This is a genomic window from Gordonibacter pamelaeae, from assembly GCF_003340385.1.
GTDB lineage: Bacteria > Actinomycetota > Coriobacteriia > Coriobacteriales > Eggerthellaceae > Gordonibacter > Gordonibacter pamelaeae.
This window is the reverse complement of record NZ_PPTS01000008.1, coordinates 1-56942: the sequence shown is the minus strand read 5'-3', so window position 1 is coordinate 56942 and position 56942 is coordinate 1. Positions and strand designations below refer to the sequence as shown.

At 65.4% G+C, this 56942-nt stretch carries 54 protein-coding genes, 1 tRNA gene, 1 pseudogene and 1 riboswitch (1 of these 57 running past the window's edge); of the genes and pseudogenes, 13 read left to right on the top strand and 43 right to left on the bottom strand.

Annotated elements, in window-relative coordinates:
- Positions 1-32, bottom strand: the start of a protein-coding gene (locus tag C1877_RS12580) for a molybdopterin-containing oxidoreductase family protein (protein WP_114569326.1). Its footprint begins 2878 nt before the window's first position; the window shows 32 of its 2910 coding nt (coding positions 1-32); it begins with the start codon at positions 30-32; the stop codon falls past the left edge of the window.
- Between the two features lie 539 nt (positions 33-571).
- On the opposite strand from C1877_RS12580, the gene C1877_RS12575 reads away from it, so the two are divergent.
- Positions 572-1012 carry a MarR family winged helix-turn-helix transcriptional regulator gene (locus tag C1877_RS12575; RefSeq protein WP_041240203.1) on the top strand — a complete coding sequence of 147 codons (441 nt, stop codon included), beginning with the start codon at positions 572-574 and terminating at the stop codon, positions 1010-1012.
- An 88-nt stretch (positions 1013-1100) separates the two neighbouring features.
- On the opposite strand, the gene C1877_RS12570 is transcribed toward C1877_RS12575, so the two are convergent.
- Both C1877_RS12570 and C1877_RS15800 read right to left on the bottom strand, forming a co-directional pair.
- Positions 1101-2879 (bottom strand): MSCRAMM family protein, encoded by a 1779-nt coding sequence (locus tag C1877_RS12570; RefSeq protein ID WP_114569325.1) that lies wholly within the window; start codon positions 2877-2879, stop codon positions 1101-1103.
- A gap of 24 nt (positions 2880-2903) precedes the next feature.
- Entirely contained in the window at positions 2904-3623 is a 720-nt protein-coding gene (locus tag C1877_RS15800; RefSeq protein WP_049784044.1) for a hypothetical protein, read from the bottom strand.
- A 243-nt stretch (positions 3624-3866) separates the two neighbouring features.
- Positions 3867-3971, top strand: a riboswitch (glycine riboswitch).
- A gap of 113 nt (positions 3972-4084) precedes the next feature.
- Here C1877_RS15800 and C1877_RS12560 point away from each other — a divergent pair.
- Positions 4085-5614 (top strand): alanine/glycine:cation symporter family protein, encoded by a 1530-nt coding sequence (locus tag C1877_RS12560; protein WP_041239197.1) that lies wholly within the window; start codon positions 4085-4087, stop codon positions 5612-5614.
- A gap of 100 nt (positions 5615-5714) precedes the next feature.
- Here the strand turns inward: C1877_RS12560 and C1877_RS12555 are convergent, their stop codons facing one another.
- The 5 genes from C1877_RS12555 to C1877_RS12535 all read right to left on the bottom strand — a co-directional run bounded on the left by C1877_RS12555 (position 5715) and on the right by C1877_RS12535 (position 9234).
- Complete coding sequence (locus tag C1877_RS12555) at positions 5715-6158, bottom strand: MarR family winged helix-turn-helix transcriptional regulator (protein ID WP_015539374.1); 444 nt, start codon at positions 6156-6158, stop codon at positions 5715-5717.
- Between the two features lie 30 nt (positions 6159-6188).
- Positions 6189-7685: an MATE family efflux transporter gene (locus C1877_RS12550; protein ID WP_083808958.1), complete on the bottom strand. Its 1497-nt coding sequence runs from the start codon at positions 7683-7685 to the stop codon at positions 6189-6191.
- Between the two features lie 290 nt (positions 7686-7975).
- Positions 7976-8341: a tRNA-binding protein gene (locus C1877_RS12545; protein WP_231847592.1), complete on the bottom strand. Its 366-nt coding sequence runs from the start codon at positions 8339-8341 to the stop codon at positions 7976-7978.
- Between the two features lie 9 nt (positions 8342-8350).
- A complete protein-coding gene (locus C1877_RS12540; protein ID WP_015539373.1) occupies positions 8351-8863 on the bottom strand; it encodes a shikimate kinase in 513 nt (170 codons plus the stop codon).
- Complete coding sequence (locus tag C1877_RS12535) at positions 8839-9234, bottom strand: DMT family transporter (protein WP_015539372.1); 396 nt, start codon at positions 9232-9234, stop codon at positions 8839-8841. The genes C1877_RS12540 and C1877_RS12535 overlap by 25 nt, the downstream gene beginning before the upstream one ends.
- Positions 9235-9332: 98 nt before the next feature.
- Here C1877_RS12535 and C1877_RS15795 point away from each other — a divergent pair, with 98 nt between their 5' ends.
- Positions 9333-9647, top strand: coding sequence for a hypothetical protein (locus C1877_RS15795; RefSeq protein WP_244909862.1), 315 nt, complete (start codon positions 9333-9335; stop codon positions 9645-9647).
- Positions 9648-9754: 107 nt separating this feature from the next.
- On the opposite strand, the pseudogene C1877_RS15790 reads toward C1877_RS15795, so the two are convergent.
- The 27 genes and pseudogenes from C1877_RS15790 to C1877_RS12405 form a co-directional block, all read right to left on the bottom strand.
- A pseudogene (locus tag C1877_RS15790) lies at positions 9755-9814 on the bottom strand (hypothetical protein); the annotation flags it as partial.
- A gap of 207 nt (positions 9815-10021) precedes the next feature.
- The gene (locus tag C1877_RS12525) at positions 10022-11332 is read right to left on the bottom strand and encodes a histidine kinase (protein WP_041240199.1); all 1311 of its coding nucleotides are present in this window, start codon (positions 11330-11332) and stop codon (positions 10022-10024) included.
- Between the two features lie 78 nt (positions 11333-11410).
- Positions 11411-12331, bottom strand: a complete 921-nt coding sequence (locus C1877_RS12520) for a sulfite exporter TauE/SafE family protein (protein WP_114569324.1) — start codon at positions 12329-12331, stop codon at positions 11411-11413.
- A gap of 172 nt (positions 12332-12503) precedes the next feature.
- Positions 12504-13802: a glycosyltransferase family 2 protein gene (locus tag C1877_RS12515; protein WP_114569323.1), complete on the bottom strand. Its 1299-nt coding sequence runs from the start codon at positions 13800-13802 to the stop codon at positions 12504-12506.
- 155 nt (positions 13803-13957) lie between these two features.
- Entirely contained in the window at positions 13958-14533 is a 576-nt protein-coding gene (locus C1877_RS12510) for a QueT transporter family protein (RefSeq protein WP_015539370.1), read from the bottom strand.
- A gap of 189 nt (positions 14534-14722) precedes the next feature.
- Positions 14723-14977, bottom strand: coding sequence for a response regulator transcription factor (locus C1877_RS12505; RefSeq protein ID WP_015539369.1), 255 nt, complete (start codon positions 14975-14977; stop codon positions 14723-14725).
- On the bottom strand, positions 14974-15669 hold the full coding sequence (locus C1877_RS12500; RefSeq protein ID WP_015539368.1) for a ferric reductase-like transmembrane domain-containing protein: 696 nt from the start codon (positions 15667-15669) through the stop codon (positions 14974-14976). Before C1877_RS12500 ends, C1877_RS12505 begins: the two co-directional genes overlap by 4 nt.
- A gap of 3 nt (positions 15670-15672) precedes the next feature.
- Positions 15673-16386, bottom strand: a complete 714-nt coding sequence (locus tag C1877_RS12495; protein ID WP_015539367.1) for a molecular chaperone TorD family protein — start codon at positions 16384-16386, stop codon at positions 15673-15675.
- 100 nt (positions 16387-16486) lie between these two features.
- Positions 16487-17107, bottom strand: a complete 621-nt coding sequence (locus C1877_RS12490) for a 4Fe-4S dicluster domain-containing protein (RefSeq protein WP_041239196.1) — start codon at positions 17105-17107, stop codon at positions 16487-16489.
- 15 nt (positions 17108-17122) lie between these two features.
- Positions 17123-19603, bottom strand: coding sequence for a molybdopterin-dependent oxidoreductase (locus tag C1877_RS12485; RefSeq protein WP_114569322.1), 2481 nt, complete (start codon positions 19601-19603; stop codon positions 17123-17125).
- 342 nt (positions 19604-19945) lie between these two features.
- Positions 19946-20653: a response regulator transcription factor gene (locus C1877_RS12480; RefSeq protein ID WP_041239195.1), complete on the bottom strand. Its 708-nt coding sequence runs from the start codon at positions 20651-20653 to the stop codon at positions 19946-19948.
- A 42-nt stretch (positions 20654-20695) separates the two neighbouring features.
- Entirely contained in the window at positions 20696-22354 is a 1659-nt protein-coding gene (locus C1877_RS12475) for an ATP-binding protein (RefSeq protein WP_114569321.1), read from the bottom strand.
- A gap of 99 nt (positions 22355-22453) precedes the next feature.
- Positions 22454-23458, bottom strand: a complete 1005-nt coding sequence (gene rsgA / locus C1877_RS12470) for a ribosome small subunit-dependent GTPase A (RefSeq protein ID WP_041239194.1) — start codon at positions 23456-23458, stop codon at positions 22454-22456.
- 16 nt (positions 23459-23474) lie between these two features.
- Positions 23475-24086 (bottom strand): hypothetical protein, encoded by a 612-nt coding sequence (locus tag C1877_RS12465; protein WP_041239193.1) that lies wholly within the window; start codon positions 24084-24086, stop codon positions 23475-23477.
- Complete coding sequence (locus C1877_RS12460) at positions 24086-25624, bottom strand: TrkH family potassium uptake protein (protein WP_015539362.1); 1539 nt, start codon at positions 25622-25624, stop codon at positions 24086-24088. The genes C1877_RS12465 and C1877_RS12460 overlap by 1 nt, the downstream gene beginning before the upstream one ends.
- Positions 25625-25674: 50 nt before the next feature.
- A complete protein-coding gene (locus C1877_RS15360; RefSeq protein WP_015539361.1) occupies positions 25675-25812 on the bottom strand; it encodes a hypothetical protein in 138 nt (45 codons plus the stop codon).
- A 117-nt stretch (positions 25813-25929) separates the two neighbouring features.
- Entirely contained in the window at positions 25930-26697 is a 768-nt protein-coding gene (locus C1877_RS12455) for a protein kinase family protein (RefSeq protein ID WP_015539360.1), read from the bottom strand.
- 25 nt (positions 26698-26722) lie between these two features.
- Positions 26723-27130, bottom strand: coding sequence for a zinc ribbon domain-containing protein (locus C1877_RS12450; RefSeq protein WP_015539359.1), 408 nt, complete (start codon positions 27128-27130; stop codon positions 26723-26725).
- 253 nt (positions 27131-27383) lie between these two features.
- The gene (gene clpB / locus C1877_RS12445; RefSeq protein ID WP_015539358.1) at positions 27384-30044 is read right to left on the bottom strand and encodes an ATP-dependent chaperone ClpB; all 2661 of its coding nucleotides are present in this window, start codon (positions 30042-30044) and stop codon (positions 27384-27386) included.
- A 52-nt stretch (positions 30045-30096) separates the two neighbouring features.
- A complete protein-coding gene (locus C1877_RS12440; RefSeq protein WP_015539357.1) occupies positions 30097-30489 on the bottom strand; it encodes a heat shock protein transcriptional repressor HspR in 393 nt (130 codons plus the stop codon).
- On the bottom strand, positions 30486-31442 hold the full coding sequence (locus tag C1877_RS12435) for a DnaJ C-terminal domain-containing protein (protein WP_015539356.1): 957 nt from the start codon (positions 31440-31442) through the stop codon (positions 30486-30488). The genes C1877_RS12440 and C1877_RS12435 overlap by 4 nt, the downstream gene beginning before the upstream one ends.
- A gap of 71 nt (positions 31443-31513) precedes the next feature.
- Entirely contained in the window at positions 31514-32287 is a 774-nt protein-coding gene (locus C1877_RS12430) for a nucleotide exchange factor GrpE (RefSeq protein ID WP_114569320.1), read from the bottom strand.
- 5 nt (positions 32288-32292) lie between these two features.
- Positions 32293-34203, bottom strand: a complete 1911-nt coding sequence (gene dnaK, locus C1877_RS12425) for a molecular chaperone DnaK (RefSeq protein WP_015539355.1) — start codon at positions 34201-34203, stop codon at positions 32293-32295.
- Positions 34204-34806: 603 nt separating this feature from the next.
- Positions 34807-34995 (bottom strand): ATP-binding protein, encoded by a 189-nt coding sequence (locus tag C1877_RS12420; protein ID WP_041239190.1) that lies wholly within the window; start codon positions 34993-34995, stop codon positions 34807-34809.
- 336 nt (positions 34996-35331) lie between these two features.
- Positions 35332-36354: a hydrogenase expression/formation protein HypE gene (gene hypE / locus C1877_RS12415; protein ID WP_015539354.1), complete on the bottom strand. Its 1023-nt coding sequence runs from the start codon at positions 36352-36354 to the stop codon at positions 35332-35334.
- A gap of 221 nt (positions 36355-36575) precedes the next feature.
- The gene (gene nikR / locus C1877_RS12410) at positions 36576-36998 is read right to left on the bottom strand and encodes a nickel-responsive transcriptional regulator NikR (RefSeq protein ID WP_015539353.1); all 423 of its coding nucleotides are present in this window, start codon (positions 36996-36998) and stop codon (positions 36576-36578) included.
- Between the two features lie 9 nt (positions 36999-37007).
- Positions 37008-37262 carry a hypothetical protein gene (locus C1877_RS12405; protein WP_015539352.1) on the bottom strand — a complete coding sequence of 85 codons (255 nt, stop codon included), beginning with the start codon at positions 37260-37262 and terminating at the stop codon, positions 37008-37010.
- Between the two features lie 138 nt (positions 37263-37400).
- Between C1877_RS12405 and C1877_RS12400 the strand changes: the two genes are divergently transcribed.
- Positions 37401-37859, top strand: a complete 459-nt coding sequence (locus C1877_RS12400; protein ID WP_015539351.1) for a hypothetical protein — start codon at positions 37401-37403, stop codon at positions 37857-37859.
- Here C1877_RS12400 and C1877_RS12395 read toward each other — a convergent pair whose 3' ends face one another.
- Positions 37860-39272, bottom strand: coding sequence for a phosphohexomutase domain-containing protein (locus C1877_RS12395; protein ID WP_041239188.1), 1413 nt, complete (start codon positions 39270-39272; stop codon positions 37860-37862).
- Between the two features lie 858 nt (positions 39273-40130).
- Between C1877_RS12395 and galE the strand changes: the two genes are divergently transcribed.
- Positions 40131-41273: a UDP-glucose 4-epimerase GalE gene (galE, locus tag C1877_RS12390; protein ID WP_114569378.1), complete on the top strand. Its 1143-nt coding sequence runs from the start codon at positions 40131-40133 to the stop codon at positions 41271-41273.
- 89 nt (positions 41274-41362) lie between these two features.
- On the opposite strand, the gene C1877_RS12385 is transcribed toward galE, so the two are convergent.
- Positions 41363-43219 carry a sensor domain-containing diguanylate cyclase gene (locus tag C1877_RS12385; protein ID WP_114569318.1) on the bottom strand — a complete coding sequence of 619 codons (1857 nt, stop codon included), beginning with the start codon at positions 43217-43219 and terminating at the stop codon, positions 41363-41365.
- Between the two features lie 195 nt (positions 43220-43414).
- The gene (locus C1877_RS12380) at positions 43415-44701 is read right to left on the bottom strand and encodes an LCP family protein (protein ID WP_227154797.1); all 1287 of its coding nucleotides are present in this window, start codon (positions 44699-44701) and stop codon (positions 43415-43417) included.
- A gap of 379 nt (positions 44702-45080) precedes the next feature.
- On the opposite strand from C1877_RS12380, the gene C1877_RS12375 reads away from it, so the two are divergent.
- The gene (locus tag C1877_RS12375; RefSeq protein ID WP_244909858.1) at positions 45081-45395 is read left to right on the top strand and encodes a helix-turn-helix domain-containing protein; all 315 of its coding nucleotides are present in this window, start codon (positions 45081-45083) and stop codon (positions 45393-45395) included.
- Between the two features lie 14 nt (positions 45396-45409).
- Here C1877_RS12375 and C1877_RS12370 read toward each other — a convergent pair whose 3' ends face one another.
- The 5 genes from C1877_RS12370 to C1877_RS12350 all read right to left on the bottom strand — a co-directional run bounded on the left by C1877_RS12370 (position 45410) and on the right by C1877_RS12350 (position 48703).
- Complete coding sequence (locus C1877_RS12370) at positions 45410-45898, bottom strand: VanZ family protein (protein ID WP_015539347.1); 489 nt, start codon at positions 45896-45898, stop codon at positions 45410-45412.
- 38 nt (positions 45899-45936) lie between these two features.
- Positions 45937-46602, bottom strand: a complete 666-nt coding sequence (locus C1877_RS12365; protein WP_015539346.1) for an HAD family hydrolase — start codon at positions 46600-46602, stop codon at positions 45937-45939.
- A gap of 283 nt (positions 46603-46885) precedes the next feature.
- A tRNA-Gly gene (locus C1877_RS12360) sits at positions 46886-46959 on the bottom strand.
- Between the two features lie 55 nt (positions 46960-47014).
- The gene (locus C1877_RS12355) at positions 47015-48409 is read right to left on the bottom strand and encodes a tyrosine-type recombinase/integrase (protein WP_244909857.1); all 1395 of its coding nucleotides are present in this window, start codon (positions 48407-48409) and stop codon (positions 47015-47017) included.
- 15 nt (positions 48410-48424) lie between these two features.
- Positions 48425-48703, bottom strand: coding sequence for a helix-turn-helix domain-containing protein (locus tag C1877_RS12350; protein WP_015539344.1), 279 nt, complete (start codon positions 48701-48703; stop codon positions 48425-48427).
- Positions 48704-49096: 393 nt separating this feature from the next.
- Between C1877_RS12350 and C1877_RS12345 the strand changes: the two genes are divergently transcribed.
- The 7 genes from C1877_RS12345 to C1877_RS12315 form a co-directional block, all read left to right on the top strand.
- Positions 49097-49714, top strand: a complete 618-nt coding sequence (locus C1877_RS12345; protein ID WP_015539343.1) for an MptD family putative ECF transporter S component — start codon at positions 49097-49099, stop codon at positions 49712-49714.
- Positions 49711-50457, top strand: a complete 747-nt coding sequence (locus C1877_RS12340; protein ID WP_244909856.1) for an energy-coupling factor transporter transmembrane component T — start codon at positions 49711-49713, stop codon at positions 50455-50457. The genes C1877_RS12345 and C1877_RS12340 overlap by 4 nt, the downstream gene beginning before the upstream one ends.
- Positions 50454-51956, top strand: a complete 1503-nt coding sequence (locus C1877_RS12335; protein WP_015539341.1) for an ABC transporter ATP-binding protein — start codon at positions 50454-50456, stop codon at positions 51954-51956. The genes C1877_RS12340 and C1877_RS12335 overlap by 4 nt, the downstream gene beginning before the upstream one ends.
- Positions 51949-53001: a helix-turn-helix domain-containing protein gene (locus C1877_RS12330; RefSeq protein ID WP_015539340.1), complete on the top strand. Its 1053-nt coding sequence runs from the start codon at positions 51949-51951 to the stop codon at positions 52999-53001. Before C1877_RS12335 ends, C1877_RS12330 begins: the two co-directional genes overlap by 8 nt.
- Positions 53002-53098: 97 nt before the next feature.
- On the top strand, positions 53099-54940 hold the full coding sequence (locus C1877_RS12325; protein ID WP_244909855.1) for an ABC transporter ATP-binding protein: 1842 nt from the start codon (positions 53099-53101) through the stop codon (positions 54938-54940).
- Complete coding sequence (locus tag C1877_RS12320; protein WP_015539338.1) at positions 54937-56697, top strand: ABC transporter ATP-binding protein; 1761 nt, start codon at positions 54937-54939, stop codon at positions 56695-56697. Before C1877_RS12325 ends, C1877_RS12320 begins: the two co-directional genes overlap by 4 nt.
- A gap of 64 nt (positions 56698-56761) precedes the next feature.
- Positions 56762-56942, top strand: a 181-nt coding sequence (locus C1877_RS12315; RefSeq protein WP_473234653.1) for a helix-turn-helix domain-containing protein, incomplete at its 3' end; no start/stop codon positions are given.

Genomic DNA, 56942 nt, shown 5'->3' with positions numbered 1-56942 from the left:
ACGAAGCCCCGGCGGCTCATCTTAAGTGACATCTCTCCTCCTCCTTTTGCACTCGTGGCTAAGATTTGCCCTGGAGGGAAGGACGCGGGAGGAGCCCGCTGGGACGGGCGACGATTCATGTGCAACGCTGGTCGCTCCCTTGGGCGAATTGGATGCGGGCAGCCGTCGGCGCGCCCTTTGCTGCGCGCTGCCCTCGTCCGCTACCCCCTCGTTCACCCGGCGCGTCCCCACGCGCCTCTCCCATCCTTGGCAAATTACTTGCAATGCTAATTATATTGGCATCAACTATTAGCGCAACAGGTATTTGCAAAGAATAGTCCTGATCTGCTACAAGCATGCACAGAACAGTCGATTCGCGCGGCAGAGGGCGAGGAGATTCAACCGATAATCTTCTGCGTTCTTGACGGGGCCTAGCCGCTTATGGTTTCTTGTAGGCGAGAGAATGCGAAACGCCGCGACCGAACGATCGTGCCACCTCCTTTGCATGATCGCCTCCCCGTCGCCCGGCGCGATACGCCCCACCGCACGCGACAACGCAAAAGCCGCCCTGCGCATATCGGAAGGGTTCAACATGGAGAGCAAGCACAACCGCCTCATAGGCTACCTGGTGTACGATGCGCAGAAGCACATCACGAAATCGCTCGAGGTCACGCTCAAGCCCTACGACATCACCCCTGGCCAGTGGAACCTCATCAACCAGCTGGACCAAGCTGGCGAGCTGTCGCAGAAAGAGCTGGCCACCATCACCCACAAGGAGCAGGCAACCATCACGCGGTACCTGGACACGCTTGAGCGCAAGGGCCTCGTGGTGCGCAACAAGCACAAGACCGACCGCCGCTCGCATGTGGTGAGCACCACCGACAAGGCCCACGAGCTTATCCGCACGGTGCTGCCCCTTACCGCCATCACGGCAAACCGCCTGATAGAGGGCATCGACCAGCAGGATATCGACACGTTCGTGACGGTGCTGGCCGCCCTCAAGGAAAACGCCGAGGCCATATCCGGGGAGTGAGCTCCTCCCTTGCCGCGAGCGCGCCGATGGGCGCCCCCCTTCGGAGACGCCCATCGCCTGCAAGCCGGTCGATGCGGGAACGCTTACCTTAGCGCCTCCTGCGTCGAAGCGCCAGCATGCTGGCACCGCCCACCGCCGCCGCTAGCGCCAGCGCGGCCGTGCTCACGGCCAATGCCGTCGACGCGCCGTCGCCCGTGCCCGCGAGGGACACCGGCTTCGTACCGCCCGCCGGCGGGGTGCCCGGCTGCTGCGGCGTGCCGGGTTCCTCGGGCTCGTTCGGCACGACCGGCTCCTCGGGATCGGGAGGCACGGGAGTGTTCTTCATGGTAAGCTCGGCCTGCGCGGGCTGGCCCACCGCCACCGAGAACTCCACCGGCGTGTCGTCCAGCACATAGCCCTCGGGCGCGGCGGTCTCCACGAAGCGATAGGAACCCACCAGCAGGTCGCGCACCTCGATCAGACCATCGGCACCGGTCACGAGGGCGCCATGTCCCGGAACAGTTCCCCAGGCGCCATCGGCCAGGAGCTGCTCGAGCTTGAACGTGGCGCCGGAAAGCACCGCGGTCGGGTCCTCGGCGTCCACCTTCTTCAGCACCGCGCCGCCGAGCACGGGGCTCTTCGTGTTGGGCGCCGTCACAGCGACCTCCAGCCCCGGCGTGTCCTCGGCAAGGGTGAACTCGATCGGCGTGGTCTCCAGCTCGTAGCCCTCGGGCGCCGACACCTCGACGAATCGGTACGTGCCCACGACCAGGTCTTCAACGGTGATCAAACCGCCGCCGTCGGTCGTGAGCGCCTCGTACCCGGGCAGGTCCGTCCACGTGCCGTCGGCCGCACGTTCCTCCAGCTTGAACACCGCGCCGGGCAGCTTCACGGTCTCGTCGTCGGCGTCGACCTTGGTCAGCACCACCTTGCCGAGCACGGGGCTCTTCGTGTTCTCGGCCGTCATCGTGGCGGTATGGTCCGGCATGGACGACGTGATGGCGAATCCGATGGGCTCGGCCTCCATGACGTAGCCCGCGGGCGGCTCGATCTCCACGAAGCGGTACTGCCCCAGCAGCAACCCGGCCACGGTGATCTGGCCGCTGGCGTTCGTGGTCAGGCGCTCCGATCCTGCGACCGTTTCCCACGAGTTGTCAGGCTGCATCTTCTCCAGCTTGAACACGGCACCCGAAAGCGTGATGCCGGCATCGCCCGCATCCACCTTCGTCAATATAGCTTTTCCGTCCCGTACTTCCACGCCGCCCGATATCTCCGTGAAATAGGCGCTTCCCGACCCCTGCGACGACGAGGAGTCGCCGTAGGTGAGCGTGGCGGTGTTCTCGTACCGGCCGTCCTCGGACGCATCGGCGCGCATCTCCACCAAAAACGACGTGATATCGCCCCCGTTCGGGCCCGCTGTGCTGAAGTACTTCATGACGATGGCCTTCTGCGCAGGTGAGACCCCAGTCTGGTCGAGGATGTACTCCACAACCGCCTCGCCGTTTCCGTCGAACAGGTTCTTGACGTTGAGCGTGCTTGTGCCGTTGCCCGAGGGAACGTCGCCGAATCCCACGTACACCACGCGGTTCTCCCACACGCCGATGGTGGGCGTGGCAGCGCCTCGCACGCTGTTGGCGAACTCCTCTTGCGTCATGCCGTCCGCGGCCGACTTGTCCACCTTGTCGAACAGGCTCATTATGACGAAGGAGGCATACTGCTGGCTCTGCGCCTCGCCTGCATTGGTGGTGGCGTAGATGGGCATGCGCACCACCACGTCATCCGACGTGATGGCCTGCCCGCCCTGCATCTCGTCGGTCAGCAGGAGGTTGGGCCGCTGCTCGGACTGGCTCGACCCGCCGGCCGCGTAGTCGGCATAGGCGCTCGCCACGATATCCGAGTTAACATGGGCAACTCATCTGATCTGGTTCTGGCCGGCCTCCTGCGTGCCGTACTTCAGGAGCGGCGTGTCCGGGATCGGGCGCGACGGCTCCGGCACGATGTCGACAGGCGCCAGCGCCTCCCCGTTCACCGTGAAGACAATATCGTTGCCCGCGCCTTGAACGTAGCCTTCGAGCGTGAAGAAGCCGTTGTGCAGCGACGGGAACTGCGCTCCGTCCTCCGATAGCGTGGTGACGATGGTGATCATGTTGTCGTTCATGCTGCCATCCGGGTTGCGGTTGCCGTTGACCACGTACGATCCGATCACCTTCGAGGTGCCGGGATCGACGAGGTCTGCCGGACCGAAGTTGCCGGACAGCAGGTGGCCCTGCGGGTCGATGGTGAACGTGAACGTGTCGCCGGGATTGACGCCGGTCATGTCCGGTATTTCCCAATCGATGTAGATGCGCACGTACGACCAGTTGGGAACCGATCCGCCATCGGGGACGTCGGTCCACGTGTTGCCGTTCTTAACCTGCAGCTTCATGTCGTTGATCATCACCTTGCGGGTGATGTCCGCGGATGCCCGCGGCACAGGCTCGTCGCCGGTCTCGTCGGGAACCGCCTCGTCGGCGAACGCCGGCGTACGAAGAGCCAGAAGGCAGAGGACGGCCAACCCTGCCAGAACAACGAGCATGCGAAGTCGACCCGCGCGCAAGGGCACGCGGTCGGGAACGGTCGGCCGGAAAGCCATATATCCTCCTTGTGTAGAGATTTCGAGATACCCGCCAAGGTAAGGGGGCGGGCAAGGCTCGTAGCTGAGGCTTGCAAACCGTGCCCTGCCCGTTACCTACCGGATACCGCTGCGCAACAATGCCCGGCACGCATAAAAGTCAAACAACGGCTTAACAACGGTTGTGTTCCCTGCTACAATGGCGCAGCACAATTTCATAGCATCACCCCGTTGATACGTCCTGGATCTCACGAGACAGGGCGAGGAGGGGCCTCTGGAGAATCCCGATCGTCGGGTGCCGAAGGGGCAAGGCGAGTGACCAAGGGCCGCATCGCCGAAACTCTCAGGCAAAAGGACAGAGCAAAGCTGCAGCTTGTTGCGCGCACGCGCCTTCCCTTTTCCCCATATTCCTCCAGAGCGCCGCGTCCTCGGACGGGGTTCGCCGAAATTGCACGTACATGCTTGTATCGAGGAGGAAACTGGTGGAAGGCTTTTTCAGCGTTATCAACGATGGGCTCGTCGCTATCGACGACTTCATCTGGGGAGTGCCGCTCATGGTGCTCATCCTGTTCGGCGGCATCCTGCTGACGGTGCGGTTGCGCGCCGTGCAGTTCCGGCAGCTGCCGCGCGCCCTGCGTTACATGGTGAAGAACGAGAAGGGCGGCGCCGGCGAGGTATCGAGCTTCGGCGCGCTGTGCACGGCCCTGTCAGCCACCATCGGCACGGGCAACATCGTGGGCGTGGCCACGGCCATCGTCGCCGGCGGCCCGGGCGCGCTGTTCTGGATGTGGCTGGCCGCGCTGTTCGGCATGGCCACGAAGTTCTCCGAGGGCTTGCTGGCCGTGAAGTATCGGCGCGTCGACAAGAAGACCGGCCACGTGCTGGGCGGCCCGTTCTACTACATCGAGCGCGGCATGGGCATGAAATGGCGCTGGTTGGCGAAGATCTTCGCGTTCTTCGGCATGTGCGTGGGCTTGTTCGGCATCGGCACGTTCACTCAGGTCAACTCCATCTCCAGCGCTATCACCGGGTTCTTCGACCCCGAGAAGAACGCCACGGTGAGCATCCTCGGAATGGACTACTCCATCTTCACCGTCATCGGCTCGCTGCTGCTCGCGCTGCTCGTGGGCCTCGTGGTCATCGGCGGCCTGAAGCGCATCGCGAAGGTGTCCGAGCGCGTGATCCCCGCCATGGTGGTGCTGTACGTGGGCTTCTCGCTCGTGCTCATCTTCACGAACCTCGACAAGGTGCCCGGCGCGTTCGCCGTCATCTTCCAGAGCGCGTTCGGCCTGCAGGCGGCGGCCGGCGGCATGCTGGGCGCCATCATCGTGGCCATGCAGAAGGGCATTGCGCGCGGCATCTTCTCGAACGAGGCGGGCCTCGGTTCCGCGCCTATCGCCGCGGCAGCCGCACAGACGAAGGAGCCGGTGCGCCAGGGCCTCGTGTCCATGACCGGCACGTTCCTCGACACTATCGTGGTGTGCTCCATGACGGGCCTGGCGCTGGTCATGACCGGCGCGTACCAGATCCCCGGCCTTGAGGGAGCGGCTGTGACCACGGCCGCGTTCCAGGCGGGCCTGCCGTTCCTGCCGCCCGAGGTGGTTTCGTTCGTGCTCATGGCGTGCCTCGTGCTGTTCGGGTTCACCACGATCCTCGGCTGGGACTACTACGGCGAGCGCTGCCTGGAGTACTTCAGCAACGGCAACATGAAGGCCGTGAAGGTGTACCGCTGGCTTTACATCTTCTGCGTGTTCATCGGCCCCTACATGACCGTGGCGGCCGTGTGGACCATCGCCGACATCTTCAACGGGCTCATGGCGCTGCCGAACATGATCGCGCTCATCGCGCTGTCCGGCGTGGTGGTGAAGGAGACGAAGGACTACTTCGAGCGCTTGCAGGCTGCCGGCGACGAGGATGCCATGGAGCCGCACCTTCCCGGCGACAACTGGGACATCCCGCCCATCGACCCGCTGAACGCCCCCGACTCCGACACGGCCGGCGCGCGGGCATAGCGGCCGCCGGGGCATATGCGCCCGTAGCTTTTCCATCGCGCGCCGAGCCTTCCCGCTCGGCGCGCGGCGTTTGACGCCGGTACAGCTTGGAGGGGCGGTGCTAGCCGAGCGCGGCGTTGAGCTTCAACACGATGGCCGCCAGCTGCCGCTTCTCCGCATCGTCCAGCACCGCCAGCGTATCGCGTGCGAACGCGCGCTGGTGGTCGCGCGCCTCCTGTGCCTGGTCGCGGCCGTGGTCGGTGAGCTTGACCTGCCTTGCGCGGCGGTCCTGCTCGCCGGCGGCGCGCTCGATGCAGCCGTCGGCTTCCAGCCGGGCCAGCAGCGCCCCGAGCGACTGTGGGCGGATGCCCACGATGTCGGCCAGCTCCACCTGCGACAGCAGGCGCGGCGCGAACCCCTCGACCATCGCCTCCTCATGGCTCGCCAGCACCGCCAGCACGAACGAGGCCCCCGTCGCGCCGCCCGCCTGGCGCGACCGGCGCGCGATCACCTGGCTCATATGCGCCATTTCGCGCATGATGGAGTCGTCGCTTAGAGGCTCCATGGCCCTCCCCCTCTCTTCGCCCGGCGTCCGCTACGCCTGCTGCGCGGCAGCATCGCCCAGCTCGCCCGCCGCAACGGCAGGACGCACCGCGACGCGCGAGGCTTCGCGCAGGCCGCGCAGCTTGCGCACCTCGCGGACCACGAACACCGTCGTCATGAGCGTGGCCAGGCCGTCCGATACAGGTGCGCTCACCACCACGCCCTGCAGCCCCGTAAGCCCGAACACGGACGTCAGCACCGGCGGCAGCAGCAGGTACAGCGGGATGAGGAAGATCACCTGGCGCGTCATCTCCAGGATGGCGGCCTTGAGCGGCTGGCCGCTGGACTGGAAGTAGCTCGATCCCACGATCTGGAAACCGACCAGCGGATACAGCAGCGTGTAGATCTGCAGCGCCGTGACCGCGAACGACTCCAAGTCGCCCGTCACGCCGAACAGCGCCACGATCTGCACCGGTACCGCATGCGAAAGCACGAGGAAGAACGCCCCGATGGCCACGCCCGCCACCGACGCCCACTTGAGCGCGTCGAGCACGCGCTGCCACGAGCGGGCCCCGTAGTTGTACCCGATGATAGGCTGCGCTCCCATGATCAGGCCGATGAGCGGCGTGATGGCGAACAGCGTGGCCTTCTGCGCCACGCCGATGGCCGCGAGCGCGCCCGTCACGCCGATGGGGTCCTGCGAGCCGTAGACGCCGACGACCTGGTTCAGCACCACGCTCACCACCGTGGAGGCCACCTGCATGACGAACGACGCCAGGCCCAGCGTGAGGATGCGGCCCATGAGGCGCGCATCGGGACGGCAGCACGACAGGCGCAGCCGGAACGGCGCGCCCTTGCATACCGCGAAGTACCACACCACCGGCGCCATGCCGCACGCCTGCCCCAGCACGGTGGCGCCGGCGCTGCCCGCAACGCCCCAACCGAGCACGAGCACGAACAGGTAGTTCAGCACGATGCACATCACGGTGCCGAACACCATGGTACCCAGCGCCAGGTTCGGCTTGCCTGCCGTGCGCAGGAAGTTGTTCAGACCCATGCCGAGCGACTGGAAGACGAAGCCCACGCAGATGATCTGCACGAACGTCTTGGTGGGCTCCCACAGCTCAGCACTCGTGCCGATGAGCGCGAGGACGGGATCGATGGCCGCAACCGCTGCCACCGCCACCAGCACGGCCAGCCCGCACAACAGCACGGCCGAGTTCCCCAGCGTCTTCTCCACCTGCGCCTTGCGGCCCTCGCCCAGCTGGATGGCCGCGAGCGCGTTGCCGCCCTGGCCGGCCACCATGGAGAAGCCCATGAGGATGGTCATGACCGGCAGCGCCAGCGTGGTGACGGCCACGCCCGTGCCGTCGGGGAACGCCTGGCCGAGGAAGGCGGTGTCCACCACGTTGTACAGCGAGTTGAACACCATGCTGATGATGGCCGGTATCGAGAACTCCAGCAGCAGCCTGCCTATCCGCTCCGTCCCCAACCGGTCCGTCCCCTTCGCCGCCCCGGCGCCACCTGTCGCTTGAACCTCGTTCGCCATGCAATGCCTCTTCCGCGTCCTCGTTGCTCCACATCAAGTCGCTTCCAGTTTAACCTGCTGCGCGTCGATTCTAAAATAATAAGTTAACTTATTATTTTTCTCCATAAGGCTGTCTGGCGCGATAACATCGTTTTTTGATGCGCCGTGCTCTTGCCCGCATCAGCTTGCGGCAAGCGGCCTTTGCAGGGGCGCCTTGTCCGAGGGCCCGGCATGCAAGAAGGACCCTGTGTTTCACGTGAAACACAGGGTCCTTCTTCGAAATTCGCGCAGGTGGCGGGGGTGTTTCCGCCTTATCCCAGACGCGCCCCGTCGGGGACCTCGCGCTCGGGGACGGCGAGGGCGGGGAGGATGCCGTCCTCGTAGCCGATGTCGTAGATCATGCCCTCGGACACCTCGCCGGCCATCTTGCGGGGCGCCATGTTCACCACGAACAGCGCTTGGCGACCCTCCAGTTCGGCCTTGCAGTCGTCCCGCTCCTCCTTCATGCCGGAGAGGATCGTGCGCGTGAACCCGCCGAAGCCCACCGTCATCTTGATGAGCTTCTTGGAGCCCTCCACGTCATCCACCCGCGTAATGCGCCCTACGCGGATGTCCAGCTTGTCCAGGTCGTCGATCGTGATAGGAGGCTTGACCGGCGCCGTCTCGATGGTTTCCACGGCAGCGTCCTAGCGCAGCGCGTCGGCCACTTTGCGGGCCGCCGCGGTGATCGACAGGTCGTCGATGTTCACGGTGATCTCGGCGTACTGCTCGTAGAGCGGCTTGCGCTCGTCATAGAGCTCGCGCAGGCTCATGCCGATGCCGCCTTTGAGCACCACGCCGCGCTCCTGCAAATCGTGCAGGCGGCTCACCAGCTCCTCGTACGATATCTGCAGGTACACCACGCGGCCGATCTCGGCAAGGTGCTTCATGGCCTCGTCGGAGTACACGGCCGAGCCGCCGGTGGCGATGATGGAGTTCTCCGCCTCGATGTCGCGCAGGATCTCGTTCTCCACCTGGATGAAGCCCTCCGGGCCGCATGCGTCAATGAGCTTCTGCAGCGTCTTGTCGCATTGGTTCTGGATGACGAGGTCGGCGTCGACGAACTGGTAGTTCAGTATCTTCGCCAGCACGATGCCCAACGTCGATTTGCCCGCGCTCGGCATGCCGATCAGCACTATGTTGTTCCGCTCTTGCTCCATGATGACTCCTCTAGCCTCGATTCGACGGCTGCCCTGCCGTCGGCTTCCCGGCCGCCCAACGCGCCGGCCGTTTCCGGCGACACCACCGGGCCGCCGGGGGTTTCCAGGGCCAAGGCGGGGGCGTCGTCGCCCGCCTTGCGTTTCAGCGGGAACGTTTCGCTCACCACTATAGCAACGAAGATGAGGGCGAAGCCGCCCACCAGGCGAAGCCCTATCTCTTCCCCATACAGCAGCACGCTGAACAGCACGCCGAACACGCTCTCCAAGCTCAGGAACAGCGAGGCCTGCGCGGGCGGCACGTGCGCCAGGGCCACGTTCTGGATGACGAGGGCCACGCACGACGCGAACACCACGAGGTAGGCCATGTCCATCCAGAAGGCCGGCGTGAGGGACTCGGCCGGGGGGAAGCGTCTCGAAGCAGGCGCCGTACGCCACGCCGCACACACCGCCCACCGCGAACTGCAGCAACGTGAGCACGAGCACGTCGCTTTTCTCGGAGAACTTCGACACGTACACGATGTGCACGGCGAACAGCAGCGCCGACACGAGCGTCATGGCGTCGCCGAAGCCCATGGACAGCTCGGAGAGCGAGCCCGAGAGCGACACGAGCCCGATACCGCCCACGGCCATGACGGCGGCCACCAGGTTGAACGCCGTCGGCCGCTTGCGCGCGATGGCCCACCAGGCGAACGGCACGATGACGCAGTACGTGGCCGTGAGGAAGGCGTTCTTGCCAGGCGTGGTGTGGTCGAGCCCGATGGCCTGCACCCAGAACGCCAGATAGCACACCACGCCGAGGATCGTGCCCTTGACCAGGTAGTCGAGGGCCCTCTCGCCCGAGAGGGCCGCGCGCAGGCGTCGGAAGAACAGCGCGGCCAGGATGGCCCCCGTGGCCAGGAACCGGAACCCTATGAGATAGGCCGGCTGCAGCACGTCCACGGCATCCTTCATGACCACGAAGCTCAAACCCCAGATGACGGTGGCCACGACCAGCAGGAGCTTGTAAACCCCTGTCGGAATGCGATGCGCTATGCCGTCTAGTTTTTCCACAGCCGCCCATTATACGGTGCCCCCCGCCCGAATGATAGGGGCTGAACCGTCAACAGGGACGATGGTTGAGGCGCAGCAGCCGCACGAACGCCGCGAAGCCGCCCAACCTCAGTACTCGCGCTTGGCGCCGCCTATCAGGACGAGCGTGACCTTCGTGCCCACGCCCAGCTCGCTTTCCACTTCCATGTGGGTGTCGGAGCCGAAGTAGCCGCAGATGCGGTCATGGACGTTCTTCACGGCGATGCCGCAGCCGGTGGATGACTCGGGGTGCAGGATGTTCAGGCGCGCTTCCTCGGTCATGCCCACGCCGTCGTCCGCCACGCACACGATAACGTCGTCGCCTTTCACCTGGCCCGTCACGCTGATGGTGAGCTTGCCTTCCGACGGCATGGCGTGGCGCACGGCGTTCTCCACGAGCGGCTGGATGAGGAAGGGCGGCACCATCATGTCGTCGACATCCGGCTCGATGTCCACCTCCATGGCCACCCGGTCCTCGCCGAAACGCGCGATCTCGAACGTGAAGTAGCGCTTCGTCTGCTCCATCTCGCGCGCGAACAGGATGAGGTCGGCGGAGTCCTCCAGCGTGCGGCGGTAGAACACGGCGAACTCGCGCAGCAGGATGCGCGCCTTCTCGGGGTTCGTGCGAATGAGCGAGGCGATGGTGTTGATGGTGTTGAACAGGAAGTGCGGGTTGATCTGGCTCTGCAGGGCCTTCAGCTCCATGCTGGTGGCGAGCTTCGTCTGCTCCTCGAGCGCCGAGGCCGCCATCTGGGTGGACAGCAGCTGGCCGAAGCCCTCGGCGATGGACTTCTGCGTCTCGGAGATATGACGGGCCCGGCGGTAGTAGAACTTGAGCGTGCCCTCCACCGTGCGGCCCACCACCAGCGGGACGATGATGGCGGCCTGGATGGTGGACGAGCCGGACGGGAAGCCGATCTCCTCCGGTGTGAACAGGATGCGGCCGCGCCCGTCGGAGAGCGTGGCGTGGGTTGCGTGCGTGCGGATAACGCTGCCGGAGGGGTTGTCGGCCTCCTCGTAGCCGGCGTAGCCCAGAATATGGTCCTTGTCGGTCACCGCTACGGCGATGGCAGCCGTCGATGGCAGCAGCAGCTGGCAGATGCGCTGCGCCGCGTCGCTAGTCATACCCTCCTTCATGCAGTCGAGCGTCTGGCTGGCCAGGCGCAGCATGGCGTCGGACTGGCGTGCGCGCACGGAATCGGGGTCCATGAGCAGCCGGATGACGATGACGAGCGAGAGGGTGAACACGATGCCTGCCACGATGAGCACGGCGATGCTGCGGTACGGCGACACGGAAGACCAGATGAGCACGAGGCCCGACAGCACCGCGACGGTGAACATGAACATCTCGAGCGTGAAGAAACGGGGCAGGGCGGTCTTCTCCGTCGTTTCCTGTTGCACCTGCTGCAAGGCGAACCTCCTCGTCGTGGCTGAAGGCACCATCCTACCAGCATCCGGCGTGCAATGCACGCCCGTTTGTCAGAGCACCCCCACCTCGTTCAGCACGAGCACAACCGCGGCCACGATGAGGAATCCGCCGAAGATGAAGCGCAGCGTGCGCTCGGGCACAAGCCGCACGAGGCGCGCGCCGATCACGGCGCCGGGAATGGAGCCCACGGCCACGGCAATGCCGGCCATATAGTCGATGTTGCCGAGCAGCCCCTGCTCGATGGTGCCCGGAATGGCCAGCAGCATGACGGCGATGAGAGACGTGCCCGACGCCTGCTTCATGGAGATGCCCACGAGCGACAGCATGAGCGGCACCATGATGAAGCCGCCGCCCACGCCCACGTACCCGGACGCCAGGCCAGCGCCCAGGCCGATGGCAGCGCCGATGGCCAACTGCTTGCGCGTGAGCTTGGGAAACGCCTTGCCCGTGTCCGCTGCGACGGACGACTCGCCGGCCGGCACCTCGGGTGCGGCGTCGTCGTTCGCCGCCGCGTCGCCCGCCTGCTCCACGGCGGCCTCGACCGGAGGCTCGCCCGCCGGCGCCGCCGGCGCGACCACGCCGGCGCGCGCGGGCTTCATCTTCCACGCCTTCCGCAGCATGTTCACCGCCGAGTAGCCGATGATGAGCGCCGCCGCCAGCATGACCATCCACGCCGGCGAGATGGTGGCGAGCCACACGCCGATAGGCGACGTGCAGGCGCCGCCCAGACCGGCGGCCAGGCCGAGGGAAGGCACGCACGTCTTGTGCCGTATATGCGACACGGCGCCCGAGACGGAGGTGGGGATGATGGTGAACAGCGACGTGGCCGTGGACATGATGGGGCTCATGCCGAACGCCAGGCGGAATATCGGCACGAGGACCGTGCCGCCGCCGATTCCCAGCATACCCGAGAGGATGCCGATGCCGATGCCCACAAGGGCGGGTATCACGAGCGAGGTGAAGATATCCATGGGCGCGCCTGCCAGTCCCTTCCCCGATCAACGATATGTCCGCGACCCAGTTTAGCGGAAACGGCAACGCGTGCACGTCAAAGGCGCGTCAATTCCGCAAGCGTCAGGCTTGCGTTGCCCAGCGTTGCCTGCGCGTCGCCCCAAGCCCGCGGCAACCGCTCCCGCACGGACGCTACTCGGCGATGTTCAGGCGGATCTCGCTCGTCACGCCGGGGTCGATGCCGGCGGCCTGCGCGGCCACCGCCGCCGCCTGGCGCGGGGAGTCCACGCCCAGCTGGCGCTGCGCGGCCGATTGGATGAGCGCCGTGCGCAGGATCTGGTCGTTCTCCATGCGCGCCATGAGCTCCGGCCACACGAACTGGAACTCGAAGTACTTCGAGCAGTTGCGCTGAGCGTACGTGGTGGCCTCGCCCGTCGCGGCCTTCGCGGCGCGGCGATAGGCCTTCTTGTCGGGGCGCGCCAGGCTGCGCAGAAACGCCGTCAGGCGGATGCGCCGGGTGATGCCCGGCTCGAGGAACGGCCCCGGGTAGGGCTCGAGCGAGGAGGGCTTCACCTGCAAGAGGTCGATCTGGGTGCGGCTGTACTCCATCTTGCGGAACTCGTAGAGCCAGCGGAAGATGTCCTGGCGGAAGCGCGTGCCCTCGCTCTCGGTCTCGGGCGGCAGGTGGCGCAGGCTCCACTGGTTGTCCAGCCAGATGTCCGATCCGTACATACGCAGGTCCAGCATGTAGTCCAAGTCCTCGCCGCGGGCGATCCACGGGTCGAACGACAGGCGCTTGAACGCCTCCTTGTGCAGCGCCAGGCAGCCGCCGCACACGTGGTTCGAACGCGACAGGCGCGGGCCGCGCATGGCCTTCGCCATCATCTTGTTGAACGCCTTGCCCTGCTGCCAGAAGTGGTTGTACCACTTGTCCTGGCTCTTCGAGAAATACGTGCCCTCGGAGTTGAAGTAGAAGCCCGTCTTGGCCAGGATGGGGATGCCCTTCTTCGTGAGCTTGCCCAGGCCGTACATGGCCTTCTGCAGGAAGTCGGCGTCGTCCACCACCTCGTCGTCGTCCAGGAACACCACGGAATCGAAGCCGAGCGTGTTCGCCACTACGAGCCCCAGGTTGCGGATGGCGCCGTAGCCGGACAGGCCGATCTCCTTCTGCAGCTTGCCCAGCCCCAGCTGCTCCATGCGCTGCTGGATGAGCGCGAGCTCGGGCGCACCCACCACGGCCACGTTGAGCGAGGGGTACTGCGACACCTGAGTCTGCACCTTCTCGGCCGCCTGGTTCTCGATGGACGGCTCGCTCACCACCAGCACCACGATCTGCCCGATGCCGCGCACCTTCTGCAGCGAGTGCAGCAGGCGCGGCAGCTCGCCCGGGGCCGAGATAGGCGTGGCGTGGTCGTAGGTGGTCAGCACGCCGCCACCTTCCTTGCGGCGGCGGGCAGAGACGAAGGTCGGTATGACGATAACCGGGTTCATGCGCTTCCTTTGAAATCGGCGAGCCGACGGTCCTCTTCGACCGCCCTCAAAACTGATCTATTGTACCGCGTGACCCGTGCTTTGGCCCTGCACCCTCTTGATTACACCGAATTTGCGAAGGAAGGTCGGGGGCAGGGATCAGGGAGGAGGCGTTCCTACGACGCCTTCGCCGGCTGCTTCACCACATGGAAGCGCTTGAGCGCCGAAAGCAGCGGCAAGCCCAGCACGTACATGACCAGCGCCTCGCCGATGCCGGTAGCCACCAGGCCGAACAGGTACATGGGCACGTAGGCACCGTCCAACGCGATGCTCGTGAACGGAATGGTGTAGAAGCCCAGGCCCTGCAACAGGAGCGGCAGGTACGCGGGCACGACCACCGCGTTCGCGATCACCGGCCCGAGCAACGCGAGCTTCGGGCGCTCGCGCATCTTCCAGCACCACAGCGCGCCCAAGAACGTGGCCAGGCTGCCGAACACCACGTCCAGCAAGCCGAGCGCCCCCGTGCCGTTCACGGCCAGCGCAATGAGATTCGCCACGATGCAGCCCACCGTGAGCCCCGGCACGGCCGCCGGCGTGAGCACGGCCAGCACGCATACCGCCTCCGATATGCGGAACTGGACCGGCCCCCATGCCAGCCCCTGCAGCAGGAGCAACGCGACGAGCGTGGCGGCGGCATACACGGCCGCGATCATGCCCGCCTGGGCGACGTACGACGATCTTCCCTTGTTCATGGGTTTCTCCTTGTCTCCACACGACCTATCGGCCGCGGGCTTTGGGCAACGAGTAAACCGCGAGTGCAGGGCCCAACGATACAAACGCGGAGCGCCCCCGCCATGCGCAACGCACAGCCGAACCGCCGCAGCGAAGTATAGCAGAAGCGTTCCGCGCAGGTGAAGGCGAGGAGCACCTCGAATGAGAGCTTAAGCCGAAAGCGAGTCGGGCATGGTCTCCAAGCGATCGAGAAGATGCTGTTTCGAAGCGACGCCGGCTTTGCGGTAAAGATGCTTGACGTGCGTTTTCACCGTGTCGTCGGCTATGCCGAGCTCAATGCCGATACGCAGGCGGCTGCGCCCGCGCGCCAGCAACCTGAGCACGTCGCACTCCCGCGGCGTAAGGCCGCACGTCTCCGCGAGCGCGCAGCATCGCGCATCGACCGCGTCGGGCGCGGGCGTCATGCGCGCACCTCCTCCACCGAAGCGACCATCCTCCGATCGAGCAGCGCCCGCGTCACCCGCAGCACGGCATACGTCCCGAACACGGCAGTGTACGCGGCGACGCTCGCCTGGGCTGCCGCGCCGCCCTGCAGGGCGGAGGGAAGCAGCATGAGCAGCAGATGCACGTACACGAGGCCGAAGAACGGGTAAGCCAGCAGTTGAACGCGTTTCCACGTGTCGGCCCTCATGCGCCTCTTCACCGCATTGAACGACGTAACTCCCAGCACCAGCAGCAGTGCGAACAGCACGAGGGCCAGCATGAGCGCGGCCAGCACGTTGCCGTCCACCCTGCCCCCCAGCAGGCGGGGCGCGTAGGAGGCCAAGTACAGGGCCATGTGCCCGAGCGACAGTATCCAGGCTACGATGGAGAGCTCGGCCCGCACCGGGCGCAACCATGCCTTCGCCCTCGATTCGCCAGGCAGCACGCCGATAAACATGACCACCGCGAACAGCGCCAAGGGCAGCAGGCACTTCTGCACCAGCACCAGAAGCAGCGACCACAGCGGCCGGGGCAGAGGAACGTACGCGCCGAACACGAACACCGCCACGACCAAGACCGCCAACGCGTAGAACAACAGCGGCACCCGTCTGACGACGTTGCGCAAGGCAACGCAAAAGAGCGCCGTCACGACCAAGACCATCAAGAATTCCATACGCTAACACCGTTTCTTTCTTTGGTCGATATCGGCATCGAGCACGGAGAGGAACAGCTCTCCCATCAATGCCAGCGCGGCGTACTCCACGCCATAGGTCTGGAGGAACGCCTCCTCCCGCGTCCTCCCCATAAAGGCAGGAATCCAGCATCCGAGGTGCTCATCCCAGAAACGGACGGCACGTCCGCTCCATACCGCAGCGTCGTCGCGGCGACCTTCCTGTTCTGCGGCGGCAAGGCTGCCGTAGAGAAACGACAGAAACGAGAACTCGTTCCATACGCTGTCGCTGGGCTCCTTGCGCGCGGTCTTGGGCAGCACGCCCGCCTCGCGCATGTGGCGCTCCACGTCGAGGGTCCGGGCCGAGCGGAACAGCGCGGGCGAGCCCTCATGGCCCTCGGCGGTATAGCGGAATGACGCCTCGTACGGCCAGATCGGCACGTCGACTCCTGGGGTCAAGTACAAAATGGTGTGGCCCTTGCGCATCCTATCGGCCAGCCCGACAACGTCCGCGCCATCGAACGCCGAAAGGGCCGCTGCCGCCTTATCCACGGTAGCCGTGGCTGCGCCGGCATCCGCGAGGCAGGCGAGCGCGTCGCTTTGGAGCGATCCATCCGCCAAAGCCGCTGCAAGCTCCGCGTCGGGAAATGCGAAGGCGGCCGCCATCAGCTCGCACGAATCCGCCAAGCCTATCGCGCGACGCACATCGTCCTCGTCCATGGTCTTCCTTTCTGCTTGGCTCGGGCGTCGGTCCGCCGGCACGCAGCGGGCTTTCTGCCGCGGCGCCCCTGCCGTTCAGGAAAGGGCGCCGCAGGATCGGCTAGCGGATGTAGCTGACCTTCGGTCCCGTGCCGTCCTCTTCCTGCAGAACGACGGCCTCCCGGGTGGCCAGGTACTTCGACACGTCGGACTCGGGATCGTCAAGGTCGCCCCAGTACCGCGCGCGGGCGGGACATAGCTGCATGCAGGCCGGCACCTCGCCGCGATCAATGAGGTTGTGGCAGAACGTGCATTTCTCCACCGTGCCCGCCTTGTGGGTAGGCGCGTCGAACTCGCCTACCACGACATCGAGGTAGTATTCCGGCTCGTTGGCGATCAGCGTGCGCACACCCTCGTAGGGGCATGCCTTGATGCAAGACTCGCAACCAATGCACAGCTCGTTGTCGACCCAGACAATGCCGTCCTCACGCTTCTGCGTGGCGCCCGTCGGGCACACGTTCAGGCAAGAGGGGTTGTCGCAGTGCTGGCACTGCATGGGCAGGAAGTCCAGCGTGCAATCGGGGTACGACCCCGCTGCGCAGTCGTTGCTCGTGCCGCCTATGGTGAGCACGCGGTTGTACACGAGGTCCTTCGGCAGGTTGTTCGCCACCTTGCAGGCCGCAGCACACGTTTGGCAGCCGTAGCAGCGGGTCATGTCGATAGCCATTCCGTAACGCGTCATCGTTCGTCCCCCTCCCTACATCTTCTCTATCGCCACGGCGACGTCGTTGAACGCCTGGTTGGCGCACACTTGGTTGTACTCACGCGACGGAAGGCTCGCATAGTGGCCGTCGATGAAGTCGCCTATCTGCCAGCTGCGCGCAGAGCTTACCATCCTGCGCGGCAAGCCGGCGTTGATGGCAGCCTTCATGACCACGAAGCCCTGGTCGTTGGACAGCTTCACCACATCACCTTCCACGATGCCCAGCTCGGCGGCATCGTCGGGGTTCAGACGCACGATCGGCTCGGGCTCGTACTCCTTCACGTACTCGCAGTCCCACCATTGCGTGTGGGTGTGGGTGCGCATATGCTCCGACAGAAGGTGGAACGGGTAGGTTTCGCGGTAGGCGCGGTCCTCGCCGGCGAACGTCGGCGTCTCCCAGTGCAGGCCTCGCTCGATGGACTCGTCCACCTCCTTGCTCGAAACGTAGGCGCGCTTCACAGTATCCTGGTACAGGCTGATGCGCCCGGTCTCGGTGCCGAACACCTCGGCCGAGGCGATCTTGTCGCCTTCGGGGTAGATGCGCGTAGCTTTTTCACTCTTCAGCTTCTCCACTGTGCAGCCCACGCTCTTCCAGTATTCGGAGTCGAGCAATGTTTCTAGGTACTCCTCCTCGGTGATGTTCCAGAACTCCCCCAGGCCCATCTTCTCGCACAGCAGCCCGAATATCTGGAAGTCAGGCTTTGACTCGCCAAGCGGCTCCACGCACTTGTCCTGCCAGAGCAGGTAGGGATGCGTTGAGAACAGGAACCCGAGATCCACCTGCTCGAACCAATGGGCTGACGGCAAGACGATGTCGGCATGCTTGCACGTCTCGGTCATGCACAGGTCCGCCACCACCACGAACTCCAGCTTGTCGAACCAACCGGTGGTGTAGTCGTGGTCGCACATGGTGACGACCGGGTTCGAACAATGGATGTAAGCGCTCTTGATGGTCAGGTCCTCGCCTAGGAGCTTGCCCGTTTCCAGCACATCGGCGATCTGCACCGTGTGGATGAGGTTGGCCTGGCCACGGCACGGCTTGCCCGAGGAATCCTTCGGGCTGCACGCCGCCGCGCTGTTCGAGTACAGCATCTGCGGCAAGTACTCCTCGGACTGGCCGATGGCCGCACCGGGCTTGCCCGCATTGCCGGTGAGCAGCGACACGAGGTAGACCGGCCATGCGCTGTAATGGCCGTTTCGATAGTGGTTCATGCCCATCATGATCTCGGTGGTGACGGGACCGTCCTCGTGGTAGATGCGCGCAAGCTCGCGCACGTGGTCCTCCGTGAGACCGCACACGGCAGCAGCGACGGCCGGCGGGTACTGCGCGATGTAGCCCTTTGCGTTCTCGTATACCGTCTGCACCTTCACGCCGTTGATGTCGGGCACGCCCGTGAGCGCAGGGGCGGCCGTCTCGCTGAAAGCGACGGCCTTGCCTGCCGCCTCGTCCCATACGGCCGGCGGATCGACCACGGCAGGTTTGCCCGTCAGCGGGTCGGGGTCGCCCTCGGTGGGCTCCACGCCCAGCTCGCTCATGCGCAGGAACGTGCCGTCCTCCTTGATGAGGAGTCCGCAGTTCGTCTTGGCGCGCAGCGTCTCGTCGTCGATCCAGCCGTTCTCCAGCAGCACGTTCAGCACGCCGAGAGCCAGGGCGCCGTCGGTGCCGGCCTTGATGGGAACCCACCAGTCGGCCTTCGAGGCGCTGGCATTGTACACCGGGTCGATGACCACGAGGCGCGTGCCGTTCTCCTTGGCCTCCAAGAAGAAGTGCATGGTGTGCATGAGCGAGATGGTGGGGTTGTTTCCCCAAATGATCTGCGTCTTGGCGTTCTTGCGGTCCGTGAGCTCGTTCGCGAGGTCGATGCCGCCCGTTGCGCGCGAGCTGCCGAAGCCCACGGCCGCATCCACGTCGAGGCTGCAGTACGAGCAGCCCATGACGTTGACGACCCGCTGATAGGCTCCCACGCTGTTGCAAGAGCCGCTGAGCGCGGCGTAGTTGCCGGATCCCAGGAAGAACATGATGGCGGTAGGGCCGTACTGCTCGGTGTAGCCCTTCCATTTCTCGGCGATGGTATCCAGCGCCTCATCCCAGCTGATGCGCTCGAAATCGCCCGAGCCGCGCGCCCCTACGCGCTTCATGGGATACAGCACGCGGTTCGCCCCGTACATGCGCCCCACATGGGTGAGGCCCTTCGTGCAGATGCGGTTGTACTGGGGGTCGGGCATGTCGCGCGCCGAAGTGCGCACCACCTGGCCGTCGCGCACGTGCACGTTCAGAAAGCACCCGCCGCCGCAGTTGCCTCGACAGGTGCCGGAGAACAACTCGTCGGACGATACGGGTGCCTCCGGGTCCACCTTGTCCTTATCGTTGGTTTTCGGTGTGCAGCCCGCCAGCGCTCCAGCTGCGGTGAGGGCGGCGGCCCCCTTGATGAAGCTCCTGCGCGAGAAACCGCGCGCTTGTGCCGTCTCGGCCATGCGATGCTCCTCTCTTCCTTGTTGTCGAAGCCGCTGCGCGCAACGGCATGCTGCACGCGCTTCGCCCGGCGGCTCGATGGGCCTCGCCTGCGGAGGCGCGGGGAGGGAGGGTGTACCGGCTCCGCGCGGCGAGGTTGAGAAGCCATCTGCTTTCCCCTGGCTTCCCGTTGCCTTCACTCTACAAAACCGTACAGCTAATGACGATAAACCGGCGATAAGGATTTGCTTAATAAAATATTAACCGGGCATTAACCCCTCCGCTGATGCCCGTCGGTGCGCATATCGTCGAACAGGTGCGTGTTTCACGTGAAACACCCGGCGCCACCATTCCCCCGAGCTCCCCTACAGCGCGTCCGTCATCTTGTAGCCGACGCGTTGAACCGTGAGCAGGTATTTCGGCTCGGAGGGATTCTCCTCGATCTTCTCGCGGATCTTGCGCACGAACACGGTGATGCTGTTCGTCTTCACATCGGACTCGCCCTCGCCCCAGATATACTCCTGAATCTGGCTGCGCGTGAACACCTTGCCGGGGTTCGCCGCAAGAAACGCCACGATCTCGAACTCCTTCGTGGTCAGCGCCACGGGGCGGCCTCGCAGCAGCACTTGGTACTCGTCGAAACGCACCTCCAGCTCGCCTATGCGCGCGGCGCCCTCACGGTTGCAGCAGCGCGCGAACTCGATGGTGTCCTTATGGCGGCGGATGTTCGCCTCTATGCGCAGCAGCAGCTCGGTGGCATTGAAGGGCTTGGTAACGTAATCGTCGCCGCCGGCCTTGAAGCCGATGCTCTTGTCCACGATATCGCACTTCGCCGAGAGGAAGATGATGGGGATGCGCCGTCCCTCCTCGCGTATCCGACGACACAGGTCGAAGCCGTTCATGCCCGGCAGCATGACGTCGAGCAGCAGCAGGTCGGGCTTCTCGCCGGCCAGCAGCGCCAACCCCCTCTCCGCATCCTCTGCGCCGCAGAAGGCGTAGCCGTTCTGCACGAGCAGCTTCTCGATGGCCGCATGCAGGTTGTCCTCGTCGTCTATGAGCATCACTTTGTACATGGGAGGTCCTTTCTCGGACGCGCGCCGGAACGCGCGCCGCATTCAGCCGACGATCGCGTCGGGCGGTATGGTGATGGTGAACGTGCTTCCCCGGCCCAGCGCGCTTTCCACCGACACGGCGAAGCCCTGCACGGCGGCATACTCCCGCACGAGAGCCAACCCCAGGCCGCTGCCGTTGTACTTGCGCGTGGACGTGCTGTCCACCTGGAAAAAGCGCTCGAAGATGCGCTCATGGTCCTCGGGAGCTATGCCGATGCCGTCGTCGGCCATGCACAGGCGCACGCTGCCGTTGCCCGCGTCCAAGTCAACGCGCAGCTCGACCGTGCCACCGTCGGGCGTGAACTTGATGGCATTGCTTGCCAGGTTCTCCAACATGCGCTGCGTCTTCTCGAAGTCGCCGTTCACAAGCGGCACATCGGATGCCACGCGCGTGCGGAAGGCAACGCAGTATTTCCGGGCAAGCGGGGTCATGGTTCCCCGCACCGATGACACGATGTCTCCCAGGTCCATGGGCTCGCATGCCACATGCACGCTCCCCGCATCGGAACGAGCGATGTCCAGCATGTCGTTTATCATGGTCAGCAGGATCTGGCTGTTCTTCTCGATCTCCTCCCACGAATGGCGTTCGCTCTCGCGGTCGGGAGGGCACGCCTCGCGGGATATCTGCGCGAACGTGATGATGGATGTGAGCGGAGTGCGCAGCTCGTGGTTCACCATGGACAGCAGGTCGGATTTGAACTGCGTCTCTTCAGCCAGCTTCTCGTTCAGGCGCTCCAGGGCATCGCGCTGCTGCTCGAGGGCGACGTTGGCCCTTCGCAGCTCGTCGGTGCGGCTCTCCACCTGATCCTCCAGATGGTCGTACGTCGCATGCAGTTCGGCGGCCATGCTATTGAACCGCTCGATGAGCCGGCTGACCTCGCGCGCGGCATGCGCGTCATCCAACGAAACGGCCAGCTTGCCCTCCCCCATCTCGGTGAAGGCCAGCTTCATGCGGTTGAGCGGCCGGAACACGAAGAACGTGGTCACGGCGTACACCACGGCACCAATGAGCAGCGTGATGAACAGGAAGTACACCACGTCGCGCACCACGTTGTCGCGCACGGCCTGTTGTTGCTGGTCGAGGGGAATCACGATGCTGATGGCGCCGCCCACGGAATCGAGGGTCCAGCCCTCCTTCACCTTGCCGGTGATGTCGACCTCGCCCGCCGGCTCGCCGTGGCATTCGAGGCAGCTCTTGTCCACCTCGAGCGCCTGCGCGTAACGGAACCGCTCGACGCCTTGGAAGTCGGTCACTTCGTAGTATTCCGTAACCGCAGCATTGGCATTGAACGCCTCGAGGGCCTGCGCCTCGAACGCGTCAGGCTCGTCTTGGGAGTTGCGTGGGTTGAAGTTCGTGTAGCGGATGGTGTAGTCGCTGCCCTTCGAGAACAGCGCGCCCACGCTCTTTCCCACGCGCGAGCAATGGAGTCCCTTGAACTCGTAAACCCCGTCCGACGTGGTGTTGATGACGGTTTGCGAGTTGTCCATGAACTGCCAGACGGCATCCATCTCGCGTGCGAATGTGCGCGCCTCCTCCAGCATGGCTGCCTCGGTCTGCCGTTGCTGCGACTGCAGATCGAACAGCACGAACATGAGGAACGACACGGCGAACACCGCGGAAAGCGCGACCAGGTAGATGGTCTTCAGGCTGATTTTCTGCATATCTCCCCCGGCGGACTGCGGCCTTGGCGGCCACCCCTCCCCGCACGCCGCAGACTTTAGCACGAAAGGAAAAGATACGCAAAAGAGTAGGCGATAACCCTAGCCTCTCTTTCCCTTGCGGGATTTGGGGGGGCGGCGCTTGCCGCTGGTGGAGGCTTTCTCGCCGCGGAGGCGGCGGGCTTCCTCGCGGCGCTCCTTCACCTGGGCCGTCTCCTGGCGCAGGCCCTGGTAGGAGGCGAAGCGGGCCTCGCTCAGCTCGCCCGAGTCAACGGCGGCGCGCACGGCGCAGCCGGGCTCGTCCAGGTGGCGGCAGTCGCGGAAGCGGCACTGCTCGGCCAGCTGCTCCACGTCGGCGAACGCGGCCTCGATGCCCGCGTCGGCGTCCCAGAGGCCCAGGCCCCTCACGCCGGGCATGTCCACAACGTAACCGCCGCCCGGCACGGGGATCATCTCGCGGCTCACCGTGGTGTGGCGGCCCTTGCCATCGCCCTCGCGCACCTCGGCCGTTTCCTGCATCTCGTGACCCACCAGCAGGTTCACCAAACTCGACTTCCCCACCCCGCTCTTGCCGATGAACACGGCCGTCGTGCCCGCCGGCACGAGGACGCGCACGGCCTCAACGCTCGCGGGGTCTGCGGCCGACACCACCACCGTCTCCGCAGCGGGCCCTGCCAGCTCGCGCACGCGGTCGCGCACGGCGCGCACGGCATCCTCGCTCTCTGCGAGGTCGGCCTTCGTGAGCACCACGGTCACGGCGGCGCCGGTCTCGTAGGCCAGCACGAGCTCGCGCTCGAGCCGCTTGAAATTCATGTCGGAGAGCGGCTGCGCCACGAACACCCGGTCGAAGTTCGCAGCCAGCACCTGGGGCAGCGCCCGCTCCGTGGGATCCTTGCGCACGAACGCACGCGTGCGGGGCAGGATGGCCTCGATGATGCCCTTGTCGTGGCCCTCGGGAACCGCCACCTCCACCCAGTCGCCGATGACGGCGCGCACCTGCTCGCCCTTCACGAGCGCCGTGGCGTGCTCGCAGCGCACAAGCCGCCCCCCGTCCGTCCGCACGAGCGGGTATCCGCGATCCAGCTTGACGACCTGGCCCTTCTGCAAACGTACCCTCCTCGCTCTAGCGCTGCCGCTCGCGCAGATAGTAGAACACGCCCATGAGCGCGAGCCCGAGCGCCGTGGCAATGGCGCCGGGAACGAACGCGTTCACGTCGAACTCGTCTTCGTGGTGCTTGCCCTTCTCCACCACGGTCACGATGTCGGCGTGCAGGTCCGTGAGCCCCTCGTGCTCGGTGCACACCAGGTGGAACGTGCCGCGCACCTGCAGCTTCGTGCCGGTGGTGCCGTACTTGCCGTACGTGTCGATCTTCGCCGCCTGCTCGGCGGTCATGGATACGGACACCGTGGAAGTGGAATCCTTCTCGTTGGCGGCGAGCGTGATCCACTTGTGGCGGTTGTCCAGGCCCTCGCGGATACTGTCGCCGATAACCTCGCCCACCACCTGCACGGTCTGGTTGTCGTAGTACGCATCGGCGCTGCCCAGCGCCGCGATGGACGTGTCGTAGATGAACGAGCTGTCGGGGCGCTGCTGGGGGTTCACCAGGTTCTCGTCATCGTCCGCGAACGCTGGACTTGGCACGAGCGTCGCCGTCAGCGCCGCAGCCAGCACGAGCGCGGCAAGGGCGCCGCGCAACCAACCGAGGGCCCCAACAGGGAAGCAGCCCGCCCGCATCACAGCACCTCGCCTGTTCGTATCTGGGGCGCGCGGCGGCGCGGCTTGAACGACACGAATATCTCCACGATCAGCGCGAGCAGCGTCACGAATTCCAGACGGCCGGCCCACATCTGCACGATGTAGAACGCCTCCAGCGTGGCCGGCATGCCCGGCGCGGCCAGCCCCGACGACACGCCGCCGTTCGACGCCATGGACACCGACTCGAAGATGGCCTGCGTGGCCTCGTATCCGTGCGCGATGCCCACGAGCGCGCCGATGACGTAGGTGAGCACGTACAGCGTGAATACCGTCATGGCCTCCTTCACCACCTCGGGCGTCACCATGCGACGGCCCACGTGGTTGTACGACACCACCACGCGTGCCGAGTCGGGCGCAAGCGCCTCCTTGATGGTGGCCACGATGGACTTCGCGATGATGCCCACGCGGCTGAACTTCACGCCGCCCGACGTGGACCCGCCGCTGCCGCCCACGGCCATGAGCAGGGCCACCACGAGGAATGCGCCCGATGACAGCGCGCCGGTGAGCTGGTTCGTGGTGATGTTCTGGAAGCCCGTGGTGGAGAACGCCGAGATGACCATGAACCCGCCGCGCCTCAGCATGGCCGGCAGGTCGGAGAAGTTCAGGCTGGCGGACAGCGAGGCAGCGAACACGCACGTCATCACGGCAAGCCACAGCACCATGGTGCGTATCTCCAGATCGCGGAAGAACACGGCCACATGGCCCTTCCATATCTCGGAGTGCAGCACGAAGTTGACGGAGCCCAGCAGCATGAGCAGCATGAGCACCACCTCGATGGGGAACGAGTGGTAGTACATGATGCTCTGGCTCATGGGCGCGAAGCCGCCGGTCATGAAGCCCGAGACGGCCAGCCAGAACGACTGCAGGACCGCACGCAACGGCTCCATGCCTATGAAGAGGCACACGAGCGACAGGATGCCCGTCGCCAGAATGATGAATCCCATGCCGATCTTGGCGATGAACTGCGTGGTCTGCACCACGTTGGGCACGACGTGCTCGCTGCGGCCCTCCGACGAGTACAGACTCGCGCCCGAGCGCTTGCCGAACAGGCCGAACGACAGCGCCACCACGATAAGGCCGAAGCCGCCCAGCAGGTGCATCATGAAGCGCCACATGTTGTCGGCGTAGGAAAGGTGGTCGAGGTCGAGGATGATGCTGGCGCCCGTGGTGGTGATGCCCGACACGCCGTCGAACAGCGCGTCAAGATAGCTGGCGAAATGACCTGAGAGATACAGCGGGATGCTTGCCACGCACGCGAGCACGATCCACGCGAAACCGGTCACGGCCAGCGCCTGCTGGCGGCCGAGCCGGCCGGGCTCGATGCGCAGGAAACGCAGGCCCGAGCCGAGGATGAGCGTGATCCCGATGGTCAGCAGGTAGTGCGAGGCCGGCTCCCACTCGCCGCACGCGATGGCCGTGGCCAGCGGCACGAGCAGCGCGATGGTGGAGAAAAGGACGAGCACGCCCAGATAGTGCCCGATGACGCGTATGTCGTAGAGGGAGAACCGCTGCCACATGGCCTATCCCCTCCGAAGGCCGGCGCGAGGCACGGCCCGGTTGCCCGTCGTCATCCCAACACAACCCTCACCACGATGATGAGCGTCCACAACAGCAGCAGGAAGCACACGAGCGCCAGCAGCACGACGCCGAACCCGATCAGCGGGGTGGTGATGGCCTGCCGTATGCTCTGCTTCGAAGTACGCATGCCGGTATTCTAGTACAAAAGCCCCGCGCGCGATACGTCCCGGGCGCCAACATCGCGAAACGTTGATGCGGCGCTCCTCGTTCGTCGCATGCCCCAGAAAAGGCGCAGGCCGGTGTTTCACGTGAAACACCGGGACGAGAATGCGTCCAGAAAACGAGTGCGGGCCTCGCGGGCTGAAAGGGCGGAGCCCAGCATGTCCGCACCGGCGAGCGCCTCCTCGAGGAAGCGCCGTTGGGCGGGAGCAAGCGGTAACTCGTCGCGCCAGGAACCTCCCCGACGCGACGAGTCGAACGACGAGTACCGCAGGTACAGCACAAGATCGGCGAAACCGGCGATATCCGCGGCGCAGGCGGCAGCGAACACCTCCGCACCGTCCTCCTCTTGCCGGCTCAAGCCGAAGTCGATGAGCGAGACGCGCTCGCCGTCGTACAGGATATTCGCCGGACGCAAGTCGCCATGAGCCGCGCCGGCCTCGTGGAGGGCAACGAGCGCGTCGGCCAGCTGCGAGCCTATGCCCGCGACCTCAACGGGCCCGAACACATGGCGTCGCTCGAACAGCCAGGTAGCAAGCGAGTCGCCCGGCATGCGCTCCAGCACGATGAAGTAGGCGCGTCCCGCACGCACGATGCCGCGCCACGCCGGCAAGGCCGGATGGTCCACGCGTGAAAGAGGCGCCACCTCGCGCCATACGGCGGCGAGGTCGTAGGAAGGACGGAGGGGACGCAGAAGCTTCAGCGCCGCCGGGACGCCGCCGGGACCGACGGCGTCGAACACGGCACCCGAGCCACCGATGCCCGCCAGCCTCCCCAGGCGGTAGCCCTGCACCGAGCGCCCGCAGAAGCGCCGGTACGGCAACGCCACGAGGAACTCGGCCGCACGGGGCATGGGAGGCCTCCCGGTGCGTGCAGCGCTATCGCGGCGTGCCGCAAGAGGGGCAGAACTTCGCGCCCGGCGGCAGTTGCGAACCGCACGAAGCACAGAAGCCGCCGCCCTGCTCCACCTTCGCGCCGCACTGGAGGCAGAACTTGGAGCCGGCCGGAATGGCCGTGCCGCACTGCGTGCATGCCATGCCGGCAGGGGAAGGCACGGTGCCTGCGGGCTCGGCGGCCATGGGCATGCCGCCGCTGGGGAAGGCTTGCCGATGCCCCTGCATCGGCTGCTGGCCGTACCCCTGTTGGCGGTAGGCCGCCTTGCGACGGTCGGAGCTGCTGAACGAGCCGAAGCCCAGTCCGGACAGGAAGCCCTTCTGCTGGTACTGTGCGCTGCCGCCCTGGCCGTACTTGCGCTTCTTCTTGCTGCTGAACGAGAACATGCCCATGGATGCCGCCTTTCGAAGGTCGCCCCGCGCCCCGGCGCGCGGCGAGAATCGCTGCAAAACGTTGGAACCACGGTAGCAGAACCGCGCGGCGCGAAGATCAAATCGAGGTAAAGGATAAGGCTGCCGCCCGGCGTTCCCGAAAAACCGCACAACCGTGGCAAGACGCAGAACGACCCGCCGCGCAGCATGCGGGCGGGCCGTTCAGTTCGCTGCGTGCGCCGCGGGAACACGATGCTCCGGTGGCTGACAGCGGCTACTTCTCCAGCAGCAGGTCGTCCAGAGCCGTGGCGTCGAGCTCCAAGGGGGCCTCGACGGTGCACTGGTAGTTGCCGTCGGCGTCGATGTCGATGAGCACGTGGCTGCGGTCGCGCAACTGGCCCTCCACCACCTTCTGGGCGATGCGGTCCACGATCTCCTTCTGGATGAGGCGCTTCAGCGGGCGCGCGCCGAAGATGGGGTCGTAGCCGTCGATGGACAGATGCTCCATCGCGGCCGGCGTCACGTCGAGGGTGATGCGGCGGTCGGCCAGGCGGTCGCGCACCTCCTCAAGCTGCAGGTCCACGATGGGCTCGATGTTCGTCATGTTGAGCGCGTTGAACACCACCACGTCGTCGATGCGGTTGATGAACTCGGGGCGGAACGTCGCGCGCAGGGCGCCGTCGATGGCCTGCTTCATGGCCTTCTCGTCGCCGTGCTCGGCGAACTCGCGGATGAACTGGCTTCCCACGTTCGACGTCATGATGATGATGGCGTTCTTGAACGACACCACGCGGCCCTGTCCGTCGGTCAGGCGACCGTCATCGAGCACCTGCAACAGGATGTTGAACACGTCCGGGTGCGCCTTCTCTATCTCGTCCAGCAGCACCACGGAGTACGGCTTGCGGCGCACGGCCTCGGTCAGCTGGCCGCCCTCGTCGTAGCCCACGTACCCCGGAGGCGCGCCGATGAGGCGCTGGACGGAAAACTTCTCCATGTACTCGGACATGTCGATGCGCACCATGGCGCGCTCGCTGTCGAACAGGTACTCGGCCAGCGCCTTCGCCAGCTCCGTCTTGCCCACGCCCGTGGGGCCCAGGAACAAAAACGAGCCGATGGGGCGGTCGGGGTCGGAGAGCCCGGCGCGGTTGCGGCGGATGGCGCCGGCCACCGAGGACACGGCCTCGTCCTGGCCCACCACGCGCTCGTGCAGCTTCTCCTCCAGGTCCACGAGCTTCGCCATCTCGCCCTGCATCATCTTCTGCACGGGGATGCCCGTCCAGGTGGACACGACCTCGGCGATCTCGTCGTCGGACACCTCCTCCTTCAAGATGGCGCCGTCCTGCTGCTTCACGTTCAACGCCTCTTCGGCGGCGTGCAGGCGGCGCTGCAGGTCGGGGATGCGGGCGTAGCGGATCTCGGACGCCTTCACCAGGTCGCCCTCGCGCGTGGCGCGCTCCTCTTCCAGCTGGGCGCCTTCGAGCTCGCTCTTGAGCTCCTGCACGTTCACGATGGCGTCCTTCTCGTTCTGCCACTCGGCCTTGCGCTTGTCGAGGTCCTCCTGGGCGGCGGCGATGTCGCGGCGCAGCACCTCCAGACGCTCCTTGGAGGCCTCGTCGGTCTCCTTCATGAGCGCCTGCTCCTCGATCTGCATCTGGGTGAGCTTGCGGTCGGCCGCGTCAACTTCCTCCGGCATGGAGTCGATCTCGATGCGCAGGCGGCTGGCGGCCTCGTCCATGAGGTCGATGGCCTTGTCGGGCAGGAAGCGGTCGGAGATATAGCGGTTCGAGAGCTCGGCCGCGGCCACGATGGCGGCGTCGGTGATGCGCACGCCGTGGTGGATCTCGTACTTCTCCTTCAGGCCGCGCAGGATGGCGATGGTATCCTCCACCGTGGGCTCCGTGACCAGCACCGGCTGGAAGCGGCGCTCGAGGGCCGCGTCCTTCTCGATGTACTTGCGGTACTCGTCGAGCGTGGTGGCGCCGATGGCGTGCAGCTCGCCGCGGGCGAGGGCGGGCTTGAGCATGTTGCCGGCGTCCATGGAGCTGTCGCCGGTGGAGCCGGCGCCCACGATGGTGTGCAGCTCGTCGATGAACAGGATGATCTGCCCCTCGCTCTGCTTCACCTCGCGCAGCACGGCCTTCAGGCGGTCCTCGAACTCGCCGCGGTATTTAGCGCCGGCCAGCATCGCCGGCAGATCGAGGGCGATGATGTCTCGGTCCTTGAGCGACGAGGGCACGTCGCCGTCGACGATGCGCTGGGCCAGGCCCTCCACGATGGCCGTCTTGCCGGTGCCGGGCTCGCCGATGAGCACGGGGTTGTTCTTCGTGCGGCGGGACAGCACCTGGATGGTGCGGCGGATCTCCTCGGCGCGGCCGATGACCGGGTCGAGCTTGCCCTCGCGGGCCTGCTGGGTGAGGTTCTGGCCGTACTGCTCCAGCGCCTCGAACTGCACCTTGTTCTGCTGGTCGGTCACGCGGGTGTCGCCGCGCAGCTCCTCGTAGGCCGCCTCGATGGTCTTGCGCGTGATGCCTGCGGCGTTGAGTATCTTGCCGGCGGCGCCCTTCTCCTCGGCCAGCGCGATGAGCAGATGCTCGCTCGTGGCGTAGCTGTCTCCCAGCTTCTCGGCGATCTTCACGGCGCTGTCGATGAGGCCCATGAGCGCCGGGCCCGGCACGCCGCTCATCATCATGGGGCCGCTCGCGCTCACCTTCGGCATGCGCAGGATCTCGTCGTCCACGTTGGCCATCAGCTGGAACGGCTCGGCGCCGATGCGCTTGATGATGGCCGACAGGTTGTTCTCCTTCGATTCAAGCAAGGCCTTCAGCATATGGATAGGCTCCGCTTGGGATGCTTCGTTCTCGGAGGCGATGGTGATGGTCTGCTGCAACGCCTCCTGGGCGGTCAGGGCCAGTTTGTTCAGGTTTCCCATGCTCATAGGTTCGTTCCTCCTTCGCTTTCGTCCAATGGCAAAAGCCGAGAATGCAAGGTTAGGGAAGGCGGCGCAGCGCCGTGGGCATGTCGGATGCCCGCACAAGCGAGTTCACGCTCTCGCGCGTTTCCAGCTCGTGCACGCGGTCGGCCAAGCGGCGCACGCGCTTGTGCAGGTCGTCCAGCTCGTTGTCGCGCTCGTCCAACCGCCCTTGCAAGTCCAGGATGCGGATGACGCCGGCCAGGTTGATGCCCTCGCCGGTGAGCTCGTTGATGAGCTCCAGCCGCTCGATGTCGGCCTGCGAGTACATGCGCGTGTTGCCGCTCGTGCGCTGCGGCGTGACGAGGCCCTTCTGTTCGTAGGTGCGCAGCGTCTGCGGGTGCACGCCGGCGAGCTGGGCGGCCACGCTGATCATGTAGAGCGGGCGGTTGCGGTCGGTGCGGTCGGTCATTGCCAGCTCCTCACGTCATCCGTCGTGGCAGCCAGGAAGTCCTCCATGGCCTTCTTCTGGCCCTCGCTCATGGCCTTCGGCACCTGCACGTCTATCCTCACCTTCAGGTCGCCGGTGCCCTCGCCCTTCACGCGCGGGGCGCCCTTGCCCTTGATGTTGAGCACTGTCTCGTCCTGCGTGCCGGCGGGCACGCGCACGCGCACCTTCGTGCCGTCGGGAGCGGGCACGACGATGCTGGCGCCCAGCGCGGCCTCGGCCACGGTCACGGGCACGTCCACCTCCACATCGGCGCCCTTGCGGGTGTAGTAGGGGTGATCGTCGATCTTCGTCGTGATGAGCAGGTCGCCCGCCGCGCCGCCGTTCTCGCCGGGGCCGCCCTTGCCCTTGAAGCGCAGGCGGCCGCCGTCCACGGCGCCGGCCGGTATCTTCACGGTGAGCGTTTCCTTGTCGGCCCTTCCGGGCACGCGCACGGTCACGAGCTTCTCGGCGCCTTTGAACGCCTCGTCGAACGACACGTTCAGCGTCACGTTCATGTCCTGGCCCTTGCGGGGTCGCGGCTGGCGCGCGCCGCCGCCGAATCCGGACAGGTCGCCGAAGTCCCAATCGCTGCCGAAGGCGCCATCGCCGTGACGGATGCTCTCCAGGATATCGGCCCAACTGCCGAACCCGCCGCCTCCGCCGCCGCCGAAGATGTCCTCGACGTTCACGTTGCCGCCGCCCCATCCGTGCGGGATCTGGTTCTCGTTCGCGGTCCCGTACTGGTCGTACAGCTTGCGCTTCTTGTCGTCGGACAGCACCTCGTACGCTTCGTTGAGCTCCTTGAACTTCGCCTCGTCGCCGCCCGTGTCGGGGTGGTGCTTGCGCGCGAGCTTGCGGAACGCCTTCTTTATCTCGTCAGCCGTGGCGTTGCGCGCAACGCCGAGCGTTTTATAGTAGTCGGGAGTCGCTGCCATGCTCCACCACCTTTCGTTCTACCTCGTATCAAGCAGAAGCGGGCCTTGAATCCGCCCGCTTCCGCCTGCTGCTATTTCTTGTCTTTATCGCCCTCGTCAGGCGCTTTCTCGCGCTTCGGACCACCGCTGGTCACGGTCACCATGGCTGGTCGCAAGACTTTCGATCCCATCTTGTAACCTTTCTGGTAGACCTCGGCCACCGTCTCGTCGGGCACGTTCGCGTCGTCCACCGTGGCCACGGCCTGCGCCTCGAGCGCGTCGAACGCCTCGCCCTGCGGATCGATGACCTCCACGCCGTCCTTCTTCAGCACGTCGACCATCTTCGTGTGCACGGCGCTCACGCCGTCCAGCAGTCCCTGCTCGCCGTTCTTCGTGGCGTAGTCGATGGTGCGCTCGAAGTCGTCCAGCACGGGAAGCAGGCCCGACACCAGCTTCTCGGTCGCGCGGGCCTTCTCGGCCTCGCGCTGCTCCGCCGTGCGGCGGCGGTACGTGTCCCATTCGGCGTGCAGCCGCAGGAACTTGTCCTGCCACTCCTGGGCCTCGGCCTTCGCGGCAGCCACCTGCTCGCTGTCCGTGGGCTTCGCCTCCACCGGCTCGCCTTCGAGGGCCGCCTCGGCCTCTGCGACGATGCGGTCGGCGTCGCTGCCCGCGGCCGGCCCCTTCGGGTCGGCCGCCGCGGCGGTGGCACCGGGCTCGGAGGAGGGGGCTGAAGAGCCGGTGCCCGTGTCGGCCTGATTCGCGGAGGGCTGGGAATCCCCGGCCGCCCCGCGCGTGTCCTCGATGGGGATGCTCCTGCCAGCGCCCTGCGCCGGGCGCCCGGACGGGGGTGTGCTCGGCTTGGCCATGGCGGTTACTTCCCTTCCTTGCCGTCGTTCTCGTCGACGACCTCGTAGTCGGCCTCGATGGTGTCGTCAGCCGGCGTGGACTCGGCCGCAGCGGCCTGCGCACCGGCGTCCGCTCCCTGCGTGGAGTACACGACCTCGGCCAGCTTGTAGCCCGCCTGCTGCATCTTCTCGGTCGCGGCCTTGATGGCGTCGAGGTCGGAGCCCTCGAGCGCGCTCTTGGCCTCGCTGATGGCCTCTTCGGCAGCGGACTTCACGTCGGCCGGGGCCTTGTCGCCCACCTCGGCGAGCGTCTGCTCGGTGGCGTTCACCAGCGCGTCGCAATTGTTGCGGACCTCGACCTCTTCCTTGCGCTTCTTGTCCTCCTCGGCATGCAGCTCGGCGTCCTTCACCATGCGCTCGACCTCGTCGTCGTTCAGGGCGGTGGAGCCGGAGATGGTGATCTGCTGCTGCTTGCCGGTGCCCAGGTCCTTCGCCGACACGTTCACGATGCCGTTGGCGTCGATGTCGAACGTGACCTCGATCTGCGGCACGCCGCGGCGCGCGGCCGGAATGCCCGAGAGCTGGAACTTGCCGAGCGTCTTGTTGTCGTGGGCCATCTGGCGCTCGCCCTGCAGCACGTGCACCTCGACGGACGTCTGGTTGTCGGCGGCCGTGGAGTAGATCTCCGTCTTGCGGGTGGGGATGGTGGTGTTGCGGTCGATCATCTTCGTCATGACGCCGCCCATGGTCTCCACGCCGAGCGACAGCGGGGTCACGTCGAGCAGCAGGATACCCTCCACATCGCCGGCCAGCACGCCGCCCTGGACGGCCGCGCCCATGGCCACGACCTCGTCCGGGTTCACGGACATGTTCGGCTCCTTGCCGGTGAGCTTCTTCACGATGTCCTGCACGGCGGGCATGCGGGTGGAGCCGCCCACGAGGATGACCTCGTCGATGTCGCCGGCCTTGAGGCCCGCGTCCTTGAGCGCCTGCTCGACGGGCTTCTTCACGCGGTCGAGCAGATCCTTCGTGATGCGCTCGAACTCGGCGCGCGTCAGCGTGTAGTCCAGGTGCTTCGGGCCGGAGGCGTCGGCCGTGATGAACGGCAGGTTGATGTTGGCCTGCGTGGTGGAGGACAGCTCCATCTTGGCCTTCTCGGCGGCTTCCTTCAAGCGCTGCAGGGCCATCTTGTCCTGGCGCAGGTCGATGCCGTTCTCGGCCTTGAACTTGTCGGCCATCCAGTCGATGATGCGCTGATCCCAGTCGTCGCCGCCCAGGTGGTTGTCGCCGGCGGTGGCCGCAACCTCGAAGACGCCGTCGCCCAGCTCCAGGATGGACACGTCGAACGTGCCGCCGCCCAGGTCGAACACGAGGATCTTCTCGTCCTTGTTCGTCTTGTCCAAGCCGTAGGCCAGCGCCGCCGCCGTGGGCTCGTTGATGATGCGGAGCACTTCGAGGCCGGCGATCTTGCCGGCGTCCTTCGTGGCCTGGCGCTGCGCGTCGTTGAAGTACGCGGGCACCGTGATGACGGCCTGCGTCACCGGGCCGCCGAGCTGCTTCTCGGCATCGTTCTTCAGCTTCTGCAGGACCATGGCGGAGATCTCCTCCGGCGTGTAGTCCTTGCCGTCGATGTCGACGACAGCGCGGCCGTCCTTGCCCTTCTGCAGCTTGTAGCTCACGGTCTTGCGCTCTTCGGGGGTCTCGTCATAGGAGCGGCCGATGAAGCGCTTCACGGAGGACACGGTGTTCTCCGGGTTGGTGACCGCCTGGTTCTTCGCGGCCTTGCCGACCACGCGCTCGCCGTCCTTGCGGAAGCCCTCGACGGACGGCGTGGTACGGTCGCCTTCCGCGTTCACGAGGATTTCGGGCTCCGAACCCTCCATAACCGCCATGGCGGAGTTCGTGGTGCCCAGGTCGATGCCGAGAATCTTAGCCATTATCGTTCCTCTCTGTTGGAGTTGTTACCTTGTTGGGTCGTGCCGGGTCGTGCTCTGAGGTTCGTTTTCTATGCAAAGAGGTGCGCCGCCGCGCACCCATTCGCCGTCCGAACATCGGGCGGCGGCGGGTACTCTTTGCCGCTCAATCTTCTTTCGACGTTTTGCACTATATAATCTAAGTCTTTAGTTGTCAAGTTATGTCATGGGTTGCTGTTGATGTTTTGTAACAATGCACACTATACTCATACCGAAGGAGCTGAGACGGCGGGGACAAGAGCGTTACGGCCCCTGCATGCGTTCGTTTCCCGCGCGATGCCCCAGCAGGATCGATGTGTGCGGGCAATGGAGAGACGGAGGCGGTGGCGCAAGGAAAGGGCAGGCGTCGGCCAATGTTTCACGTGAAACATCTGTGCGTAATTATGCGGGCGCCTGGGTGCGTCTTTTATTGAGCAGCATACGCAGCAGACGGAATCTTCGCTTCGTTTTTTCAGGCACGCACCAAGCACCTCTGCAGGTATATCCCGAAAAAGCAAAAGCCCCCGCATCTGCTTCCACAGATGCGGGGGCTGGGTGATCCGATACAGGGGATCGCTTTGCGGGGCGTTAGTCCTCGATGACCTCCGGGATGGCGCCCATGGGGCATTCCTCGACGCAGTCGCCGCACGCAATGCAGGCATCCTCGTTCACAACGTCAGCCTTGCCGCCAACAACCTCGAGCACTTCCTGCGGGCAGGCGTCGACGCAGATGCCACAGCCAATGCACTCATCGGCATCGATAACCGGGTGAGACATATCATTCTCCTTCTCGTCCAAAATACCCGCGAGCACACGGGCAACTTCCCCAAAAACTTACTGCCCGCAAGATACCATGGTTCTATGCAAATGCAAGAAAAATCGGCGATTTTTCAGGGTGCGGTACGAATTCTCTCATGGATGCTTGGCGTGCGCGCGAGCAGCGTGAAGGCTGCGCGTTTGCGTGTGTGCGGGCAACGACGAGGGGGCGCGCGAAAGAGGCGGAACTTTTCGCCTCGGAAGCGGCGCACGCACGCCAACGGGCTCTCCGCACGGAAGCGCCCTTCCGCATACCGCAGAACGGCCTCTGCAGAACCTCGATCCGCCCGCCCGACGTCAGCAGATGCGCGGCAGCTGCTCGCCCACGAGCATGTCGAGGATGCGCGTGCCGCCGAACGCCGTGCGTAGGAACACCTTGGGGCCGCGCTCGGGCTGCGCCGAGGCCACTTCGCCGATGATCGCGGCATCCGCGCCATAGCGGTTCGCGCGCATGGCGGCCAGCGCGGCATCGGCCTCGTCGGGCGCCACCACGCACACCATCTTGCCTTCGTTCGCCACCTGCAAGGGGTCGTACCCCAGCATCTCGCACGCACCCAGCACGGCCGGCTTCACTGGCACGGCATCCTCCTCAACGGTGATGTCGGTGCCCGACTGCGATGCCAGCTCGTTCAGCGTGGAGGCCAGGCCGCCGCGCGTGGGGTCGCGGAAGCAGCGCGTATGCGGCGCCGCCGCCAGCACCTCGGCGATGAGATGGTTGAGCGGGGCGGCGTCGCTTTCGAGGCCGGACGAGAAGCTCAAGGACTCGCGGCAGCTCATGATGGTAATGCCGTGGTCGCCCAGCGTGCCGGTGACCAGCACCTTATCGCCGGGCCGACACTGCGCGCCGCCCAGCTCCACGCCCGGCGCCAGCGTTCCCACGCCGCTCGTGTTGATGAACACGCCGTCGCCATGGCCACGGTTGACCACCTTCGTGTCGCCCGTCACCAGCGCCACGCCCGCCTCGCGAGCGCACTCCGCCATGGAGGCGCAGATGCGCTTGAGGTCCTCGATGGGGAAGCCCTCCTCCAGCACGAAGCCCACGCTCAGGTAGCGGGGCGTCGCGCCGCTTGTGGCCACATCGTTCACCGTGCCGCACACGGCAAGCCGCCCGATGTCGCCGCCGGGAAAGAAATGGGGCGTCACCACGAAGCTGTCCGTGGAGAACGCCAGCCGTTCGCCCGGCGCCGGCGCGGGCAGCACCGCGGCATCGTCGCCGCGCAGCAGCTCTTCGCCCGCATAAGCAGCGAAGAACACATCGTCGATGATGCGCTTCATCATCGTCCCGCCGCTGCCGTGCCCCAACATGACCGTGGTATCCATAACGCTCCTTGCCTTCGATAGTTGCGAACGAATGTTTCACGTGAAACACCGCACGTCCTGCAAAGTCGGCGAGGGTTCCCGTGGTGCCCGCGATCTCCCCTGTTTCGCGGCCGGACGTGCTTTGCACGAGAGGGCAAGCGAACAAAGGATGAGATCGGGCATCACGCGAAGCCGCAGCGTCGACCCGCTCCGATGGCTGTCAGGCCGTCGGAACGCCCTACCTATATATATTGTCCCGTGGTCGTGACCACGAGGCGCCCGTTCTTCACGCCCTTCGTGCCCAAGATGAGGTTCGCAATATCCTGCACGAGCCCCGTCTCGCCGCGCAGCACGATGACCTCCAGGCAATTGTGCTCGTCGAGGTGCACGTGCATCGAAGACACGATGGACTCGAAGTACTCATGCTGGATGGCGTGCAGCTTCTCCTGCAGGTCGCTGGCATGGTGGTCGAACACGATGGTGAGCGTTCCCATGACCTCGGCGCCCGGCGTGGCGCATTCCTCTTCCACCAGCGCATCGCGCACGAGGTCGCGCACGACCTCGCTGCGGTTCTTGGCCAATCCGCGGCGGGCAACGAGCCTATCGAAGCGCACGAGCAGGTCCTCGGGCATGGCCACCGAGAACCGCATCAGATCGTTGCTCATCGACGTGCCCTAAACCAGGTTGACGGTGACGTTGCTGGCTGCAGCGGCATCGTCCTCGAGGGCGTCTTTCGCCTCGCCGAGCAGCGCGCGCACATCGTCGAGCAAGGCCTGGGCGGCATGCATCTTCTCGGACACGGTGGCGAAGCCGGCGTCGCCCGCAAGATGCCCCAGCGTGTGCGCCCAGCGGCGCTCCAGCTTCACATGGTCGTCAACCTGCTCGATCATCTGCTCGAGCTGTCCGGTGTTCACTCCGTTGGTGCACATAAGGCTGCCTCCTGTGTCGTTCGCGGGGCGCGCGGAAGGGTGCCTCGCCGTTGCCGTCGGTTCTTGCTATCATGATCGTTATACGTGGAACGCCCGGCGACCGCAAGGGACAGTGTGAAAAATTCCGAAAATGGTAACATGTATGAGGTGACGCTCGAAGAGACATGGGATCTGTTCGCGCCCTACCTCGATGGCGCGCGGACGGGCATCGTATGCGTGGCGAGCGCGGCCCGGCTCGGCGACGCAGCGCGGAGTGCGCTCGAGAAATCGGCCGCCGCGCTCGGGTACGGGTGTGCGTGCTGCACGTACGTCGTCCTACGGGCCGATGGTGCTGCCGGGGATGCCGCGCTCGACGGCCAGGCGCTGTTCCTGCTGCTGGAAGGATTGGATCCACTGATCGTTGTGGCGGCGGACGCCGAAGCCGCTCGGGCACTCGGCGCCGCCTATCGCCAGGAAGTTCCCCTCGATGGCGCCTGCCGCCTGTTCGGGCGGGACGCCGTGGCATTCAAGTCGTTCGAGCATATGCTGGACGACGCGCAGAGCAAGCAGGCCGCCTGGGCGCTGCTGAAGAAGCTGCCGCGGTTCGGCGAGCGCTAGCTACGCCCTCACCACGGCCTCCGCCGCGTCGAGCAACGCGCGCACCTCATCCACCGTCTCGGCCTCGGCGTACACGCGCACGAGCGGCTCGGTTCCGGAGGGGCGCATCATGACCCAAGCATCGCCTTCAAGGTAGAACTTCACGCCGTCACGGCGGTCAACGTCCACGACCTTCTTCCCGCACACCTCGTCGGGCGCATAGCCGGGCACGATGTTCGCACGGAAGCCCGCCATCTGCGCTTCCGTGATAGAGAGGCCACGGCGCTCGAACTCCAGCTTGCCCACCTTCTCGAACATGTCGTCCACCAACTGGCCCAGGCTCATGCCGCGCTGCGCCATCGTCTCGGCCAAAAGCAGAGCCATGAGCAGGCCGTCGCGCTCCATGACGTGCGTGGGTATGCCGATGCCGCCGGACTCTTCGCCGCCCAGCATAACATCGCCCTTCTCCATCTCGGCGTAGATCCACTTGAAGCCAACCGGCGTGCTGGTGAGCTCCAAGCCCAGGCGCTTGCACTGGCGCGCGAGCATGGCCGATGCGGTGATGGTGGACACGACGCGCCCGTGCTGGCCCTTGTCCTCGGCCAGGTGCGAAACGAGCAGCGTGATGATACGGTGCGGGTTCACGAAGTTGCCGTGCTCGTCCACCGCGCCGATACGGTCGGCGTCGCCATCGTTGATGAAGCCGGCGTCGTAGCCCAGCTCGGGCACCTTCGCAATGCAGCGGTCGACCCAGGGCGGAATGGGCTCGGGATGCAGGCCGTCGAAGGTCGGGTCCTCGGCGTTGTTGATCTCGCACACCTCCACGCCCAGGTCGCGCAGCAGATCGGCCAGGTAGTGGCGACCGGCGCCGTAAAGCGGGTCCACCACCACGCGCAGGTTCGCGTTGCGGATGGCACCCACGTCGACGCGCCGCTTGAGAGCATCGAGGTAGGCGGTCATGAGGTCGGCCTCCTCGCAGGCACCGCGCTCGGCGGTGGCAGCGTCGGGCAACACGGCCTCCACGCGGTCGGTGAACTCCTTGCCCGCCGCGCCGCCGTCGGCCATGCGCAGCTTCACGCCCAGGTACTCGGCAGGGTTGTGGCTGCTGGTGAGCATGATGCCGCCCACGGCGTCGGCGTCTTGAGCCACCGACCAGCAGAGCGTGGGTGTGGGGCAGTAATCCTGCGTGAGCAGCGTGCGGAAACCGTGCGCCGCCGCAACCTCGGCCGCAAGGCGGGCGTAGGCATGCGCATCCTGGCGGCAGTCGTGCCCGACGATGAGGGTGCCGGGGGCGTCGGCGGGACGCCCGGCAGCCACCGCGTCCTCCTTGAAGACGCGCGCGGCCGCGTCCACGACGCGCACCAGGTTGTCATCCGTGAAATCCTCACCGATGATGGCGCGCCATCCATCGGTGCCGAAGTGTATGTCTGCCACAGGTAGTCCTTTCCACACGGGAAGCCTCGGTTGCGGAAAGGCGCACGCCCGTCCGCATTTCCACACATTATAAGGCTCATCGCCAAGACCCGCCAAAACGATGCAGGATCATCACCGACGCAACAGCGAAAAATTCAGCAACAGTTTCCGCAAGCGAGTCTTTCATCCTTTTTCGGCTGATGAATTTTTCGTTGTGCGCTTCCTGCTCTGTTCGCGGGCATTCGCTGGCCGAGCATCGGCCTCATACCCCTCCCTCGTTTTCACCACCTCGTTCTTAACCTCGATTTTTCGTTGTCTCGCTTTCGGCACGATTTGTCGTCGCTTAATTTTCGATACGCGCGAAGAGGGAACACTCGCTAAAAGGATTACGGCAAAATAGAATCCCGTTCTTCGGGCATTGTTTCACGTGAAACATCGGCCGGAAGATGCGCGCCGAACAGCGACGGAGCAGGTCGCACTGAGCCGAAAGACGATTAAAAAATTGAACGCTGGCAGGATGGGGAGACGGGGAAGGCGTGCAAGCCAAGGGAGGGATTCCGCCCGTGAGCACAGAACGGAAAACGCAGATCGAGGCCGCGGGGGGAGCGGCCTCGATCTGGACGAGTGGAGAGAGAAGAGTGGAGGAGTTTTTCTCTTGCTCGCCGATTATACTATCGAACTTATTATACTTTGTCAAGAATATCTTTGTTCTTGTATAAATTAATGAATGCCGCAGAGTCAGCCCCTTGCCTCTCCCTGCCTGCCACTCATGTTGCTTTCGACGAAATCGCCCGGCAGCACGCCATCGCCGGTACAATAGCCGCAAGAGAAAAGCTTGTGCGCGGCACGGCGGCCGCCGGAAACGAAAGCGAGAATGCCATGGCGAACAGAAGCCTTGCTAAGGGACCCTCGGATACCTGCGTGCTGGTCACAGGAGGTGCCGGGTTCATCGGCAGCCACACGTGCGTCGAGCTGTTGAACCGGGGATACCGCGTGGTCGTGCTGGACGACCTGAGCAACTCGAGCGAGGTTGCGCTCGACCGCGTGCGGGCCATCACCGGCGTCGGCGATGATCGACTGGCGTTCTACGAGGCCAGCATCCTCGACCGCGAAGCGCTCGACCGCGTGTTCGCCGAGAACGACATCGATGCCATCATCCACTTCGCCGGCTTCAAGGCCGTGGGCGAGAGCGTTCAGAAGCCGCTCGAGTACTACTGGAACAACGTGGCGGGCACCCTCGTGCTGTGCGAGGCGGCGCGTGCGGCCGGATGCAAGAACCTCGTGTTCTCGTCGAGCGCCACGGTGTACGGCGAGCCCGAGTTCATCCCCATCACCGAGGATTGCCCAAAGCACGAGGCCACGAACCCCTATGGCCAGACGAAAAGCATGCTGGAACAGGTGCTCACCGACCTGTACGTAGGCGACGGCGAATGGAATGTCGTGCTGCTGCGCTATTTCAACCCCATCGGCGCGCACGAGAGCGGGCTCATCGGCGAAGATCCGAAGGGTATCCCGAACAACCTGCTGCCCTACGTGGCGCAGGTGGCCGTGGGCAAGTTGGAGCGCGTGGGCGTGTTCGGCGACGACTACCCCACGCCGGATGGCACGGGCGTGCGCGACTACATCCACGTGGTCGACCTCGCGCGCGGGCACGTGGCGGCCCTCGACTGGATGGGCGGCAAGGTGGGCACGGGCGCGGCCAGCACGCTGGGCACGCTGGCCGGCGAACCGGCCAGCGACGGCACCCGCCGCGGCGTGGGCATCTTCAACCTGGGAACCGGCACGGGCTCGAGCGTGCTTGACGTGGTGCATGCGTTCGAGCGTGCCTGCGGCAAGGAGCTGCCCTACGAGGTGAAGCCGCGGCGTGCAGGCGACATCGCCGAGAACTACGCCGCCTGCGACAAGGCGCGCGAGGAGCTGGGCTGGACGGCCGAGTACGACCTCGACCGCATGTGCGCCGACAGCTGGCGCTGGCAGTCGCAGAACCCTGACGGCTACGCCACGTCTGCAGTCACGGCTTAGCAGGCCGAGCAGCCGCGAATTCGGCGCCCTCCGCGCCACGCGCACCACCCACGGCCCCCCGGTTCGGCAGCGAACCGGGGGGCCGTTCCCTATGCCCCGTCGCGTTCCTGTTTTTCCCGATACATCGCACGATCGGCAGCATCGAACAGCTCCTGATAGGTCTTTCCATCGTGCGGGTAGCGCGCCACTCCTATACTGAGGGAAACCGATACGCCCAAGTCCTTCGTGATGAACTCGGTGCGATCGCGCAGTGCGCGCCGCTTGGCGTCAACCACGTCAGCTTCGTCGGCACCGCGCGCGAACGCCACGAACTCGTCCCCGCCGACGCGCCCGACCGGATCGTCGCAACGGAACACGTCGAACAGCGCACGGGCGATGGCAGCGAGCACCTGGTCGCCCACAAGGCGCCCGTTGCTGTCGTTGATCTGCTTGAAGTCGTCCACGTCTATCATGAACAGCAGGCCGCGATCGTGTGCGGCAAGCGATGCGGCTATCTTCTCTTCGACCGTGACCTTGTTGAGCGCCTTCGTCAAACCATCTATCTGCGACTGCCGCACCAGCTGCTCCTCCAAGGCGCGCTGCTGCGTTATGTCGACCATCTTCCCCACCGCGGCGTAGGGCTCCTGCCCTTCGTACAGGTATCGGCACTTGATGGAGAACCAACGGTACTCGCCGGTCAGCGTGCGCGCGCGGACGATAGCGTGCCGCGCCTCGCCCGACGGTGCAGGGTTCTCGAGAATCTCCCCAACCAGCGAAACGTCCTCTTCGTGGAAATCGATGAGCGGGATACCGCGCTCCAAGTAGTGCTCGCGTCGCAGGCTGTCGAGCGAGAACACGCTGCGCGCGTTCGGTGTCAACTCCAAAACGTCATCGCTATACGAATACTCGAACAGCACGGTGTCCGAGAACTCCGCAAGCACGGCATACCGATCGGCCTCGCGCAGGGCACGACGGCGAAACCTGCCGATAACCAGGGCGACCACAATGCAGGCGATGGTGCTGATAACGACGAGAACCGTTCCCGCCACCACGGTGTCGTGAAGAATGACCTGGGAATGCTCGGCTATCGTGTTCTCCTCGGTGAAGTTCACGATAGTCCAATCGTTCTCGTTGAGGCGCACCGAGGTGAAGAACGTCGTCTTGCCGTTGCGCTTTCCGATGGCCAGGGTGGCAACGTCGCTGTCGTTCTCTACGTTCTCCTGCATCTTGTTTACGATCGCGTCCGCATACCCTTGGCTGCGCAGCACGTCGTACAGGTTGGAGCCATCGTAGAGCTCCGACTTCTCGGAGTCGACGATAATGGTGCCGTCGCCCTTCATGAGCACGGAACCCAGCAGCGTCACCGACGACTTGATCTGGGTGGTATCGATGAGGGTGTGCGCATCCACGATGCTGCGAAGCACGCCCACAACCATGTTGTCCTTCACCACCGGTTCGGCGATGCTGTAGAAGTAGCCGTCCAGCCGGTTGGACTTGCGCACGTCCGACACGACGCTCTCGCCGGCTTTGAGCCTTCTCAAGATCTCGCGATCGCTTTCCTTTCGATTCGAATCGTCAACGCCCTCTTCGAGCGTGGCGATGGAAACGTAGGTCACCCCGAAGGACGATCGCTCGTTCCACGAGTCCAGAAAATCAGTGAACACCTCGCCTTCGGGGTCGATATCGGGCGATTCTGCCAACGTCCGAATGGTGAGCACGGTGTTGCGAATCTCGCCGATGGATGATTCCGACTCGATTTTCTGCGCCGCCGTGAAGTCGTTCATTCCCTCGGCCGACATCTTGTTGAACTCCTCGCCCAACGAAACCGAGTATGCGATGAACACGCCGTAGATGATCGCTCCCACGACGAGGATGGATGCAGCGAGAACGGCGACAGTGCGTGGGGAGCCGAACCAGCGCCAGCGGAGCGGCCGGTTTTCATATTTGGTATCGGTTGGCTCGGCCATCAGGTCAGTTTTCCTTGCTCTCGCGCGGACGCGCATGTCCAAGGGGTGCCCCCGAATTCGATAGTATGCTCCCGGCCAGGGCAAAATACAAGGTTGCCATGCAAGTGCATGCGTTCCGTTACGCGACAGCGCCCGCATCTCTGAAGAGGAAGCGGGCGCCCAAGAAGACTTTTTCGCACGATACCGGCGTACACGCTAGGCAGCGTATCCCGTGTCGGAGTAGTCATCATAGGACCCTTCGCTGTAATAGCCCGATCCGCTCGTGTAGCCTCCGGGTCCCACACCGCTGACGCCCACGATAGTGCTCGGGTCGCCGCCCTCCTCGATCGTCTTCATCATCTGCTTCGTGGCGGTGGGATCGTTCAGCACGAACGACTGGCCGTTTACCAGCTGATCCATGAACACGGTGGGAGCCATGGCCGAATACACCGTCAGGTCGCCCTTGCCCTTGAACTGCTCGGCCAGGGCCACGATGTCGGTGACGGACAGGTCCGTGGTCACGCACTTCGCCGCACCCTGGATAACGCCGGGAAGCTCGGTGACGGGCATGTCGAGCACTTTGTTCACCAGCGCCATGATGAGCTTGCGCTGGTTGGCCGTGCGCGTGAAGTCACCATCGACGAAGGCGCGGCTGCGCGCGAACACGAGTGCCTGCTCGCCGTCGAGGTGCTGCAAGCCCTCCTCGATGATGATGCGCTTGCCGTTCGGGTTGTCCGTGGTGTTGTCGGCGTCGGTGTCGTCGATGCGCTCCGTCACCTCCACGTCCACGCCTCCCACCGCGTCGACCAATTGCACCATGTTCTCGAAGTTCACCTCGGCATAGTGCGAGATATCCACCCCGAGCAGCTGGCTGGCCTCGCGAATAGTGGACGACACGCCGCCGTAGTTGTAGGCGGCGTTGAACTTCGAAATGCCCACATTGTCGATGTCGATCATGGTGTCGCGCGGAATGGACACGATGCTGGCCTGGTTTCTTGTAGGATCGACGTACACGACGATGTTCGTGTCGGAGCGTGCGCCGGCTTCGTCGCTTCCGGCGCGCTCGTCGGATCCCACGAGCATCATGTAGAACGGTTCGTCGAAGCTCTTCTTCGGGGCGAGCACGTCTTGGATGGCCTGCATCTCCTCGGAGGTCATATCCCCGATCAGTTCGCTGTTGATGGAGTTCACGTACAGGGCGAACGCGGTGCCGCAGCCCACGACGGCCACGAGGACGGCGGCCAGAACGCCGATGGCCACCTTCTTGCCGCGGCTCATGCGGCGGTTTGCGTTGCGGGAGTACTGGGGGTTGTTGCGTGAGTACTGGCTTGCAGCCGATTGGCGGGAATAGGCGGTATTGGCGCTGCGACCTTGGCTGCCGGGCGTGTAGGCCGAGCGGTAGGCGGAAGGACTGGCCTGCTGCGGGCCCCGGTCGCGGGAGAACTGCTCGGCGGTCCCACGGGAGGCGATACGGCCCGACTGGGCCGCCTTTGCCGAACGCACGGCACGTGCCGACTGCGGTGCACGCGAGGAACGGGCAGCCGGTCGGTTGGTGCGAGAGTTTCGTGACGCCATGTACTTCTCCTCAACAGCCTTGGCTCAACCGCTTGCAAGCGGAACGCAGAGCCGGCGGGCATGCGCGGCACCGCGTTTCCTCCGGCACCGGCCTCGAGGGTGTTTCAACCCTATCGTTCGAGGTCGTATGCACAACCGCACAATATACTTTTACATTCTATCATCGATGGGCGAAGCGCCATAAAAATGGCATGCTATAGGGACAAACGGTCCATAGCGACCCATGCCCTGTCCCTTTTCCAATAATTACCCGAATCGTATTCCGGCGGTTACGGTATCAGGCGCAAGAGCGGCTAGGCTTTTCCACATGGCGAACAACGTCGGACAGACCGCGAGCGCATCTCATGCAGCGCTGGACAGCAGAAACGAGGCTTCCGTCATCCTCGGGCGCAACGTCACGCGTCTCCGCAAGCAGGCGAAGATCACGAAGCAGAAGTTCGCCCTGATGGTTGACGTGGGGCGACCCTTCCTAAACCGCATCGAGAACGGCACGGCCGACTCGCGCCTCTCCGTCATCCTCCGTCTGGCCGAAGCGCTGGAGACCACGCCGCAAGAGTTGCTCACCGATCCGGGCGAAGCACCGGTGCAGAATGCACCGAAGCGCCATGCGCGCCTCATCTGACCATTCCCCGACTTTCATTCCCCCTCCGTAAGCGACCCCTCCCCCGGCTGCTCTTTGCCTTCGCGCCCTTTCCGCCTAAGCTGGAGATAAGCCAACCCCGACCCGAGAGCAGCGCCGGCGGTGTCCACGAGCCAGTCCATCGGATCGCACATGCGCCCCGGCACGAACAGCTGGTGGAACTCGTCGGACGCACCGTACAGGCTGGCGCAGGCCACTGCCACGAGACAGGCGCGGCGCAAGGGCATATGGCAGCGCAGGGCATTCGCCAGCAACGCGCCGAGAACCGTGTACTCGCAGAAGTGGGCGATCGACGATACCACGTCCACCTCGGGCCCGAGCAGCTGCGCCTGCAGCGCTTTCAGGTCTTGGAAGATGCGCGAGAACAGCCCGAGGCCGTCGTTCAAGCCAGTGTCGGTGTTCGACGACATGAAGAAGATAAAGCCGGCGCAAAGCGCCACGAGAGCCCAGCTCACCACGACGAAGGTGGTCGATTTTCTAGCCATAACGGCAGTCCTTCCCGGCAGTTTGTTGCAGTTGGCGGCTACCCGAGCAAGTCGAGCAGCGCACGCGGGTCGTCGATCACCAAATCGGCCGCCGCCGCACGCAGCCGCTCGGCTTCGTGATAACCCCAGGTGACGCCTACGGCGTAGGTGCCGGCATTGCGGGCTACGGCCACGTCGCCCGTCGAATCGCCCACGTAGACGGTACGCTCGGGAACCGACCCCAGCTCCTCGATGGTGCGCAGAAGCCCGGTGGGGTCGGGCTTGCGCGGGATGTCGGCGCTCTCGCCGTGCGCCACCGCGAACAGGCCGGGCAGGTAAACGCCGACGACCTCCTGGACGCCTGCGTCGAACTTGTTCGACAGCACGCCGAGCCGTGCCCCTCGGCGTTCGAGCTCGGCAACCGTCTCGGGAATGCCCTCGTAGGCCTTGGTCAGGCGATACCCGTACTGCGGGTAGAGTTCCTTCCAACGGCGCATGGCAGCCTCGACAGCCTCCTCGTCGGCATCCTGGGGAACAGCCTGGTACATGAGCGCCTTCACGCCGTTGCCAACGTAGCTTAAGACCTCGGCGGACGTGCGCTCGGGGAAGCCGCACTCGCGCAGCACGGCGTTCGTGAGCACCACAAGGTCGGGTAGCGTGTCGAGCAGCGTGCCGTCGAGGTCGAACACGAAGGTGTCGAACCTGGGCGTCGTTGCGTCTGTCATGAGCGCATCCTTTCGCCTTTAAACGAAAAATCCAAGCCGAAGCTTGGATCGTGGTTTAGATGGAGCGGGTGACGGGACTCGAACCCGCGAATACAAGCTTGGGAAGCTTTTGCCCTGCAAGCCGTCCTGCGGTTCGAAAATACCTTCTGACCTGCCCCTTTCTTGAATGACAGATATTACAACTACCAGATACTGGAAAGTATACTGGAAAATACTGGAAGAATTAACCCCCTTTGAAATGCAAAACGGGCACCATCGAGAAGCGATGATGCCCGGTCAGGTCTGGAGCGGGCGACGGGAATCGAACCCGCGTTGTAAGCTTGGGAAGCTCAAGTTCTACCATTGAACCACGCCCGCAATCAAGCGAATGACAGTATAGCGTATCGCGCAGCTTTGTCACCGGAAATCCTCCTTAAGTCCATGCTTTCCCCCGCCGTCCACGAGTCCCGGGACGAGCCTGCCGACGTAGCGGTTCGCGAGCCCCCTCGTGGTCGCCGGGATGAACCCGACGTACAGGTCGAGCGTGTAGGACGCGTCGGCGTGCCCGAGGAGCACCGAAACCGTCTTTATGTTCTCCCCCCCCCCCCCCCGGGGCGAGGTTGATGGTCGCGAACGTATGGCGCAAGGCGTAGGGCCTCGTGCCGGCGAACCCCGCCTTCCGGACGAACGCGTTCCACCTCTTCTTGAACGAGTTGTAGCTCCAAGGGTTCCCTGTCTCCCCCAGAAGAGGGGTCGAGCTCCTGAGGACGAGCCCCATCTCGTCGAGCGAGCGCCTCTTCTCCTCGATCCACGCTTCCACGACCGACGCCGTGTACCGGTCGAGCGGGACCGTGCGCATCGAGCTGTCGGACTTGGTGTAGTTCTCTATCCTCCCCGCGCGCTGGGCCGCAACGATCCGCACCTGCGCGTCGCCCCCCTCCCCGGCGGGGACGAAGGCCCCAACGCGCAGGGCGAGCATCTCTTCCGGGCGCATGCCCGTGGAGAACAGAACGAGCACGGCCACCTTGGTCATGCCGAGGGGGAGGGACGACGCCTTCTCGAGGAACATCCCCGCCTCGTCCTCCATCAGCGGGTCGATGAGGGGTCTGCCCTTCCTGAAGCTCTTGGAGAGGAAGCGCTTCTTGGCGACGTTGCGCCCGACGTGCTCGCGGTCGACGGCGTCGTTGAGAACCTCGCGCACGAACTTGAGCACCTTGGACTGCATCGCCGGCCCGGCGACGCGCACGGGCGAGAAGGGGGCCCTCCTTTTGAGCCTCCCCTCCTGCCGCAGCCTCTCCCTGTTTTCCTCCTCGCGCCTCCTCTTCTCGAGCGCCCACTCCTCGGACAGGCGGGGCACCGCGAGCACGCAGCGCTCGACGTCCTCGGCGACGAGCTCTTTCAGGGGGATCGACCCTATCGTCGCCTTGGCGTACTTCAGGTAGCGCCTCTCGTTGGCGGTCGACGCGGGGGAGATCACCCCGGCCCGCCGCTCGACGTACCTCTCCGCGTACTCCCCGAAGGGCATCGCCGCCCAGGCGGCGGAGTCGAGCGACCCGCCACCCCGCGCCTCGAGCGCGAGGTCGAGGATTGCGTTCTTCTCCTCCTCGAAGGCGCGGACCTGTCCTTTGAGGTCGACCTTCTTGTTGAGTGCGAACACCACGCGGGTGAGCTTCTTCTTCCCGCCGAAGTGGCGGCGGTGCTCCTCGGGGATGCGGATGGTGAGCTCGTAGGCGGTGGTGCGCGAGTCCTTGCGCTTTCGCCGCGGCGTGCCGCGCCTCGCGGCCGCCTCGTCGAGGTTGTACGGCTTGTCGCAGTGGAGCAGCTGCATGGGGGGTGCCGTTCGTCAGGCGGACTGCAGGCCCTCGCGGCCCTCGCCCTTGTACAGGTAGTTCAGCAGGGCGAGCTTCGGCACGAGCCACTTCTTGCCCACGCGGCAGCCCTTCAGCTCCCCGCGGGCGAGGAGGCGGCGCACCTCCTGGCTGGTGGCGCAGGTGAACTCCGCGACCTGGGCGGAGGTCATCATATAGGGATACCGCTCGAGCGCGAACAGGTAGAGCCCGTCGGGGTCCGCGGCGCGCAGCCGCTCCTCGTCCACCCCGAGGTCGCCGTGCAGTTCGATCATTCCCGTCCCCTTTCTCCGAAGCGCGTACACGCCGATGATGGACCATCCGCGCGAGGGTTCAAGGGTGCGCTGAGGGCCCGGCGCACCCTTGCGGTGCAGGGCGGCCGTGCTACGGCGCCGCCGTCCCAGGTTTCGCCTTCGCACCTCCCCGATCGCGCGTTTCGCATGGAGCGTACGCCCCGTGCCGCTGCGTGGGGAGGTTTGTTCCGGAACAGGGGTCCGCTGTCACCGTTTCAGGTACTTGGAGAGAAGTTGGAGAACGTCAAAGAAGAGTGCCCGCGTGCAAATCTTATGTCCATATGGAACATTGGCGACCATTCGGGCGAGGATTTGCGATGCCGGTACCTAATACTGCCCCTGTTAAGTTACCATAATCTAACTAAAGGAGTGACAATGGGAAACTCAGAGCAGAAGACAACGGAATCGCGCGCCCTGAAGGGCCGCGACCTCATTACGATTGGTATCTTCACCGCGCTGTACTTCGTGGTGAACTTTGTCTGCATGCTCCTCTCCGGACTCCATCCGTACCTCTGGGTGTTCATGCCTGCGCTCGACGCGCTTCTCGCGGGCATCCCGTTCATGCTCGCCTGCGCGAAGGTTCCCAAGTCCGGCACAGTGCTCATCATGGGTATGGTCCCCTCCCTCGTCTACTTCATCACCGGCATGTTCACGCCCCTTATCCTGGGGATGATGGTCGGCGCGTGCGTGGTGGCGGAGGTCATCAGGGCGGCGACGAAGTACCGCAGTTTCGCCGGCAACACGTTCGCGTACGCCGTGTTCGGGTTCGGCATGTGCGGAAGCCCCCTGCCGCTGTGGGCATTCCACGACTCGTTTGTGGCGCAGATCGCCGCCCAGGGCATGGGCACCGACTACCTGGCCGCCCTTGAGACGGCGGCGAACCCCGCGATGCTCGTCGCCATGTTTGTCACGACGTTCGTGGCGGGACTCGTGGGCGCCTACATCGCCCGCGGCATGTTCAAGAAGCACTTCACGAAAGCAGGCCTGGCGTGATAGGCGAAGGAATGACCGCAGCCGGCCCCGTCCCGCAGGGCGGGACCATCCTGGGCGGCAGACCTCGCAGGGGCGCGCTCGCGCTCGATCCGCGCACGCTTATGGGCGTCCTTCTCGCGGCATCCGCCCTCGCCTTCATGGGCAAGGGCGTGACCGCGGAGCTTTGCCTCGTGGTCGCCGTCGGGCTGCTCCAGACGCTTTGCGGCCACGTCAGGATGGCGCTCGGCTTCGTTGCCGCCTACGCCGCGCTCATGGGCGTGCTCTACGTCGTGTTCCCTCATGTCGGCGGGGCGGCGGCGACCATGTTCACCATCAGCTTTACGTTCGCGCGGAAGATCTACCTGTGCCTCATGACGGGCGCGCTCCTGGTCTCGGACTCCTCGGTCCATCGGATCAGCGCCGCGCTCGCGAAGCTCAAGGTCCCGCAGTCGGTGCTCATCCCGCTCACGGTGACGTTCCGCTACTTCCCCACGCTCAAAGAGGAGACCGCGCACATCAGGGACGCCATGTCGCTGCGCTCCATCCCCGCCGGCAGCAGGGCAGAGTGCTTCGTCGTGCCGCTCGTGATGTCCGCCACATCGACCGCCGACGAGCTCTCCCGCGCCGCGACGTGCCGCGGCATCGAGAACCCCGCGCCTTCGACCGACACCGAGCGCCTCTCGATGCGCGCCGCCGACTGGGCGGTGCTCGCGATCTCGGCGCTCGCCGTGGCCGCGGTCGCCTTGTTCGGAGGCTCCGCATGAGGCGCGGGAAGGAACGGGAAACGGTGGTGTCGCTTTCCGGGGTCGGCTGCACGACAGCCTCCGGCAAGCGCATCCTCGACGGCATTGACCTCGACGTCCGGCGCGGGGAGTGCGTCCTGATCATCGGGAGGTCCGGGTCGGGCAAGACTACCGTCACGAAATGCATCAACGGGCTCATCCCCTCCTTCGAGTCGGGGATCGAGCTCGAGGGGCAGGTGCGCGTCTGCGGCCTCGACCCCTCCGCATGCGAGATGTACGAGCTCGCCGAGCACGTGGGCAGCGTGTTCCAGAACCCGAAGAGCCAGTTTTTCTGCCTGACGTCCAACGACGAGCTCGCCTTCGGGCTCGAGACGCGAGGCGTTCCCGTCGACGAGATCGAGCGTCGCATCGAGGAGACGGTGGAGGCGCTCGGGGCGCAGCGCCTGGTCGGCCGCGACGTGAGCACGATGAGCGGCGGCGAGAAGCAGAGCCTCGTGTTCGCGTCCGTCGACGTGGCACAGCCCGACGTGCTCGTCCTCGACGAGCCGACCGCGAACCTCGACGCCTCCTCGGTGCGCGCACTCCACGACGAGATCGCCGCCGTGCTCGCCGCCGGCAAGAGCGTCGTCATCGCGGAGCACCGGCTCTACTTCGCCGCGGACCTTGCCGATCGCGCGGTGCTCATCGAAGGCGGGCGCATCGTGCGGGAGTTCTCGCCGGAGGAGCTCTTCGCTTTAAGCGATAAGGAGCGGGAGATTCTCGGCCTGCGCGCCGTGGACCCCGCCGAGGCGCTCAAGGTTGAGGTTGGGGCGGCGGCAGGCAGGGCTGCCGGACGGAGCGGGCATGCCGCAGGCGATCGGGCCAAGGCGGGTTCGGGCCTCGTCCTCTCCTCGTTCACGGTCGCCCGCAAGGGGATGCCCGTCTTCGCCCCTGTCGACGCCGCGGTCCCGCGCGGGCGCGTGCTCGGGGTCCTCGGGGAGAACGGTGCCGGGAAGTCGACCTTCCTGCGGGGGATAGCGGGGCTCGAGCGGGGGAGCCTGGGCGAGGTCTCCTTCGACGGCACGCCGCTTGCCCGCAAGCAGTGCCGGCGGACCGCCGCCCTCGTGATGCAGGACGTGAACCACCAGCTGTTCAGCGACAGTGTCTGGAACGAGTGCGCGCTGGCGATAGGCGGGCGCGACGACGGGGAGGCCGCCTCGCGCGTCCGGGAGCTTTTGGGCACCCTCGACCTCTCCGGGCTCGAGGACGTGCATCCCATGGCGCTTTCCGGCGGTCAGAAGCAGCGCCTTTCCATCGCGTGCGCGCTGCTCTCCGACCGGCGCCTGCTCCTGCTCGACGAGCCGACGAGCGGCCTGGACTTCGACCGCATGGTGGAGGTCGCCCGCCTCGTCAGGCGCCTCGCCGACGACGGCGCCTGCATCGTCCTCGTCACGCACGATCTGGAGTTCCTCAACCGTTGCTGCGACGACGTGCTCGAGCTCGCATGCGCCCAGGGAGGCAACGGCGGTGCGCATGGCTAGGACGGCGGAGAGCATTTTCGCCGGCGACGGCGGCGCCTTCCCCTTCGCCGAGGGAAGCGCCGCCCCGCCCGACCTGGCCGAAACCCTCTCGTCGATGAGGGGCGAAAAGTCGGGGACGCTCTCTTTCGGCAACGAATCGGGGTTCGGGGAGATGCGTCTGGTGGAGGTCCTTCCGGGCGTGTCGGTCTCGTTCAACGACTTCGGGATGGACGGCTACCTCTCCACGTTCTCGACGGCGAGCGACGTTCTGTGCGTCGACTGGTGCCGTGACGGCAGGATCGAGCAGCCCATGCCGGACGGCTCGTACGCCTACGTCTCCGCGGGAGACCTCAAGGTGGACGACCGAACGCGCCATTCTGGCAGCTTCGCGTTCCCGACGTCGCGCTACCGCGGTATCACGATCTCGTTCGACCTCTCTTGCGCTCCCGCCTCCATCCGGAGGGCGCTGCCAGGGTTCTCCGTCGACCTCCGCGAGCTCAAGCGCCGCTTCTGCCGCGACGGCCGGCCGTTCATCGTCCGCGACTGCGCCCGCATGCGCCACATCGCCGAGGAACTCTACGAGTCGCCCGTCCACGCGCGAAGGGCGTACTGCCAGATCAAGGCGCTCGAGACGCTGCTGCTCCTCGACTCGATCGACCCCGGGCTCGAGGGCGCGGACGTCGCCTACTACCCGCGCTCGCGGGTCGCGCGCGTGAAGAAGGCGCGCGAGCTCATGGTCTCCGACCTCTCCTCCTGCATGACGGTCGAGGAGGCGGCGCGCCGGGCGGGCATGTCGCTCACCTCGTTCAAGGAGTGCTTCAAAGGGGTCTACGGGACCTCGCCGGCCGCCTACGTGCGCGGCGTGAGGATGGGACAGGCGGCGAAGATGCTCGCGGAGACCGACATGCCCGTGGCGGCGGTCGGCGCGCTCGTGGGATACGACAGCCCCTCGAAGTTCTCGGTCGCATTCAAGTCGTCAATGGGAGCCACTCCGAGCAGGTATCGCCACCTCGTCCGAGAGCCCGGTTTTCGTCCGAATGGGACAGCCGCGGCCGAACGGGGCTGAGAGGCGCAGGCCCTCCTCGGATAATAAGCCCAAGCTAACAAATGCGGGCTGACGGCGGATGACGTCGGTCCGCCTTGCTTGGGAAGGACGTGATGCCATGGCGAAAGAGGAAACGCCCCGAAACGGCACGGGAGGGAGGTCGTGGATCGGGACCCTCTTCGGGTACGCTCGGCGGTGCCGGGGGAAGATGGCGCTCTCGTTCATCGCGTCGGTGGCGAGCGTCGGCGTGGGGTTCGTCCCGTTCTACTGCGTCTACCGTCTGATGGCGATGGCAATCGACGGGACGCTTTCCTGGGAGGGGTCGACCTTCTGGCTCGTCCTCGCAGCAGCGGCCTACGTCGCGAGCAAGCTCCTGTTCGGCGCGTCGACCCTGCTCTCCCACGTCTCCGCGTACACGATCCTGGCATCTTTGCGCGAGGACTTCGTGCGCAAGCTCATGAAGGCGTCCCTCGGCACCGTCCAGGGGAAGAGCATCGGCAGCGTGAAAAGCGTCTTCGTCGACCGGATCGAGAACATCGAGCCGCCCTTGGCCCACATGATCCCCGAGCTCGGCGGCTCGCTCGTGCTCGCGGCGGGGCTGGCAGTATGGCTTGTCGCCATCGACTGGAGGGTCGCCTTGGCGTGCCTCGCGAGCGTGCCGGTAGGGCTTTTGGTGTTCGCCTCGAGCCTCAAGGGGTTCAACGCGAAGTACGCTGCCTACATGGCGGAGAGCAGCCACGTGAACAGCGTGATCGTCGAGTACATCGAGGGCATCCAGGTGGTGAAGGCGTTCAACCAGGCGAGCGACTCCTACGAGAAATACGCGGGCGCCGTGCGCGCGTTCAAGGACTTCACCATGCAGTGGTTCCGCTCGACCTGGGTCACCATGAACCTCATGTCGTCCATCATGCCGACGACATTGCTCGGCGTGCTGCCCGCGGGAATCGCCCTTTACCTCGGCGGGAGCTTGGCGCCGGCGGACTTCGCCATGTGCGTCATCCTCGCGCTCGCCATCGTCGACCCCATCATGCGGTTCACCGCGTTCGTGAACGACGTGAAGTCGATGGAGTACGCGGTGGCGGACGCCGCTGAGTTCCTCGGCCTGCCCGAGCTTCCCGAGACCGCGCGCAGCGCTCTCGTCGAAGGATCCGCGGTCGAGCTCGACGGCGTGTGCTTCTCCTACGATGCGGGCGAGGAGGTCATCCACGACGTCTCACTTTCGGTGCCGCAGGGATCTTTCACCGCGCTCGTCGGGCCGTCCGGGTCGGGCAAGTCGACCCTCGCGCGCCTCATCGCGCGGCATTGGGACGCCGACGCGGGGTCGGTCAAGATTGGCGGCGCCGACGTGCGGGACATGCCGCTCGACCAGCTCTCGGGGCTCGTGAGCTTCGTCGCGCAGGACAACTACCTTTTCGACGTGTCCATCAGGGAGAACATCCGCCTCGGCAGGCCGGGGGCGAGCGACGGGGAGGTCGCCTTCGCCGCTGCCGCCGCGTGCTGCGACGAGTTCGTGCAGCGCCTTCCCCGCGGCTACGATACCCCTGTCGGGGAGGCCGGCAGCGCGCTCTCGGGCGGCGAGCGCCAGCGCATCTCGATCGCCCGCGCAATCCTCAAGGACGCGCCCGTCATCGTCCTGGACGAGGCGACCGCCTTCACCGACCCCGAGAGCGAGGACAAGATCCAGCGATCCATTGCGCGCCTTTCGGAGGGAAAGACCCTCGTCGTCATCGCCCACCGGCTCTCGACCGTCACGGGCGCCGACCAGATAGCGGTCGTCGACGACGGGAGGATCGCGGCGACGGGCACGCACGAGAGCCTGCTCGCAAGCTGCCCCTTGTACACGAGGATGTGGGCTGCCCACGTCGGCGCGCACGACTGGGCGGCAGGGTCTAAGCCGGCAGGACCGGAGACGGCGGAAGCGAGGCATGCGGTGTCGAAGACGGAAGGAGGCAGGCGATGATCAGGAACCTTGTCCGCATCGTTCGCTGGGCCGGGCCGTATCGAGCGCGGCTGTTCTGGGGGTGCGTGTGCTCGTTCTTCATGACATGGGCGGTCGCGGCTCCCGTCGTGCTCGCCGCGTGGCTCCTCGCGCAGGTCGCCGACGACGCGCGCGGTGTCTCGCAGCTCGACCCTTCGTGGGTCTGGCTCTCGCTTCTGGCGATGGTCGGCTGCGTCCTCGCGCGGTTCGCGTTCTCGTACGGCAAGAACCGCCTGCAGGAGTCCATCGGCTACGAGGTCGCCGCCCAGGAGCGGATCGACCTCGGCAACGTGCTCAAGCGCGTCCCGCTCGGGTACTTCGCCCAGAACAAGACCGGCGACATCCTGGCGACGGCGACGACGGAGCTCGGCGTGCTCGAGCTGCAGGGGATGAAGATGGTCGACGCGGTGATCAACGGCTACGTGAACCTCGCCGCTATCGTCTGGTTCCTCTTCGTCCTGTCTCCACCGGCGGCGCTCGCCGCCGTGGCGGGCACCGCCGTGTCCTGCCTTGCGCTCGCGTCCGTCAACCGCGCCTCGCAAAGGCTCACGCCCGCTGCGCACAAGGCGACCGAGGACCTCACGAGCGACATTGTGGAATACGTCCGCGGGCTGGGGACGGCGAAATCCTACGGGCACGGCGGCGCGGCGGAGCGGCCCATCCGCGCGACAATCCAGCGGCTGAAGGACGCCCGCATAGCCATCGAGCTCGCCTTCACCCCGCGCAACGTCGTGCACCTCGTCGCTTTCAAGCTCGCGAGCGTCGGGGTGGTGGCGTGCGCCGCGTGGCCCTTCGCGCGCGGGGCCATGCCGCTGTGGGTCTTCCTGGCGCTGTGCGCCTTCTCGTTCACCGTCTTCTCGGGCGTCGAGCGCGTCAACGACTCGGCGCACATGCTCGGGGACCTGGGAGACATCCTCGATCGGCTCGAGGAGCTGGAGGGGGCGGAGTTCATCGACGAGGGCGGACGCGACATCCCGCTCGACGGCCACGACATCGAGTTCGAGAACCTCGGGTTCTCGTATGCGCGGGACGGCAGCGGGCAGACGCTTCACGACGTGAGCTTCTCCATCCCCGAGGGCACGACGTGCGCTATCGTCGGCCCTTCCGGGTCGGGCAAGACGACGATCGCCAACCTCATGATGCGCTTCTGGGACGCCGATTCGGGGGAAGTCCGCGTCGGCGGCAGGAACGTGAAGGACTTCACGTGCGACAGCCTGCTCTCGAACTTCTCCGCGGTGTTCCAGAGCGTCTACCTGTTCAACGACACTGTGGAGAACAACATACGCTTCGGCAGGCCCAACGCAACCTTCGCCGAGGTCATCGACGCCGCGAAGCGCGCACAGGCAGACGAGTTCGTCGAAGGGCTTCCGGAGGGGTACCGGACACTCGTCGGCGAAGGCGGCAGCGCGCTTTCAGGCGGACAGAAACAGCGCATATCCATCGCACGAGCGCTCCTCAAGGACGCGCCCATCGTCATCCTCGACGAGGCGACCGCGAGTGTCGACCCTGAGAACGAGGCGCTCATCCAATCCGCCATCTCCGAACTCACGCGGGGAAAGACCGTCGTGGTGATCGCCCATCGCCTCGCGACCATCGAGAACGCCGATCAGATTCTCGTGGTCGAAGGCGGGACCGTGGTGCAGCGCGGCACACACGAGCAGCTTCTTGCCGAGGAGGGAACGTACCGGAAGTTCGTCGAAATTAGAAGCGAGGCGGAAGGGTGGCGTTTCGGATTCTGACGGACGGAGAAGCGATGCTCCGCTGCGACCTCTGTGGCGGAAGGAAGGGAGGAAGTCGATGCCGATGAACCGGTCGAGGAAGCGCTCCACGGAATCATCGGAGGACTACCTGGAGGCGATCCTGCGCATCCGCTCCGAGCGCGGCTCCTGCCGCAACGTGGACATAGCGTGCCTGCTGGGCTACTCCAAGGCGAGCGTCACCAAGGCGCTGGCGGGCCTGTCCGCCGCCGGGCTCGCCGAGGTGG

Bases quoted from the DNA above. Each gene is read 5' to 3' on its own strand.
- C1877_RS12575 (WP_041240203.1), top strand. From the start codon at position 572: ATGGAGAGCAAGCACAACCGCCTCATAGGCTACCTGGTGTACGATGCG.
- C1877_RS15800 (WP_049784044.1), bottom strand. From the start codon at position 3,623: ATGGCTTTCCGGCCGACCGTTCCCGACCGCGTGCCCTTGCGCGCGGGT.
- C1877_RS12555 (WP_015539374.1), bottom strand. From the start codon at position 6,158: ATGGAGCCTCTAAGCGACGACTCCATCATGCGCGAAATGGCGCATATG.
- C1877_RS12550 (WP_083808958.1), bottom strand. From the start codon at position 7,685: ATGGCGAACGAGGTTCAAGCGACAGGTGGCGCCGGGGCGGCGAAGGGG.
- C1877_RS12540 (WP_015539373.1), bottom strand. From the start codon at position 8,863: ATGGAGCAAGAGCGGAACAACATAGTGCTGATCGGCATGCCGAGCGCG.
- C1877_RS12535 (WP_015539372.1), bottom strand. From the start codon at position 9,234: ATGGACATGGCCTACCTCGTGGTGTTCGCGTCGTGCGTGGCCCTCGTC.
- C1877_RS12520 (WP_114569324.1), bottom strand. From the start codon at position 12,331: ATGGATATCTTCACCTCGCTCGTGATACCCGCCCTTGTGGGCATCGGC.
- C1877_RS12515 (WP_114569323.1), bottom strand. From the start codon at position 13,802: ATGAACCCGGTTATCGTCATACCGACCTTCGTCTCTGCCCGCCGCCGC.
- C1877_RS12510 (WP_015539370.1), bottom strand. From the start codon at position 14,533: ATGAACAAGGGAAGATCGTCGTACGTCGCCCAGGCGGGCATGATCGCG.
- C1877_RS12505 (WP_015539369.1), bottom strand. From the start codon at position 14,977: ATGACGCCCGCGCCCGACGCGGTCGATGCGCGATGCTGCGCGCTCGCG.
- C1877_RS12500 (WP_015539368.1), bottom strand. From the start codon at position 15,669: ATGGAATTCTTGATGGTCTTGGTCGTGACGGCGCTCTTTTGCGTTGCC.
- C1877_RS12495 (WP_015539367.1), bottom strand. From the start codon at position 16,386: ATGGACGAGGACGATGTGCGTCGCGCGATAGGCTTGGCGGATTCGTGC.
- C1877_RS12490 (WP_041239196.1), bottom strand. From the start codon at position 17,107: ATGACGCGTTACGGAATGGCTATCGACATGACCCGCTGCTACGGCTGC.
- C1877_RS12485 (WP_114569322.1), bottom strand. From the start codon at position 19,603: ATGGCCGAGACGGCACAAGCGCGCGGTTTCTCGCGCAGGAGCTTCATC.
- C1877_RS12480 (WP_041239195.1), bottom strand. From the start codon at position 20,653: ATGTACAAAGTGATGCTCATAGACGACGAGGACAACCTGCATGCGGCC.
- C1877_RS12475 (WP_114569321.1), bottom strand. From the start codon at position 22,354: ATGCAGAAAATCAGCCTGAAGACCATCTACCTGGTCGCGCTTTCCGCG.
- C1877_RS12465 (WP_041239193.1), bottom strand. From the start codon at position 24,086: ATGCGGGCGGGCTGCTTCCCTGTTGGGGCCCTCGGTTGGTTGCGCGGC.
- C1877_RS12460 (WP_015539362.1), bottom strand. From the start codon at position 25,624: ATGTGGCAGCGGTTCTCCCTCTACGACATACGCGTCATCGGGCACTAT.
- C1877_RS15360 (WP_015539361.1), bottom strand. From the start codon at position 25,812: ATGCGTACTTCGAAGCAGAGCATACGGCAGGCCATCACCACCCCGCTG.
- C1877_RS12455 (WP_015539360.1), bottom strand. From the start codon at position 26,697: ATGCCCCGTGCGGCCGAGTTCCTCGTGGCGTTGCCGTACCGGCGCTTC.
- C1877_RS12450 (WP_015539359.1), bottom strand. From the start codon at position 27,130: ATGGGCATGTTCTCGTTCAGCAGCAAGAAGAAGCGCAAGTACGGCCAG.
- clpB (WP_015539358.1), bottom strand. From the start codon at position 30,044: ATGAGCATGGGAAACCTGAACAAACTGGCCCTGACCGCCCAGGAGGCG.
- C1877_RS12440 (WP_015539357.1), bottom strand. From the start codon at position 30,489: ATGACCGACCGCACCGACCGCAACCGCCCGCTCTACATGATCAGCGTG.
- C1877_RS12435 (WP_015539356.1), bottom strand. From the start codon at position 31,442: ATGGCAGCGACTCCCGACTACTATAAAACGCTCGGCGTTGCGCGCAAC.
- C1877_RS12430 (WP_114569320.1), bottom strand. From the start codon at position 32,287: ATGGCCAAGCCGAGCACACCCCCGTCCGGGCGCCCGGCGCAGGGCGCT.
- dnaK (WP_015539355.1), bottom strand. From the start codon at position 34,203: ATGGCTAAGATTCTCGGCATCGACCTGGGCACCACGAACTCCGCCATG.
- C1877_RS12420 (WP_041239190.1), bottom strand. From the start codon at position 34,995: ATGTCTCACCCGGTTATCGATGCCGATGAGTGCATTGGCTGTGGCATC.
- hypE (WP_015539354.1), bottom strand. From the start codon at position 36,354: ATGGATACCACGGTCATGTTGGGGCACGGCAGCGGCGGGACGATGATG.
- nikR (WP_015539353.1), bottom strand. From the start codon at position 36,998: ATGAGCAACGATCTGATGCGGTTCTCGGTGGCCATGCCCGAGGACCTG.
- C1877_RS12405 (WP_015539352.1), bottom strand. From the start codon at position 37,262: ATGTGCACCAACGGAGTGAACACCGGACAGCTCGAGCAGATGATCGAG.
- C1877_RS12400 (WP_015539351.1), top strand. From the start codon at position 37,401: ATGTATGAGGTGACGCTCGAAGAGACATGGGATCTGTTCGCGCCCTAC.
- galE (WP_114569378.1), top strand. From the start codon at position 40,131: ATGGCGAACAGAAGCCTTGCTAAGGGACCCTCGGATACCTGCGTGCTG.
- C1877_RS12385 (WP_114569318.1), bottom strand. From the start codon at position 43,219: ATGGCCGAGCCAACCGATACCAAATATGAAAACCGGCCGCTCCGCTGG.
- C1877_RS12375 (WP_244909858.1), top strand. From the start codon at position 45,081: ATGGCGAACAACGTCGGACAGACCGCGAGCGCATCTCATGCAGCGCTG.
- C1877_RS12370 (WP_015539347.1), bottom strand. From the start codon at position 45,898: ATGGCTAGAAAATCGACCACCTTCGTCGTGGTGAGCTGGGCTCTCGTG.
- C1877_RS12365 (WP_015539346.1), bottom strand. From the start codon at position 46,602: ATGACAGACGCAACGACGCCCAGGTTCGACACCTTCGTGTTCGACCTC.
- C1877_RS12355 (WP_244909857.1), bottom strand. From the start codon at position 48,409: ATGCAGCTGCTCCACTGCGACAAGCCGTACAACCTCGACGAGGCGGCC.
- C1877_RS12350 (WP_015539344.1), bottom strand. From the start codon at position 48,703: ATGATCGAACTGCACGGCGACCTCGGGGTGGACGAGGAGCGGCTGCGC.
- C1877_RS12345 (WP_015539343.1), top strand. From the start codon at position 49,097: ATGGGAAACTCAGAGCAGAAGACAACGGAATCGCGCGCCCTGAAGGGC.
- C1877_RS12335 (WP_015539341.1), top strand. From the start codon at position 50,454: ATGAGGCGCGGGAAGGAACGGGAAACGGTGGTGTCGCTTTCCGGGGTC.
- C1877_RS12330 (WP_015539340.1), top strand. From the start codon at position 51,949: ATGGCTAGGACGGCGGAGAGCATTTTCGCCGGCGACGGCGGCGCCTTC.
- C1877_RS12325 (WP_244909855.1), top strand. From the start codon at position 53,099: ATGGCGAAAGAGGAAACGCCCCGAAACGGCACGGGAGGGAGGTCGTGG.
- C1877_RS12320 (WP_015539338.1), top strand. From the start codon at position 54,937: ATGATCAGGAACCTTGTCCGCATCGTTCGCTGGGCCGGGCCGTATCGA.